General features: G+C 53.2%; 49 protein-coding genes and 1 pseudogene (2 of these 50 cut by a window edge). 28 read left to right on the top strand and 22 right to left on the bottom strand.

The genetic code is table 11. The features are described 5' to 3' along the window. Positions 1-400 carry the start of a LysR family transcriptional regulator gene (locus tag F3J44_RS23850; RefSeq protein ID WP_167059945.1) on the bottom strand. It extends 479 nt beyond the left edge of the window, so only the first 400 of its 879 coding nucleotides appear in the window; its start codon is at positions 398-400; its stop codon lies beyond the left edge, outside the window. Between the two features lie 108 nt (positions 401-508). On the opposite strand from F3J44_RS23850, the gene F3J44_RS23855 reads away from it, so the two are divergent. Together F3J44_RS23855 and F3J44_RS23860 are read left to right on the top strand one after the other, a co-directional pair. Beyond that, a complete protein-coding gene (locus F3J44_RS23855) occupies positions 509-1228 on the top strand; it encodes an AzlC family ABC transporter permease (RefSeq protein WP_167276621.1) in 720 nt (239 codons plus the stop codon). Beyond that, positions 1225-1551 carry an AzlD domain-containing protein gene (locus F3J44_RS23860; RefSeq protein ID WP_167276624.1) on the top strand — a complete coding sequence of 109 codons (327 nt, stop codon included), beginning with the start codon at positions 1225-1227 and terminating at the stop codon, positions 1549-1551. Before F3J44_RS23855 ends, F3J44_RS23860 begins: the two co-directional genes overlap by 4 nt. Here the strand turns inward: F3J44_RS23860 and F3J44_RS23865 are convergent. Next, positions 1548-3389, bottom strand: coding sequence for a diguanylate cyclase domain-containing protein (locus tag F3J44_RS23865; RefSeq protein ID WP_167276625.1), 1842 nt, complete (start codon positions 3387-3389; stop codon positions 1548-1550). The genes F3J44_RS23860 and F3J44_RS23865 overlap by 4 nt on opposite strands. 131 nt (positions 3390-3520) lie before the next feature. Here F3J44_RS23865 and F3J44_RS23870 point away from each other — a divergent pair, with 131 nt between their 5' ends. The 3 genes from F3J44_RS23870 to surE all read left to right on the top strand — a co-directional run bounded on the left by F3J44_RS23870 (position 3521) and on the right by surE (position 5889). Further along, complete coding sequence (locus tag F3J44_RS23870; RefSeq protein ID WP_167276627.1) at positions 3521-4465, top strand: endonuclease; 945 nt, start codon at positions 3521-3523, stop codon at positions 4463-4465. 314 nt (positions 4466-4779) lie between these two features. Further along, complete coding sequence (locus F3J44_RS23875) at positions 4780-5088, top strand: hypothetical protein (protein WP_167059918.1); 309 nt, start codon at positions 4780-4782, stop codon at positions 5086-5088. A gap of 27 nt (positions 5089-5115) precedes the next feature. Beyond that, entirely contained in the window at positions 5116-5889 is a 774-nt protein-coding gene (gene surE, locus F3J44_RS23880; RefSeq protein WP_167276629.1) for a 5'/3'-nucleotidase SurE, read from the top strand. Between the two features lie 3 nt (positions 5890-5892). Here the strand turns inward: surE and F3J44_RS23885 are convergent, their stop codons facing one another. The 3 genes from F3J44_RS23885 to F3J44_RS23895 all read right to left on the bottom strand — a co-directional run bounded on the left by F3J44_RS23885 (position 5893) and on the right by F3J44_RS23895 (position 9225). Continuing rightward, the gene (locus F3J44_RS23885) at positions 5893-6273 is read right to left on the bottom strand and encodes an NUDIX domain-containing protein (protein ID WP_205300123.1); all 381 of its coding nucleotides are present in this window, start codon (positions 6271-6273) and stop codon (positions 5893-5895) included. Between the two features lie 202 nt (positions 6274-6475). Continuing rightward, on the bottom strand, positions 6476-7597 hold the full coding sequence (locus F3J44_RS23890; protein WP_167276631.1) for a mandelate racemase/muconate lactonizing enzyme family protein: 1122 nt from the start codon (positions 7595-7597) through the stop codon (positions 6476-6478). After that, positions 7594-9225, bottom strand: a complete 1632-nt coding sequence (locus tag F3J44_RS23895; RefSeq protein ID WP_167276633.1) for a BCCT family transporter — start codon at positions 9223-9225, stop codon at positions 7594-7596. Before F3J44_RS23895 ends, F3J44_RS23890 begins: the two co-directional genes overlap by 4 nt. 169 nt (positions 9226-9394) lie before the next feature. Between F3J44_RS23895 and F3J44_RS23900 the strand changes: the two genes are divergently transcribed. Beyond that, entirely contained in the window at positions 9395-10372 is a 978-nt protein-coding gene (locus F3J44_RS23900; protein WP_167276635.1) for a LysR substrate-binding domain-containing protein, read from the top strand. Positions 10373-10671: 299 nt separating this feature from the next. Here the strand turns inward: F3J44_RS23900 and F3J44_RS29985 are convergent. Continuing rightward, a pseudogene (locus F3J44_RS29985) lies at positions 10672-11456 on the bottom strand (IS5 family transposase); the annotation flags it as partial. Positions 11457-12119: 663 nt separating this feature from the next. Here F3J44_RS29985 and F3J44_RS23910 point away from each other — a divergent pair. The 5 genes from F3J44_RS23910 (at position 12120) to F3J44_RS23930 (ending at position 18971) form a co-directional block, all read left to right on the top strand. Further along, positions 12120-13559, top strand: a complete 1440-nt coding sequence (locus F3J44_RS23910) for a tyrosine-type recombinase/integrase (RefSeq protein WP_167276637.1) — start codon at positions 12120-12122, stop codon at positions 13557-13559. Beyond that, positions 13543-16839, top strand: a complete 3297-nt coding sequence (locus tag F3J44_RS23915; protein ID WP_167276639.1) for a hypothetical protein — start codon at positions 13543-13545, stop codon at positions 16837-16839. The genes F3J44_RS23910 and F3J44_RS23915 overlap by 17 nt, the downstream gene beginning before the upstream one ends. A 61-nt stretch (positions 16840-16900) precedes the next feature. Then, entirely contained in the window at positions 16901-17497 is a 597-nt protein-coding gene (locus F3J44_RS23920; protein WP_167276641.1) for a hypothetical protein, read from the top strand. A gap of 353 nt (positions 17498-17850) precedes the next feature. Beyond that, on the top strand, positions 17851-18399 hold the full coding sequence (locus F3J44_RS23925) for a hypothetical protein (protein ID WP_167276643.1): 549 nt from the start codon (positions 17851-17853) through the stop codon (positions 18397-18399). Then, positions 18396-18971, top strand: coding sequence for a hypothetical protein (locus F3J44_RS23930; RefSeq protein ID WP_167276645.1), 576 nt, complete (start codon positions 18396-18398; stop codon positions 18969-18971). Before F3J44_RS23925 ends, F3J44_RS23930 begins: the two co-directional genes overlap by 4 nt. Before the next feature lie 2427 nt (positions 18972-21398). Here the strand turns inward: F3J44_RS23930 and F3J44_RS23935 are convergent. Beyond that, entirely contained in the window at positions 21399-22607 is a 1209-nt protein-coding gene (locus F3J44_RS23935; protein WP_167276647.1) for a S41 family peptidase, read from the bottom strand. 481 nt (positions 22608-23088) lie between these two features. Between F3J44_RS23935 and F3J44_RS23940 the strand changes: the two genes are divergently transcribed. From F3J44_RS23940 to F3J44_RS23950, 3 genes are all read left to right on the top strand, one after another. Beyond that, positions 23089-25905 (top strand): insulinase family protein, encoded by a 2817-nt coding sequence (locus F3J44_RS23940; protein WP_167276649.1) that lies wholly within the window; start codon positions 23089-23091, stop codon positions 25903-25905. A 517-nt stretch (positions 25906-26422) separates the two neighbouring features. Beyond that, positions 26423-26965, top strand: coding sequence for an adenylate kinase (locus F3J44_RS23945; RefSeq protein ID WP_167276652.1), 543 nt, complete (start codon positions 26423-26425; stop codon positions 26963-26965). A gap of 163 nt (positions 26966-27128) precedes the next feature. After that, the gene (locus tag F3J44_RS23950) at positions 27129-27749 is read left to right on the top strand and encodes a hypothetical protein (RefSeq protein WP_167276655.1); all 621 of its coding nucleotides are present in this window, start codon (positions 27129-27131) and stop codon (positions 27747-27749) included. Between the two features lie 38 nt (positions 27750-27787). Here the strand turns inward: F3J44_RS23950 and F3J44_RS30425 are convergent, their stop codons facing one another. Together F3J44_RS30425 and F3J44_RS23960 are read right to left on the bottom strand one after the other, a co-directional pair. After that, the gene (locus F3J44_RS30425; protein WP_205300134.1) at positions 27788-28111 is read right to left on the bottom strand and encodes a metallophosphoesterase; all 324 of its coding nucleotides are present in this window, start codon (positions 28109-28111) and stop codon (positions 27788-27790) included. 96 nt (positions 28112-28207) lie between these two features. Continuing rightward, positions 28208-28879: an HNH endonuclease gene (locus tag F3J44_RS23960; protein WP_167276657.1), complete on the bottom strand. Its 672-nt coding sequence runs from the start codon at positions 28877-28879 to the stop codon at positions 28208-28210. A gap of 669 nt (positions 28880-29548) precedes the next feature. On the opposite strand from F3J44_RS23960, the gene F3J44_RS23965 reads away from it, so the two are divergent. After that, the gene (locus F3J44_RS23965; RefSeq protein ID WP_167276659.1) at positions 29549-30427 is read left to right on the top strand and encodes a hypothetical protein; all 879 of its coding nucleotides are present in this window, start codon (positions 29549-29551) and stop codon (positions 30425-30427) included. A 387-nt stretch (positions 30428-30814) separates the two neighbouring features. On the opposite strand, the gene F3J44_RS23970 is transcribed toward F3J44_RS23965, so the two are convergent. From F3J44_RS23970 to F3J44_RS23980, 3 genes are all read right to left on the bottom strand, one after another. Next, the gene (locus tag F3J44_RS23970) at positions 30815-31066 is read right to left on the bottom strand and encodes a hypothetical protein (RefSeq protein ID WP_167276662.1); all 252 of its coding nucleotides are present in this window, start codon (positions 31064-31066) and stop codon (positions 30815-30817) included. A 156-nt stretch (positions 31067-31222) separates the two neighbouring features. Next, complete coding sequence (locus tag F3J44_RS23975) at positions 31223-31906, bottom strand: metallophosphoesterase (RefSeq protein WP_167276665.1); 684 nt, start codon at positions 31904-31906, stop codon at positions 31223-31225. A 24-nt stretch (positions 31907-31930) separates the two neighbouring features. Next, positions 31931-32176 (bottom strand): hypothetical protein, encoded by a 246-nt coding sequence (locus F3J44_RS23980; protein ID WP_167276668.1) that lies wholly within the window; start codon positions 32174-32176, stop codon positions 31931-31933. A 437-nt stretch (positions 32177-32613) separates the two neighbouring features. On the opposite strand from F3J44_RS23980, the gene F3J44_RS23985 reads away from it, so the two are divergent. The 7 genes from F3J44_RS23985 (at position 32614) to F3J44_RS24010 (ending at position 40657) form a co-directional block, all read left to right on the top strand. Then, positions 32614-32757 (top strand): hypothetical protein, encoded by a 144-nt coding sequence (locus F3J44_RS23985; RefSeq protein WP_167276671.1) that lies wholly within the window; start codon positions 32614-32616, stop codon positions 32755-32757. 753 nt (positions 32758-33510) lie between these two features. Next, on the top strand, positions 33511-34431 hold the full coding sequence (locus F3J44_RS23990) for a hypothetical protein (protein WP_205300136.1): 921 nt from the start codon (positions 33511-33513) through the stop codon (positions 34429-34431). A gap of 410 nt (positions 34432-34841) precedes the next feature. Continuing rightward, entirely contained in the window at positions 34842-35489 is a 648-nt protein-coding gene (locus tag F3J44_RS23995) for an HAD family hydrolase (RefSeq protein WP_167276674.1), read from the top strand. After that, entirely contained in the window at positions 35489-36280 is a 792-nt protein-coding gene (locus F3J44_RS24000; RefSeq protein ID WP_167276676.1) for a hypothetical protein, read from the top strand. The genes F3J44_RS23995 and F3J44_RS24000 overlap by 1 nt, the downstream gene beginning before the upstream one ends. 722 nt (positions 36281-37002) lie before the next feature. Further along, a complete protein-coding gene (locus F3J44_RS24005; RefSeq protein ID WP_167276679.1) occupies positions 37003-38193 on the top strand; it encodes an ABC-three component system protein in 1191 nt (396 codons plus the stop codon). Then, positions 38190-38684, top strand: coding sequence for a three component ABC system middle component (locus tag F3J44_RS30430; protein WP_370526777.1), 495 nt, complete (start codon positions 38190-38192; stop codon positions 38682-38684). Before F3J44_RS24005 ends, F3J44_RS30430 begins: the two co-directional genes overlap by 4 nt. Continuing rightward, positions 38681-40657 carry a DUF3732 domain-containing protein gene (locus tag F3J44_RS24010; protein ID WP_167276682.1) on the top strand — a complete coding sequence of 659 codons (1977 nt, stop codon included), beginning with the start codon at positions 38681-38683 and terminating at the stop codon, positions 40655-40657. The genes F3J44_RS30430 and F3J44_RS24010 overlap by 4 nt, the downstream gene beginning before the upstream one ends. A 171-nt stretch (positions 40658-40828) precedes the next feature. On the opposite strand, the gene F3J44_RS24015 is transcribed toward F3J44_RS24010, so the two are convergent. The 5 genes from F3J44_RS24015 to F3J44_RS24035 form a co-directional block, all read right to left on the bottom strand. After that, a complete protein-coding gene (locus F3J44_RS24015) occupies positions 40829-41194 on the bottom strand; it encodes a histone-like nucleoid-structuring protein, MvaT/MvaU family (protein WP_167276685.1) in 366 nt (121 codons plus the stop codon). 172 nt (positions 41195-41366) lie between these two features. After that, entirely contained in the window at positions 41367-42092 is a 726-nt protein-coding gene (locus F3J44_RS24020; protein WP_167276687.1) for a hypothetical protein, read from the bottom strand. A gap of 149 nt (positions 42093-42241) precedes the next feature. Continuing rightward, complete coding sequence (locus F3J44_RS24025; RefSeq protein WP_167276690.1) at positions 42242-43357, bottom strand: hypothetical protein; 1116 nt, start codon at positions 43355-43357, stop codon at positions 42242-42244. Positions 43358-43665: 308 nt separating this feature from the next. After that, the gene (locus F3J44_RS24030; protein WP_205300138.1) at positions 43666-44472 is read right to left on the bottom strand and encodes an AbiJ-NTD4 domain-containing protein; all 807 of its coding nucleotides are present in this window, start codon (positions 44470-44472) and stop codon (positions 43666-43668) included. A 173-nt stretch (positions 44473-44645) separates the two neighbouring features. Beyond that, entirely contained in the window at positions 44646-45677 is a 1032-nt protein-coding gene (locus F3J44_RS24035; protein WP_167276692.1) for an HNH endonuclease signature motif containing protein, read from the bottom strand. 1062 nt (positions 45678-46739) lie between these two features. On the opposite strand from F3J44_RS24035, the gene F3J44_RS24040 reads away from it, so the two are divergent. Both F3J44_RS24040 and F3J44_RS24045 read left to right on the top strand, forming a co-directional pair. Beyond that, a complete protein-coding gene (locus F3J44_RS24040) occupies positions 46740-48470 on the top strand; it encodes a caspase family protein (RefSeq protein ID WP_205300140.1) in 1731 nt (576 codons plus the stop codon). Then, positions 48467-49345, top strand: a complete 879-nt coding sequence (locus tag F3J44_RS24045; RefSeq protein ID WP_167276697.1) for a hypothetical protein — start codon at positions 48467-48469, stop codon at positions 49343-49345. The genes F3J44_RS24040 and F3J44_RS24045 overlap by 4 nt, the downstream gene beginning before the upstream one ends. Positions 49346-49467: 122 nt before the next feature. Here F3J44_RS24045 and F3J44_RS30435 read toward each other — a convergent pair whose 3' ends face one another. Both F3J44_RS30435 and F3J44_RS24055 read right to left on the bottom strand, forming a co-directional pair. Beyond that, positions 49468-49734, bottom strand: coding sequence for an EamA family transporter (locus tag F3J44_RS30435; RefSeq protein ID WP_370526778.1), 267 nt, complete (start codon positions 49732-49734; stop codon positions 49468-49470). A gap of 394 nt (positions 49735-50128) precedes the next feature. Continuing rightward, positions 50129-50515, bottom strand: a complete 387-nt coding sequence (locus tag F3J44_RS24055) for a DUF4113 domain-containing protein (RefSeq protein WP_167276702.1) — start codon at positions 50513-50515, stop codon at positions 50129-50131. Between the two features lie 320 nt (positions 50516-50835). Between F3J44_RS24055 and F3J44_RS24060 the strand changes: the two genes are divergently transcribed. After that, the gene (locus tag F3J44_RS24060) at positions 50836-51237 is read left to right on the top strand and encodes a nuclear transport factor 2 family protein (RefSeq protein ID WP_167276705.1); all 402 of its coding nucleotides are present in this window, start codon (positions 50836-50838) and stop codon (positions 51235-51237) included. 102 nt (positions 51238-51339) lie between these two features. Here the strand turns inward: F3J44_RS24060 and umuC are convergent, their stop codons facing one another. From umuC to F3J44_RS24075, 3 genes are all read right to left on the bottom strand, one after another. Beyond that, on the bottom strand, positions 51340-52620 hold the full coding sequence (gene umuC / locus F3J44_RS24065) for a translesion error-prone DNA polymerase V subunit UmuC (protein ID WP_167276708.1): 1281 nt from the start codon (positions 52618-52620) through the stop codon (positions 51340-51342). After that, a complete protein-coding gene (locus tag F3J44_RS24070; RefSeq protein ID WP_167276709.1) occupies positions 52607-53035 on the bottom strand; it encodes a LexA family transcriptional regulator in 429 nt (142 codons plus the stop codon). Before F3J44_RS24070 ends, umuC begins: the two co-directional genes overlap by 14 nt. 461 nt (positions 53036-53496) lie before the next feature. Next, the gene (locus F3J44_RS24075) at positions 53497-54678 is read right to left on the bottom strand and encodes an MFS transporter (protein ID WP_240158501.1); all 1182 of its coding nucleotides are present in this window, start codon (positions 54676-54678) and stop codon (positions 53497-53499) included. Positions 54679-54827: 149 nt separating this feature from the next. Here F3J44_RS24075 and F3J44_RS24080 point away from each other — a divergent pair, with 149 nt between their 5' ends. The 3 genes from F3J44_RS24080 to F3J44_RS24090 all read left to right on the top strand — a co-directional run. Continuing rightward, complete coding sequence (locus F3J44_RS24080; protein WP_205300142.1) at positions 54828-55727, top strand: LysR family transcriptional regulator; 900 nt, start codon at positions 54828-54830, stop codon at positions 55725-55727. Between the two features lie 567 nt (positions 55728-56294). Next, positions 56295-57038, top strand: a complete 744-nt coding sequence (locus tag F3J44_RS24085; protein ID WP_167276746.1) for a response regulator — start codon at positions 56295-56297, stop codon at positions 57036-57038. Then, positions 57031-57671: the 5' portion of an ATP-binding protein gene (locus F3J44_RS24090; RefSeq protein WP_167276717.1), read on the top strand. It continues 454 nt past the right edge of the window; the window shows 641 of its 1095 coding nt (coding positions 1-641); its start codon is at positions 57031-57033; the stop codon falls past the right edge of the window. Before F3J44_RS24085 ends, F3J44_RS24090 begins: the two co-directional genes overlap by 8 nt.

Genomic DNA, 57671 nt, shown 5'->3' on the forward strand with positions numbered 1-57671 from the left:
CCGTCACGGAAATTTCGATGGGCGCCAGCAGCTGGGTCAGGCGTGGCAGGCGCGGGCCCAGCCACAGTTGCGCCAGTGCCGGCGAAGTGACGACATGCACCCGCTGTGGCGCAGCCAGCCGGCGCAGGGTGCGCGCGGCTTCCTCGACCGCATCGAAGGCTTCGGTGAACTGCGCCTTCACACTGTCGCCAAGCGGGGTAAGGCGCACACCCTTGGCGTGGCGTTCGAACAACGCGGCGCCGCACTGGGTTTCCAGGGTCTTGATCAGTGCGGCGATGGCCCCAGGGGTGACCTTCAGCTCATGGGCGGCGCGGGCGAAACCGCCTAGCCGCGCCGAGGCCTCGAAGGCGCGCAGGGCATTGAGCTGCAGGGTGTGGCGAGTGGGCGTATCGATTGGCATGGTTTCAGGCCTATTTTTTTTAGGCCTACTATTTCAGAAATCTGCGTTGTGACCAAGCCTTGGCGGTTTTAACGTGAGCTGGCCAGTCAACCATTGCAAGGAATTCACATGCATTACACCAGCGCGAAGCACGCCTTCAGCGACGGTGCCCGCGCCGTTCTGCCGCTGACCACCGGGGTGGTGCCGTTCGGCCTGATTACCGGCGTCACGGCGGTCAGCATGGGCATGTCGCCGCTCGACACCCTGGGCATGACCCTGTTGTTCTACTCGGGTTCAGCGCAGATGGTGGTGCTGCAGTTGCTGCAAAACGGCGCACTGCCACTGACCATTGTCGCCACCGCGCTGGTCATCAACCTGCGCTTTCTGATGTACAGCGCCGCCCTGGCGCCGCACCTGCACGGCCTGCCCCGACGTGGCAGTTGGCCGCTGGCCTACCTGCTGTCGGACCAGTCATTCGCCCTTTGCAGCCTGAAATTCGGCGCAGGCGGGCTGGGGCGCTTTGCCTTTCCCTACTACATCGGCACGGCCGTGCCGATGTGGCTGGGCTGGAACCTGGCGGTGATGGCCGGCGTGTTCCTGGGCACTGGCATTCCGGAGTCCTGGTCGCTGGGCTTCGCCATTCCCTTGTCGTTCCTTGCCTTGCTGGTGCCAGGCATCCGCAACCCGGCAACCCTCGGCGCGGCCATCGCCGGCGGCACCCTGGCCGTGCTGGCCCATGGCTTGCCGTATAACCTGGGGCTGCTGGTCGCGTCCGTGGGCGGCGTGAGCGCCGGCCTTGCCATCGAGCAACTGCGCAAAAGCGCGAACCTGGCAGCGGAGGCCCCATGACCGACATGAGCCAATGGATCACCTTCATCCTGGTGGGGCTGGGCACCTTCGCCATCCGCCTGTCGTTCATCGAGTTCTACGGCGCCTTGCGCATTCCACCGTTGCTGCGCCGTGCGCTGGTGTACGTGCCGGCCAGCGTGCTGGCCGCCCTGGTATTGCCCGCGGTGATGTTCCAGAGCGGCCAGGCGGCCATCGACTGGAGCAACCCGCAGATCCCGGCAGCCGTAGTGGCAGGCCTGGTTGCCTGGCGTACCCGTAGCACCCTGCTGACCCTGGCGGTGGGCATGGGCGTGTTGTGGGGGCTGCGGCACTGGGGCTTCTAGTGCTCGGGCACCATGCAGAACTGGTTGCGGCCGCTGCGCTTGGCCTCGTACATGGCCTTGTCGGCCAGGGCCAAGGCATCGTCGGCGGTCTGCGGGTCGTGCCCGCCGAGGTTGAGGTAAACCCCGATGCTGGCGCCCACCGCCACCTGCACGCCCTCCACCTCCAAGGGCGCTGACAACACGTCGCACAGCTTGCGCGCGATGTCCTGGGCCGAAGCCTGGTTGGCCACGGCCTGGGCCACCACCACGAACTCGTCACCGGCAAGGCGCGCAACGATATCGTCGGCGCGCATGATCGCCAGCATGCGCCCTGCCGCGGTCTGCAGCACCTGGTCGCCGGTTTCATGGCCGTACTGGTCGTTGACCTGCTTGAAGCCATCCAGGTCGATGAAGAACAGCGCGAAGGCCGCCCGCTGCTGCAGCGAGTAACCCAGTTCCTGGTGCAACGCCACGCGGTTGGGCAAGCCGGTCAAGGCATCCAGGGTGGCCTGGTCGAGCAGGTTCTTTTCCTTGCGCTTACGCTCGGTCACATCCAGCGACATGACGAAAAAGCCCTCGACCTTGCCGTTACGGATGTCCGGCACGTAGGAGGCATGCCAGATCCGCGTATCGTCCGGGCTGTAGCGCACGTTGTCGGCCTCCACCCGCTCGCCGGCCAGCGCCCGGCGAAAACACGGCAGCAGTTGCCGATAGACGTCCGCCGGCAGTACGTCCTGCACCTTGCGGCCCTTGAGCTGGGTAGGCTCCATGCCGAAAATCTGCCGGTACACGGCGTTGTTGAAGCGGTACTCCAGTTCGGTGCCGATATGGGCGATCAATACCGGGATGTTGTCGGCGATGGCCTGCAGGGTTTCCTGGCTGCGCGCCAGCTCCTCGGTGCGCTGCGCCACTTGCTGCTCCAAGGTGGCCTGGTAGCGCTGCAGCTGCTGCTGGCGGCGCTTGCGTTCGCTGATGTCGCGCACGAATACCACCAACTGCTCGGCATGCCCGCGCTCGTTGCGCAGGGCCGACAGGCTGAGCTCGGTCCATAGCGCCGGGTTGCCCGGGGTAACCAGGCGCACTTCGGTGACCAGCGATTCCTGGGCGCCGCTGACCACCGCCTGCCAGGGCACGGTGACGTTGCCCAGGTCCTGGGCATCGATCAGTTCGCCCAGCGGCATCAGCACCAGCCATTCCCGGGTTTTGCCCACCAGCTGGCAGAACTCGCGGTTCGGCTCCTGGATGCGCCCGTCCAGCCCGAGCAGCGCCTTGCTGGTAGGGCTGTTGTCGAACACCCGCTGAAAACGCGCCTCGGAAGACAACAGCGCACTGTGCCCGGCGTCCTGCACCGCACTGCCCGAATCGATCGCCAGGCTGCGGTGCAGCATCTCGCGCTCAACGATGCGCGCCAGGTCGCGCAAGTGCGCCAGGTGGGTTTCGCTGACCTGGCGGGGTTTGCTATCGAGCACGCACAAGGTGCCCACCGTCAGTTCGCCGGCAAAGCGCAGCGGCACCCCGGCATAGAAGCGGATGCCCGGCCCGCCGGTAACCAGCGGGTTGTCCTCGAAGCGCGGGTCGGCGGTGGCATCGGGGATCACCAGGATGTCCTCGGCGTGCAGGGCGTGGGCGCAGAACGCCAGGTCCCGCGGGGTTTCGGTTGCATCCAGGCCTTGACGCGACTTGAACCACTGGCGGTTCATGTCGACCAGCGACACCAGCGCCATGGGCACATCGAGCAGCACGCAGGCCAGCCGGGTAAGGCGGTCGAAGGTTTCCTCGGCTGGGGTGTCGAGAATGTTCAGGCTCTCGAGGAAACACAGCCGGGCAGCTTCGTTGAGGGGGGACGGTGCGCTTTGCATGACGACTCGCTCGACAAAATCCTAACCGGCAACGATAGCGCTGCCATGCTCAAGCGCAAGCCTTGGCACGCTTCAATCGCGTTCGACAAGCTGTACAATCGGTTTTTTTTGCAAGCCGAAGATGTTCTTTCATGAAGAAATTGCTTTACGTCGTCGCCCTCACCTTCGCCGCCCTCCCCGCCGCCTTCGCCACCCCACCCGCCACCTTCACCGAAGCCAAGGTGGTGGCCAAGCAGAAGATCTACAACGACCAGGCCAGCAGCGCCATGGGCGAGCTCTACTGTGGCTGCAAGTGGACCTGGGCGGGCAAGTCGGGCGGGCGCGTCGACCTCAAGTCGTGCGGCTACCAGGCACGCAAGCTGCAAACCCGCGCCGAACGCACCGAGTGGGAACACATCGTGCCGGCCTGGACCTTCGGCCACCAACGCCAGTGCTGGCAGAACGGCGGGCGTGAGCAATGCGTGGACAGCGACCCGACCTTCCGCGCCATGGAAGCCAACCTGTTCAACCTTTACCCGTCCGTGGGCGAGGTCAACGGTGACCGCAGCAACTTCAACTACGGCATGGTGTCGGGCGTGGCGCCGCAGTATGGGCAGTGCACCACCAAGATCGACTTCCAGCAGAAAGTCGCCGAACCGCGCGACGAAGTGAAAGGCCTGGTGGCGCGCACCACGTTCTACATGTTCGATCGCTACAAGCTGAACATGTCGCGCCAGCAGCAACAGGTGCTGATGGCCTGGGACAAACAGCACCCGGTGACCGCCTGGGAGAAGCAGCGGGAACAGCGCATTGCCGCGATCATGGGGCACGACAACCCGTTCGTGACCGGCGAGCGCAAATGGACCTTGGGTTATACGCCGCAAGGCGCGGGCAGCGCGCCCGTGGCCACGGTCACGCCGCCTTTGGCCAGCGCCACGCAAACAGGCGCGGTACTGGGCAACAAGAACAGCCACGTGTACCACCTGGCCAGCGGCTGCCCGGGGTATGCGCAGGTGTCGCAGAAGAACCAGGTCGCGTTTGCCAGTGAAACAGAGGCCCAGGCTGCGGGGTATCGCAAGGCCGGGAACTGTAAATAACACGCAGGGCGAACGCTTTGGGGTACGGGGGTGTTTGCCGGTGGGGATGCAGCGCTTTTGAGATCGAGCGCCGCCTGCGCGGCGCTTCGCGAGCTGCGCTCGCTCCTACAAAGGGCAGGCCGCGTGCGGTGGCTACATGAACATTGGCCCGAAAAACGTAGGAGCGAGCAAAGCTCGCGAAGCGCCGTGCAGGCGGCGCTCGATCTCAAAGGCACTACAAATCCCAAACCCAGCCCCCAATCCCCTCCCCAAACCGGCGAACCCAGCGAAACGGGCTAGGCTCTTCTGATTGGAGTTTCGATCAGGAGGCAAGGATGCGACATCGAGGCGAGGTATTCTGGGCGTGGGCCGACCCTAACCTAAAGCACCACTCCCACCAGGAAGTGCTGGCCGACGGCGCACGGCTGGACATTCAGGTACGCCTGTCGCGCACTGGCGACGTGCAACTGTTCATTGGCATCTACGAACCCTCCGGCCTTGCCCGGCTGGAAGAAGCCTACGCCAAACGGCCCGGCGAAACGATGACCCGGGCCCTTGCCTGGGGTGCCGGGCGCGGCCGCGAGCTTGCCCGCACCCAAGCCACCGGCCTGGCGAAACCTGGCAAACACCACTCCCTGAACTAACCGCCCTGCACCAGGAGATGCCTGCGCATGACCCAGCCCACGCACCGCTTCGAACGGATTCTTCTCACCAACGACGACGGCATCGATGCCCCCGGCCTCAAGGCCTTGGAACAGGTGGCCGCGCAGCTGGCCGACGAGGTCTGGGTGGTGGCCCCGCGCGACGACCAGAGCGGCACCTCGCATTCCCTCAGCCTGCACGCACCGCTGCGTATCAGCCAACATGGAAACCGGCGCTTCGCCGTCACCGGCACGCCGGGCGACTGCGTGATCATGGGGGTGCAGCACCTGCTCAAGGATGCCAGGCCCCAGCTGATTCTTTCCGGCATCAACCGTGGCGCCAACCTGGGCATGGAAACCGTGTTCTCCGGCACCGTGGGCGCAGCCATGACCGGTATGTTGCTGGGCATTCGTTCAATCGCCCTGAGCCAGGCCTACATCGACCGGGCAAATGCGCCCTGGGATACCGCACTGGCCCACGCCCCTGGCGTTCTGCAACAACTGCTGAGCATGGACTGGCCCACCGACGTGTGCCTGAACGTCAACTTTCCCAGCTGCAGCGCCCAGGCCGCCCTGCCCCTCACGATCACCCGCCAAGGCGCCGGCCCCTTGAGCAGCATGTCGGTGCGCAAGGAGGTGGACCCACGCGGGTTCGATTATCACTGGATCAAGCTGGACAACGCGCGCGACGCGGACGCGCCCGGCACGGAAATGGCGGAACTCAAGGCCGGCCACATCACCGCCACCCCGCTGCAGTTCGAACGCACCCACCTGGCGGCGTTCAACGACGCCACCGGGCGCTAACCATCAGGCGCAGCGTTTGAGGATGGTCTTGATCGGGCGCCGCACGCGGCGCTTGGACACATGCCGGGGCTTGATCCAGCGGCAGGCCTCGATCTCGTTGCAGGGGCGAGGCCGCGACGAGGTTTTCCGGGCTTCGAACAGGTAGTGAATGACCTTGTCCTCACGAAACTCGGAAATGTAGCGCAGCTCATCGAAGGCCAGCCCGGTTTCCTCGGCCATTTCCCGGCGTGCGGCCTGCAGAGGCGTTTCATCGCGCTCCACGGTGCCGCCAGGCAGGTTCCACTTCGAATTGCGCTTGCGCACGAACAGCACCTCGCCATCCTTGCGGTAGATCACCGTGGCGCGAAGCTTGATACCTTTTCTTCTGGCTGTTGCAGTGTCCATTGCCTTCATGAATTATCCCGAATCGACTGAACGGACCGGAGCACAGGGACATCTCCGGTATCGAGCTTATAGTGGTCATGTGTCGGTTGAATGACCGTGTCGGGTGGGGGATGGTTCGGATTGAATTGGCGCCAGGCTGGCGTTGGGCTAGGTAGCGGCGATTGTGAGTCACCACAATCGCCTGGTGAGCGCGGCCTGACGCCTATGCGTTAACGCGGTATTGAGCGATCACCTCCTCATCCAGCACCACGCCAAGTCCTGGCGAGTCGGGTACTGCTACCTGGCCCGCCTCAAGCGGAATCAGGTTCTTCACCAGCTTGCGAAACAATGGGCTGTCACTTTGCGAGTATTCGATCAACTCGCCAAACTCGCACGCGGCAAGAAAGTGCGTGGTCGCTGCCAGCAAGATCCCTGTACTGAACCCATGTGGCACCAATTGCGCCCCGTAGTGGATTGCCAATTCGTAGATGTGCCGCATTTCACTGATACCCCCACAGCGGGTGATATCAGGCTGCACGATCGCAGGCCGAGTGTTTTCCAGGAAGTTGCGGAACTCATGCCGGGTGGCGAGCCCTTCCCCTCCCGAAACCTTGACCCTGCACAGGCTCGCAAGGTACGCCAAGCCACGCTCATCATCCGAAGGCAGGGGTTCCTCGACCCAATTGAGGTTGAGCTCGCGCAAAGCCTCGCATTGAGCAAGTGCATGTGCCGCGTTGCGCCACCTGCCGACCAGGTCGATCTGCAATTGAACGTCATCACCGATCTCTTCGCGCACGAGCTTGAGCAACTGCTTGTCACGCGCCGGGTTTTCGCCAAAACCGGCGCCACCGAGCTTGATACTGCGCAGACCCTGGCCAAGCAGATTCCTGATCACATCCCGGTTGCCTGCGTCGGTGGCTTTCGGGATGAACGTGCCGTAGGCAGGAATACGGTCGCGGTACTTGCCACCGAGCAAAGTGTGGACGGGTACACCGTAATGCTGACCGGCAATATCCCAGAGCGCGATGTCCAAGGCGCTGATGGCGTGCACTCCCGCGCCGCGCCGGCCGACATACTCGCTATGCCGGTACATCTTTTTCCACAGCCGGTCGATCTCCAGCGGGTTCTCGCCAAGCAGCACATCGCGAAGTCCCTGACAGGTTTCGTGGGACGCTGGCGTTTCGATAAGCGCCTTGACCACTGCAGGCGAGCTGTCCGTTTCACCGACGCCAACGATGCCCGTGTCGGTATGGATGCGAACAATCAGTGCATCCTCGCCCCACTCACACGCCTGATCGAATTTCGGCACACGCAGCCAGATGGCCTCTACTTCTACAATCTTCATGCTTTAACTTCCAAACGTTCTGCATCCACCACCTGAACCTGAGCGCCATGTGCCTCGTCCTGCACGGCGAGTTGCCTGGCCTGCAGAATGATTCGCTCGGTACTCCAATCGCTGTAGTCCTCACGAAGCCATTTGAAGAGACCGCAGATTTTCACGACGAGAATCAAGATGAAGGGGATCGCGGTGAGGATGACCGCCGTTTTCAACGTGCTCAACGGCGCATTGATGTACAGCATTGCCAAAGGCAGAGCCGCCAGCAGCCCGCACCAGAACAACCGCAGGCCAGGGGTCGGATCATCACCTTCACGGAGGTTTCGGGTACTTGTCGCAGCAACGGTGTAGGCCACGGCGTCCAGGTGGGAGGCCAGGAACAGCAGCATCAGCACGAAATAGATGACCGACAGCAGCTTTCCGAATGGCAAGCTGTGCAAGAGCATGGAAACCGCAGCTTCTCCGCCCGCTCCGCTCAACATTGCCGGGGCGTCCACCACCTTCTGCATGAACTGGTGAATGGCAAAGCTTTCCAAGCTGCCGAAGAAGAACCAGCAACCCCCACAGCCACCGAGAATCATGGCCATGACCAGCTCGCGGAGGGTGCGACCCCGAGAAACGCGGGTAACGAAAATCGCGACACCTGGGGTATAGGTGATCCAGTACAGCCAATAGAACACCGTCCAGCCACGGGAGAACTCACCGTTGCCCGCCGGGTCGGTGTACAGGCTCATGTGGATGAAGTTTTGCAGGGTCAGCCCGACGGCATTGGTGATGTTGCTGATCGAGAACAAGGTTGGGCCCAGCAGCAATACCACCAAGGCAAAGGCCAGGGTCAGGCCACAGGCAAGCTTGGCCAGGCGCTGCATGCCCGAGGCGATACCGATGTAGGAGCTCAGCGAGAAGATAAGCGTCACCGAAATGACCAGCCCGGCTTTCAAGGCGAAACCGTCGTCAATCCCGATGAGATCCGACAGGCCTTTTGCAACCGTGGAGGTCGTCAGGGTGGTGGTCAGTACCAGCCCACCGAATGTAGCAAACAGGAAGACCAGATCGATGACACGCCCTACCGGGCCCTGCGCCTTGTAACCCGTGATCGCTTCGATCACCGCAGCCAGGCTCAGGCCCTTGTTGCGCCGAACATGGAAGTGATACGCCATGGCGAGCGAGGCCATGCCATAAATCGCCCAGGGCGTCACGCCCCAATGGAAGAACGAATAGGCGATGCTGTACTCGAGCGCTTCCTTGCTGGCGGCTGCAATACCCAATCCTGGCGTCAGGTAGTAATAGGCCCACTCCATGAAAGCCCAATACATGGTGGCCGAACCAAGGCCGGCGCAGATGAACATGAACACCCAGCTGGTGTTGGAGTATTCAGGGCGACCGCTGCCCAGCCTGATATTTCCGTACTTGCTCAGCGCAAGGCCGGCGATCAGGACAACACACGCGAACCCGAGCAGTTGCACAACAGAACCAAAGGTCATTGTGGCCGCGTTGAACAATTGGTCGGCCAGTCGCTTCGCCTCTTCAGGGAACGACATCAGGCCAAACACCGTGGTGGAAATGACGATAAGGCTGGCAAGTATCAGGGTGCGATCTTTAGTCGGCGCAGCGACGGTAGGGAGTTCAGGCTGCATGGCAACCCCCGGAAGGAAGATTGCGTGCCTGGTCGGCTTTAGGAATGGTTTGCATCGGAGTGGCCCTGCTTTTGTCATTATTAGGAGGCCCGGTTACAGTGGGCCTGCAGCCAATCTATGCGGCAAGGTCGTCGCCCTGAAGCGCGATTTCATAATGGGTTAATTACAGGTGCTTATTAATCGCTCTAGCCCGGGCCAAGTCCCGAGTCGCCTCCCTCACCTTTCCCTGCTGCTGGCGTTTAAAACCGTTGCAGAGCTTGCCAGTTTCACGCGCGCGGCCGAGGCGCTACACCTGTCCCAATCCGCTGTCAGTCAGCAAGTGGTCAAGTTGGAAGAGGCGCTGGGTGTGCAACTGTTCATCCGCTCCACTCGGTCGGTGAAAATGACCCAGGAAGGGGCGGATTTATTAGAGGACATCAGCGGCGCCTTCGACCACTTGGTAGGCGCCTTCGACCGCTGCGCGCGCAAGGCGGCAACGCCGATTCTTCATATTGAGTCCGAGCCCGTGCTGAGCGCCTTCTGGCTCACGCCCCGGCTGCGCCAGTTCACCGAGCGTTTTCCAACGCTGCATATTCAGCAAACCCTGAGCACCCAGCGTGTCGAATTTGCTGATCAAACTGAACTGGCTATCAAATGGGGGGACGGCAAATGGCCGGGCTTCGATTCGGAATTTTTGATGGGGGCGAACTATGTCCCCGTGTGCTCGCCACGGCTGCTCAACGGCGACAAACCGCTGGGCCAGCCCTCTGACCTGGGTAAGCACCCCTTGCTGCACGACCGCAGCTATGAGGACTGGAAACGCTGGCATGAGCTGCACCCCGACGTAGCCATGGACCCGGAGCGCGGGCATATCGTTTCAGACTCGAACGTGCTCGCACAACTCGCCATCGAGGGGTATGGCGTAGCGCTCTGCGTGCTGGCCCTCATCGAACGCCCCCTGCGAACGGGAGAGCTGGTTGTGCCATTCCCGGACAGGGTGATGCGCCACTCGTTGGCCTACTACCTACTCACGCGCAAGCAACGCCCACCCAGCGCCACCGCTCAAGCGTTCATTGAATGGCTGAAGCACGAGGCAGGGATCACTGAGACAACGCTCAATCTTCAAGGGAATGGGGAACCTGCGGGTGGAGCGCCTGCGCCCTCTTAGGGAGTGGGCGCTGCCGGGTGGAGATACTGAAAAGCCAGAAAATATGGCGTCCCAGGCAGGAATTGAACCCTTATCTGGGGTACCTCCCGCCTGATCAGAGTGTCGGGGTGCGGTATGCATCTGATTTTCTTTAGAGAAGTATCTCTTCGTAGAGTTGTTTTCCGCAGGAGTCTGGACTCCTGCAGAAGCTATTATCTCAAGCGACTGCGGGCCCCGACTGTATTAACAGCTCCACTGCTCCCTTAGCTTTGCACGAAAAGGGATGTCGCAAAAACCACATGGAACAAACCGGTGAAACCGCTTTTCGCGATCTTGTCGAACCGCGTTACAATCCGACGGTTCTCTATGAGCCAGCCAAACATGCGTTCGATGATGTTGAGCTGTCGGTACTTTGGTCGATCAAACAACCTGGGTAAGCCAGGCTTTGGTTTGCGCTTCATTGATCGCAGCGGGATGACTAACTGCATACGACATTGATCGCAGTACCGGCGCAGGGCTTCGGCGTCGTAGCCCTTATCGGCCAGCAATCACTTGCAGCGTTTTCGAGGGCGGCCACGTAGCCTTGACGGGATACAGACTTCGTTCAGCAGTGCTTGCGCGTGGCTGATGTCCATGGCTTGACAGCCAGATAAGAGGAAGCTCAACGCAGTCCCGTTGGCGTCGCAGAGCATGTGAATTTTGGTTTTCAGGCCACCGCGAATGCGGCCTTGGACGTGATCAGCAGGCACGTCAAGCCCCTTCTATCCCCACGAAAGAAGAGGCTCGGGTTGCGCGAACAGCGATTAAGTCGATCATCCAGTTTACAATTCGATCAAGCTTTACTCATTAAGTCTCAGGTGCAAGCGTTTGAGCATCTGAGCGAATGTGTCCTGGTTCCGCCAACCCCAGAATCGTCGATACACCGTTGACAATGGGTTGAAGCATTACGGTATGTCTCGCCACGCACCGCCAAAACAAGGTACCCAGTGCACGCCACCTTGCATCAGGCCTTCGCTCAGGCGGGGCCTCCCCCGGCCATGGATTTCAGTGAAACTGATCAGCGACCACAGTCCAGACCTCATCCGAGTTCGTAACGCTTTGCCATCACAGAACTCCTTCCCGTAGATGGCCGGGAACCCTATATATTTTCTACGTCCGAAGGACACCGATTGGGTTTCTCGATATTTCGTACAGAGCCTAATAAGGCCGCATCGACTCCCAATCGTATACCGTTGGATTGATACGATGTCTGGTCAGTATCTGTGATCAGCCCACAGACGAGATAGGTCTTCCTTTGCACACAACATCTGGAGAGGAAATTACAAGAATCCTCAAACCCACCGCGACATCGACCATTCATCTGATTTTTCTCAATCAGTACAATTTAAATAGACGCACTAGCCCCTCAAAATAGCTCGTGTCAATTCTCAAATTTAGTTCAGCAACGAGATAAAGCCAGCTGTAAAATTATCCGAAGAAACAGCAAGTTAAAGCAGGCGAAACCTACATGATGCAAACAATAACAAAATATCCATGTAACCCTCAGACCTATCAAAATCAATGGGTTAACAAAACAAAACACATTTATTGCCAATTCATATGACAAACCAACATTTCACACTCAAGCACCCATCCCCTCCCAAACCGCACCTTGACACAATTATCTCAGCATAATTAACTTACCAGACATCCTCGAACAAAAAATTCCACACAGCAGTAAATCTTCAGACACTAAATCCTGAATACGGATTTGCCATGGGTGTTTATAATGCTCAATAATTTCTTTTACTCGAAGTCTATCTATCTCGGCAAAGAGCATCACATCATTAGATATGCGACCCCCGGGAAGTACGGCCAAGAATTTACACCTCTAACCATCCACATGAAAGACTTGATTGATCAAGGCCAACATCAACAGACCATTCGTGTGGCCGGCCCCTGCATTGCCAACTTTGTTGACTATATGAACGAAGGTTTGAAATTTATCCAACCTACTCAAACCGACGTGAACAAATTATATCGCCTCTACCACTCTTACCTTACAACAGGCGAAGCAAGCGCTTCAATGATCGTTCGGAGAATTTGCCAATCCAAGCCTTCACCACTAGCTAAAAACTCAACATCTAAAACGTATCACGGGCTGATCACACCATTTTTGAGAAACATTCATCAAATCCAGAAGACTTATGATGAGTACATCACAAATGGTCTAGCCATCGCAGAGCCCGAAATCTCAAATCTTATTGATGCCCTGAAAAAAATCACTGCTACCACCACCAAAATCAATGACCGAGAGAACGCCGCAATATGGAGCAATTCCGCACCAACTACCACGATTACCGGCAGTAAAACCAGTCGAAGCACTTTCACTAGTCACATACCTTATGAAGAAAACTTCGCAAGCCCATTACAAGAAAGTCAATACTTCCCTCTAGATAAAATTTCGGAACTTATCTCCAACGCTAGCAGCCATAGAAATGCTTGCCTTTACGCGCTGATAGCAGCAACCAACGCTCGAGACTCAGAAGCAGATCAAATACTCTGGTCGGACATCAACATCATCAAGCGGGAAGTACTACTTATAGATCCAACAACTCGGCAACATCCATCACAAGCGTATCAAGGCATCAGTGAGCTGGAGAGAAACAAGCTTGAATGGAAGGGGCGCGGAACTCCATTAACTTTAATGCTCGAACCTTACGGCAGCCTTTTTTTTTATCATCTTGAGCAATATATGCGGTATGAGTACAACTCTGGCTGTGGTCACAACTTTATTTTTCACGACCACCACGGCAGGCCGCTTTACCTTTGCGACTATTCGTCTGTAATTCTACATCAGTTCAAAATAGCCGCAAAAAAAACTTTGCCCAACCAGCCAAACATTGCAAAAAAACTTGGTCTGCACAGCCTCCGCCATAGCAATATATTTTTTTTGAAAAATTACATTGAGCACAGCAATGGTCAAGGACTAAGTGACAGCGAGCTATTACTGCTGACAGGCCATATAGATATGCGCAGCCTCCAAAAATATGCAAAGGTAGACTGGGAATTATTAATGGAAAAAATATCATATGCCAACCACGCACGAAAACAAGGCACTACGTTTTCCAGCACAGAATTTCAAATCCAATATCTTGAAGAACGCTTAAGCATCTTCAAAGAAAAACTAAAACAAGAACAAGGAAACAAAAATGCTCAACACAACTGAAGAAATTATAATTTCCTGCAAAAAACATAGATTGGCAGCACTGATTCAATTGGCACTTATTTTGATTTCAGACATCATTACAAAAGGCAGTCATCGATTGGGATCTGTAATCTCAAACTTTATTGCATTATTCAAAAGCCAAGAAAAACAACACATTGAACCACTACTGAAAGAACTGTATCGATACACAATAAAAACCCAAAATCACGACTACTTAAGCAAACACCTTACGAAAGCTACTTTTCTTGCTGAGTTGTCGCCCCCCGAACAATTCAAAGCCAAGACGATACTCCGATTAATCTTCATCTACCTTCATAAAAACAACGCTATTATACTTACCTACAAATTCACGAGACCACTTGACCCAACCTTCACAACCGCACCTAACGACAAATATTTTTACTGCGAAACCGTCCTTGCATTCTTGCGATTTGAAGCCAACTTAACAACCACTATAAATGCAGGAAAACCATCTCGCGGCAATCGTCGCCTCTGGCAATCCGGGGTGAAATCAATACTCATGTCCGACATGGTTACTCCCGAAAAAATAAACCATGACGACCTTCACAGGTTACTCGCTCAGCAATCAAAAAACACACCTAACAATATAATACCCACCCCCGTACTAAGAATTACAGAACACCTGATTAAGTGTTTTCCTGCTAGAGTTCCTGAGAGCGTACAAAGCTGGGCAGCTGAGCATCTAAGCACCTCTAAGCAGTTATCAAGAAATCTTTCCAGCATGGAAATGACACTTATTGAGGAAATCGAAAGAAAGTTATCTGCCTTAGAAACAGCAAAACGAATAGTGAAGATTAAAAAATTTGGGGCCACCAGCTTTTCTAGCGACCTGATTCACCACTACAAGTTAGACACGCACATATTCAAAGGCAGCAAGAAACTCAACAACGCCCTGCGAGTTTGGACGCACTGCGAAACAGCATACCTCGAAAATCAGTTTTTTGAGAAAAACAAAGGGGCCAAACTTGCCTTCGGAAAGCTGAACGTCTACTTATTTATCTATCTCCCGCTATGGATTCAGCATAATCCACAATCAAAATTCCAATACCCAAGCACACCTTCTGATTTCACAGGCTCCGTACATTACTCCTGCAACTCCTCAGATAATGTAAATAGGCCTCTATCACTATGTGAGTTATTTAGCGAGATAGGCTACGTAGAAAGCTACGGCAGCCAAACACCTTTCCGCAATTTCTTCCAATACCTGATCACATATGGTAGCGAGCTTGAGGGCTGCAAAGGTTTAGAGCAGCCCGTTCGCAAAGTTCCAAAAAGCAAGAAGTATAGACACATCACGAAAAACGTATTTACCGGTGAACAACTTCAACAATTTATTGCCTACCACCACGCTCTGAATTCAGGAGCAGACTACTTCTTACTTAATTCTTCTAGAATCAAGAAAATAGTAGATGCTGCAAGAGCGAACAACACCCTTGTAGACACAGAAAAACTTGGATACGTCCCAATCATGTATCATGAAAGCACAATCAGTTATATTACTCGAATTTTACCCGACACATTTCACTTCATCACCCATCAACTCGAGTACTTCTACAACCCTGGATGCGTCATATTTAGCCTCTTCCTTCTAGAATGTGGTGTCAGAGGACAAACACTACAATGGCTTGACGCCGACACTTATGATCGCACATCTCAGCGGCTGTCTCAAAACCCATTACAACTTACAAGCATTTGGTTAAACACAGATAAAATCCAAAAAATCCCATTCATCATCGTCACCACTATGGGCAACCTATCGCTGCTAGACCAACAACGTAAATGGCGGCTCTTAATGATAAAAAAAGGCGCAATCGGATTTACTAAGAAGGTTTATTACGACCACAACCCTAAATCACACTGGGGCAAAATTTCTCCTCTATTCGCTGCACATCCCGAAAACGGAGATCCCTTCAGTGATGATCATTACAAAACTTTATGGAACTGTCACTGCCTAAACTTTCAGATCTGGCTTAAAGACAATACCTACGAGACGAATCCAATTGTCGGTTACCTTCCATTGAGGAAAAAATCCGCACAGCGCCATTTCACCTGGGAAGATTGGATTAACAAAATAAACCCTGATGATGTTCACGTCATCCCCGGAAATCCTAGTAATAAGGTTTACCAAGGTGCTTACTGCCCAATTTCACTTCGGGCATACGCGACACCTCACGGAGCACGCGGATCCTTCATCACGGATATGTCTGTAAACCTTCCACCTGAAGCAATGACATTTCTCACAGGCCAAAGTCTGAGCACCATTATTCGCTATAACAAAGGACATCACCTTTTGATAAACCGCTTGCAGGGCGCGTTCAATAATAGAGATGCGTCCTGGTTCCTCACCAATCCGTTCAAAGACTCGCCTTCAATGTACGACATCCGCGACAGAATTGAAGATGCAGTCAGGCAAAACTCTCTTCCAAACACCATCACTAAATTCGGCCTTACCTCTTTCCCGACATCTACAAGCCCGAGAGAACTCACAGGTTTAATGCTCATTGCTTCAGATAGATCGCTAAGGCTCGGCGCTTGCTATACGCACATTTGTCCGCACAACTTCATTTGCCCACAATTAATATCCGTTAAATTTTGCGGCCAAAAAAGATGCGCGCAATGTCCATTTGCAATCTTCTCAATACATAACCTACCAGCAATTGAAGCTCACCGCCAGAAAATGGCAGAAGAGTACTCTAGCACATGTACAATAGTCGAAAAGTATAACGCTACAAACATAGCCTCAACTGCCGAAACCAACCGCCTCCAGGAAGAAATAAAGAACTCAGCAAAGGAAGTTATTAGCTGGATGATGGTCGAGGAAATTCTGTGGGCTAAGCTTGAAGCACAACAGCAAGCTGCACACGAGTCAAATAACAGAGATTTTATAGCTTCCAATGCATCCCAAGTGATAAAGGAAGTGACCCGAGTAGAGTACAACAGCACCTCGGTTGAGGGTTTTCTTTCAAGGCTCGACAGTGCTTGCACATACCCTGAATCGATATCTCAAAACTTTGAATACAAAATTGATCGCGCGACCCGTCTTTTGATGATTAGCGATGGTGATACATTAGGAGCAGCGATGATGCCATCAAACTTTCCTAACGCGATCAAGCTCGCTGGGATGATTCGCTCAGATGTTAACTTCAACAAAATGGACATTCAGCAACTTGTCCACTTCATCAATCTTGCCGATAGCGATTGGGAACAAGCTTTACTTTCCTTCCATGCCAAAAAAATCAGCCGAGATGGTTCATCATAGCCTCTGTAGAATCTAACAACCTTTACAGCACCTAAAACTTTAAAAATGAGTGAATTCAAGAATGAAAGCTTCCAACCTGTATCGCTGGCAACAAGACCGCATCCAACACCGCTTAGCAATCCTTGAGGCCTCATTACTTGACCTTGACCAACGAAGAGTCAAGTTTAAACAAGTTACATACTTAGCCAAATACATTGCAGACGCTATTAGCACTGCCGAGCGACTCGAACTCGAAAGAACTAACAAGATGCAAATAAAAATATCTGAGACCAAATCCTGCAGAGCTTCATCTTTATTAAAAAGCAAAAGCTATCGACCGCTTTTAGACTCATGGATTCGACGCAACAACATTGGTTCGTTGGAGAGCCATGAAATTGCCGACCTAAGACTAAAACTAGTCAAACTTAGCAATGAGCACTCTATTGCCCTAGATGAAATTAGAACACTTCAAGAAATTCATAACACCAAAAATCATAACTCCCCGAGCACTTCCGAGCGTAATGACGGGATGACGATTGCTCAAATGCTTATTAGTCACTTTAAAGAATTTTGTGAGATCCAGGATGGCGCTCTCATTGAGCCATCTCCTGGCAGACCGACAATCGTTCCAGCTAACTTATTCTCTGCATACATAAAATGGGCTTCCGCCCTCTATTAGCAAGCTGCGAAATAACACGAATGAGACAAACCACGCAATACTCCATGATTCATTTTCACTGGCCAGAACGAACCACTTTATAGCTGGCAAGATAACATGCCCTTAACAAAGCTAGAAATCACGACTGTCTTAGACATATTGCTCTAAACATCAAAGCGCCACCCGGGCATCCATGGGGTGCTTTACTGAGCCATACCATGGAGATCGAAGAAAAAGTTCGAAAACCTGCGCTTGCTCAAACGGTATATTAATAATATATGCTTATTCGTCGGAGAAAATAAAAAGCTCACCTCCTCTCCTTGACTTCTCTCGCTCTGCAGTCTTCATTCCTTATATCACATGGAGGAATCTGCATGTCGACGCCAATTCTTTTCCACCCAGAATGCGATCCAGTGACAGTGGTTGGCGGGCCGGACTACGTCATCTACAGCTGCCTGCAGTGGCAAGACTCAAATCTCGGCTTGATGACCCAGGCCGCGAAACAAACCTTTTGCGTGATGTACGGCGACTACCTCGATCATCGCTTCATCATAGCCTTGGAGCGTGCTTATCTCCGAGGAGCATTGGCTCCGGTGAAACTGATCGTTATCCATGAGCAGGATCTGAGTATCTATCTGGACAGCAAGGTATCTAGCAGCAGCATCCCGGCCATCGAGGCTATTTGGGAATTGGATACCAACCTTTATTCGGGCCGTCGCTACACCGTGGCTTTCGCGAGCGAAGATGAGATCTACTCAGGGCGTTCTGACTCCTCATTATGGTCTGTAATCAAACAGGTCATGGAGACGACCTCCCTGGGTTTTAGCCCATATGAGTTCCCCAGCTACGATGAAGATGACCTGGAAGATTACACCGACGACAGCCTGAGCTTTCTCCCTTCTATCGATGAGGGCCACCCATGATCTATTCCAAGTTCCTATATACGGAGTTCGAGCAGCCTCATAACAATGATAGTGAGCCTGGCTATACGATTTTTAGCACCCCGCAACCATGGGGTGTCTACGCAATGGGCGAACAGCGTGTAGGCATTCTCAGCTTCGCTGTCTTGTGGGATGGAAAACCTGATACCAGGGTCATCAACCTGGTCGAGCAAGCAATCGTTCGTGACGTCATGGCGCCAGTCAGGCTTCTACATGCGCACGAGGGCACACTCACAATCGTCTTTAAGTATGAAGGCGAAGAGCTCGATATTGAAGCGTTTAGATTGGCATGGGAAGACATCGGTTCTGGCGTACAGTTGGACTGTTGGACTGTTGAAGTAATCGAAGAATGTGTAGTAGGCCATCTGCTGTTCGGTGGGCGCCTATTTCGCAAATATGCTCCAGAAATTATGGCTACCCATAATCTGGGAATGTCGTTTTACACACAAGATGATTTCTTGTTTAAGGATGAATGGTCAAAGGTGGAAATGGCTGTCTTTGGGCAGCAGCAGGATTCCGACGATGAACCACCACCAAACATGGAACTCTTTTAGGAAGTCCAGTGCTGTAAGGGGCTCCACGGTAGTTTGGACGTGCCCTTCGGGCCGAATGTCGTTTACCAAGCCGCTCGCCGTATGGTGGCGTCTTGGCCCTGACGGGCTTCCATCCTCGCGCCTTCGCCTTCCTGGCTGCGCGCTCCGCTTGCTCATGAAATGGGTAGCAACGCACCTGAGATTGTCTACGTGCTATGGCAGTGGATAACTAAGCAATGAAGCAACCTCGTTGGCTAAACTCGCGAAACTACCGCAAATGGAGCCTCCCCACGAACAAGGTAGCCCAGCATAGTGACATCAGAGTTATTTTCGAGATTGATGGCTGCCAGGCGGATGCCTTCATGAACCACGAGGAGACTATGGCACTCGCCCAATTCGTTAAGCGGCTCAATCGGAGCTAAGTGCGCTCTTACGCAGTAGATGATCACGAAGCCCAGTTAATTTGGGCCGCTGTAGTTAAGCTGCAGGATTCCTTGGCCCATAGTGGTTGTGTACCCCGCTGACTTTTTTGGTATCACCCGTGCGCGAAGGCATAGCGAAGCTAGTAACGGCGAGCGTCTAGCCTTAGGCGGGCTCCTACGCCAATAATCGACGCAGTACTGAGGCCGGAGTATGTAGGTGCAACAGGCCGCTCGAGAATTCGGCTGAATGCCGGCTATACGACACCACGTCGAGCCGTCTCTCTTCGGATCACCAGCCAAATGCAGAAGGCCGGCTCGGAGGCTGGGAAATTTTGCTCAGCAATTGTTATCTCCAAGCGATAATTTTTCAGAGCAGCAGTTTCCGGTTCGCTGCCGGGGAGACCGTTACTAAGGACTGCCGCCACGGCTAGGGCAAAGACAATCATCTCCGCTGACGGGCATCTTGAGCTCGGTGCAGAACGGAAGATGGTGCTTTGGCAGGCGCCACCCTAGTGCCTGTGTGCCATGACGCCTTAAACCAGCGCCGCGCATATGATCGCTATGGCTCAGGCAGTGAGCGGTACCACTCAGCGTAGGGTGTGTTGATTGCCTTGTGGCGGTTGTAGTCCGGACTATCGTCATCCCACCACACCGGGCCCCTCTCCCCTAGTGCCACCTTCGCCGTATGCACCGATGCTCGAGCCTCACGCAGCTGCTCTTCGTCGTTCGATGTTTTCGCTTCCTTCACGGCTCGCCGAGCTTCCATCAGCTTGTGCACCAGGTGCTGACGCTCCTGATCAGGCAGCGCGGGATTACTGCAGCGCCAGAGCTGACCTTTGACCACGAAGTAGCGACCGTCTGGCGTTGTTGGATGCATAGCGTAGATTCCGTGAGTCGTTACACCAAGGACAGCACAGACGGCTCAAGGGCTGCATCGGATGCTCAGCCGAATAGCGGCATATCTTGAATTGTCATTGAAGACGCGCGGTAAGCCATTCGGATGGCTGGTGCTTCAGTCTTCGCAGACCAGTGGGGCACATTTGTACTCCATCGCTATTCCGCTGACTTCGCAATGCCCAATTTTCGCTCCAGAGCGGCGCGATTCCTGTACCACCTTTTGAACGGGGTAGTATCTTCGACTTGATAACCGACAGGCTTGGGCTGTTTATGATCCAACATGACCATCACGACGTACCACCAAGCACCCTGACAGCTCGAGAAGTCTGCCAGGTGCTGCGAGAGGTGGTGCTAGGACGGCGGACGATGACCAAGGTTGGCAGCCAGTCCTGGGTGCAGCTGTACGCCTGCCATTTCGAAGTCGATGTAGAGGGATGGCGGATCACGATCTACAACGACTGTGATGAGCTGGACTACTGTGAGCGGTGTGTGAGTCCGGAGGGGAACTGCTGGGAGTTCGATCTAGGTGATCGGACAGATCCGATTGCTCTGCTATCGACGTGGGAGCATCAGACCCTGGAACGGATGTTGAAATCCCTATAGAGCGATGAGGGCGTGCCCTGCCAGGCCCGGCTGTCGTGAATCGAGCCCTCGTCGTACGCCGACGTCTCGACCCTTCGGGCGTCCATCCGTCACTCCGGCGCGCTCCGCTTGCAGTCTCTCATTTTGTGATCTCTCGGGGACGGCACGACACCGCCTAGACTGCTTGCCCTTCCCCCCCTATCACTCCCCGTTCACCTTAGAGACAAAAGGAGAATCCAATAGCCAAGTAGGGGCACACGCGTCGCTTGGTTTCTATGCCCCTTACCGCCGTATCAGTCGCGCTGTACGATCACGCGGCGACCTCTGCCTCGTTATTTGCCTTCACTTGATTCACTTTCCAAGGCAAGAAGGCTGGGAGCGGATTTTTTTGTCCGGCTTTTACCGTTTTTTTCATGCCCGAGCGAATGGCTAATATTCACGATTGATAGAGCGCATTGTGCTGATGGCAGTTCTCTGTTGGTAGCTGGATGTCGTCAAGGACGGAATGCTTGAACCTGACTACTTCCATCGTAGCAACGGAATATAATTAATTTAAATTTAACAACTGACAGGCAAATTCGAGAGCCTGGTCATGTCTGGATCTTAAGCTCTCAGGGGTAAGCGGTATGTTAAAGTCTGGGGATATACCACGGCCTTCCAGCGAATTGATATCATCCATGTAGATTTTTCGAGCACCAACAGCGAAATACATAGTACAGGTAGATGAAACAATGTATGGTTGACCGGAGCTGCCAAATGTACGCTCACCAACAAACAGAGTGCTGGGCCTTTGCTTAAGAGCGAGTAGTAAATTTTCACAAGCAGAAGCGCACCCTCTATCAATGAGCACTATCAGCCTTCCGGTGAATATTGGCCTCGATTTTTTTTGGATGGACTTCTTGAATTTCAAGGCAACTCGTTGGGCATCAAACAAGCGCAACAGGTTTTGGTCATTGGTGACTACAGCAGAAGAAAGCTCTGCCTCTTTCCCACTCTTGTGATCTCGTTCGGCAATCTTGGGCCAATACCACTCAGCCATTAGGCTGCCAATGAGTCTTACAGGCGTGGTGCCCCCTCCATTACCGCGAAGATCAAGAATTACAGAGGGAACCCCGGCATTGTTTGAGAAAAAGTCTATCGCGTTCAGTTCATGTTCAGGCTTCGAAAAAGAGCTAACTTTGTGATAGAACGGACTCGCCTGTTCGGACGGCATATGGGATAGCCGCTCTGTTGGTGCTAGAGACCTGTCTATGATGATTTTTTGATCGTCATCGAATGTGAGAGAGAATTTTTTAGGCCAAAGATAGGCATGGGTAGTAAACCTAGTGGCGCGACTGATTTCATCACTTGCTGAAATAAATTGGGCCAGATCCCCGTAAAATTCACCAACAGGTTTCTCGTCGATTGTATTTACGATGCTTCCAGGAGGTAGTTCAAGGCGTTGTGAGTCTACAACTATCCATTTATCGTCGATTTTCTGAAGGCTAAAACCCAAATTCATGCCAAAATTCTCTTGCACCCATGGATCAAAAAAAAAGGTATGTGAGTTATTCAATTTGGCTGCTAGTCGCATGAGGGACTGAGCATAAGAGAGTCTCGAGGCAGTTGACAGGGATTCTTCCAAGTGCTTTTTGAAGTGAAGATCGAAGTCCTGCCTGCAAAGTCCCTCCCAGTGTGCAAAGTAGCTGATGATTGCCGAGTAAACTTGAGCGGAAAAAAGCATTTTTTCAGATAAAGATATAAAATCATTCATCATTGATAACTCATCTGAGGCTGGCCCAGCTAACCGTAATCTAACGACTTGCCGACTTAGAACTCTTGCATCCTGTAGCGGGGTTATCCAACCACCCCAGCTTTGAACTCTGCCGTGAAATCTGCTGCGGCGATGGATACTCAGAAACTGCTGAGACAACGCCTCTGATAAATCCATAATTCTGATGTGGGAAGACCCTCATTATCTGCATGCTAGAGCTGTTTAATGACCGGTTTGTTACCAATGCTCGTCGTTCTAACGTGGTGTAGGTGGCTCTAGGTCGTGCTCCTTCGTCAGGTACGGATGCCATTGCTTATTTTCCTGGACAGGCCTCTTAATCGGACAAGCCCCTCCGTAACATGCTCGAGAGTCGTTGGCACTCGCACGTCCGTATCAGGTTCATGTTGATTTGTAACATGGCGCATTTATAAACCTGCCTCAACTGACAGGATTGTGATTGTTTCACTACGAATGGATGCGTTGAATGCCCCTGCTGCCCTCTCTTCTGCCCGCTGCGTTGCTGGCAGCGCTTCTGCCCTGTACCTCGATGGCGGCGTCTTTGATCGTCTCCCCCAAAGACCCACACCAGTACCGCAGCTTCCAGTTGGCAAACCAGTTGCCAGTCCTGGTGATTCACGACCCTCATGCCACCCATGCGGCCGCGAATGTCTCGGTGGCGACGGGAAGCGCCGCCGACCCGGCCGACTTACCTGGCCTGGCTCATCTGACCGAACACCTGGTGTTCCTCGGCAACAAACGGTTCCCTGACCCGAACGGCTACAGCGGTTTCATGGGCAAGGTTGGCGGTTTCTACAACGCTACAACCTCTGCGCACACCACAAATTACTATTTCTCGGTACCTTCCAGGGCCTTGCCCGAGGCGCTTGACCGCCTGGGTGCCACCCTGTCGACGCCACTGTTCGATCCGCGCTATGTCGACCGCGAGCGGCATGCGGTGGATGCTGAATTCCACCTGCGCTCCGACTGGGAGGTGTGGCGCATGGCGGAGGTTCTCCGCCAGGGTCTTAACCCTTCCCACCCGCTCGCGAAGTTCAGCATTGGCAATTTGCAGACCCTGGGAGAGGATCCGGTGCGCCTGCGTAACAGGGTGATGGCTTTCACCCATGATCACTACAGCAGCCTGAACATGCGACTGGTGATCAGTGGCCCGCAGTCACTCGACGCCTTGCAGGCGATGGCCACCGAGAGTTTCGCCCAGCTTGCGAAGCACCCCATCAAGGCAGCCCCGGCCCTTGTGGACTTGGCAACACCTGGCTTGCTGCCTGTGGCCCTGACCATGAAACCCATCAAACCGGCCCAGCGCCTGTGGCTGATTTTCCCGATCAATCGGCAGGCGCCGCTTCCCTCGGATACCGCTGTGGTGTTGTCCGAGATCACCGCCAGGGGGCCAGGCAGTCTGCAGGATGCATTGCGCAAGGCAGGGCTGGCACGCAGTGTCGGCGTGCACTGGATGATGCACCAGCGTCAGCAGGCGTTACTGGGGATCGAAATCGATCTCGGCCTACACACCCGCGCCGACCTCGACCGCGTGCAGGCCAGCGTATTCGCCTATCTCGAACTCATCCGCAAGCAGGGCCTGGAGAGCTGGCGCTTGCGCCAGGATGCCCAACTGGCGGCGGAGCGCTTCGCTGAGTTCCAGCCGCGCAGCCCAGTTGACCTGGTACGCGAAATTGCCGCGAATAGCATTGTATACCCGCCGCAGGACTGGCTGTACGGCCCTTACCGGCGCAATAGCGATGACCCGCGCCCGGCCACAACGCTGCTCGATGCGCTGACGCCGGGTAATCTGCTGCGGGTCTGGGTATCGCCCGAAGCCGACACCTCAACCACCACGCCTTGGATGAACGTGCCCTACAGCTTGACGCGGCTGACCCACTGGCCTGCTTCCCAGCCGGTGGATGGCCTGGCGCTGCCCGCTGGCAACCCTTACGTCGCCGACGACTTCAAAGTGCTGCCGGTGATTGAGCATGCGCCCCAGCGGGTGATCGAAACCCCAGGCCTACGTGTGTGGCACGCAGCTGAGCAGCGCTTCGATGCCCCCCGTGCCTCGTGGCGCCTATCCCTGCGCACCCCGGCGGCAGGCTCGGCCGCTGAACACGTGCGCCTCAGCCTGTTCACGCTTTGGGCTCAGGATCGTCTGCAAGATGCCCTGCGTGATGCCCATTTGGCGGGCCTGCAGGGGAGCGTAGACATTGATGACGGAGGATTGATGCTGCGCCTGGACGGTCTGCGCCAACGCCAACCATTGTTGCTGCAGACGATGCTCGCGACCCTGGTCGACACCGAGGTCGATGCGGCGACCTTCGACCGTGTGGTTGGCCGAGCCCGCGAGTACTGGCAACCACAGAGCCCCGCGACCCCGGACGCCGCGATGAACGGGGCGGTGAATCTCATTCTTTCACCCGGTAACTGGCTACCTGCTGAAAGTCTCGATGCCCTCGGCCAGGTCACCCTTGCCGATTTTCGCCAATGGCGTACCCACTGGCTGACCCAGTTGCATGTCGACGCCATGTCCACCGGAAATCTTGAGGACGCCGGCGCTATGGCCATCGGCCAGATGCTCGAAAACGGGCTGCACCCGAGCATTACCGCCGAGCAAGTTCCTTTCACCAAGAACCGCCGTATCGGCGCGGATCTACCGCTGGCGCGCACCGAGAGTACCAGTCGCGATAGCGGGTTGACGTTGCTTTGGCCCCTGCCTGAAGAAGGCCTGGCCTCACAAGCGGATGCTTTGCTGCTGGCGCAACTGATTCGTGCCCCGTTTTATCAAACGTTGCGCACGGAGCAGCAAACGGGCTATCTGATCTTCGCCCAGGCTCTCCCAGATTGGCGACGTCCAGCACTACGACTGACCTTGCAATCGAGCGCCTACCGCAGCGACGAAATTCGCAAGCGCATGGAAGCCTTCCTCGACGCAGTCGAACAACGCATCGCCCAACTTGACGACAACGCCCTGGGCAAATTGCGCAACGCTGTAGTGACCAACCTCAATCCACGCATCCAGAGTGCCAGTGCAATGGCCGATCGATACTGGATGGAGATGGTCATGGGGGAATACGACTTTGGCGGCAGTGAGCGCCTGAGCACGCTGGTTGGTGAGCGCAGCAAGGCGCAACTCGCGGCCCGTTGGGCTGCGTTGCGCCAGGCGCCCGCCTTGTGGTTGGCGTGCGATCCAGATCAGCGGCAGAACCTCTCAAGCTTCACACGAACACCCACGCATTTCGAATGGCTGCCAACGGTGAGCGAATCAAAAGCTCAGTCAGGGATCATTGATCGCTAGTGGAATGACTATAAGGATGTCTGCACGAGTTTGTAACATTTGGAGAACGAAGCTCATGGACTGGAAAACTTCTCTCATTCTGCTCACATTCAGCGTTGCGAACTTTTCGTACGCGGATACTCCTGCAGAGGTCATCGGCGGCGCGTTCGGGTCTTTGGACTGCGTGTCCGTCAGTGATTTGCAGCAGCGCCGGCTCTGTGAAGCTCGATCGGTTTCAAGCGGATCCGGGTGCAGATCTCTGTCATCAGCATCTGATCGTGAAGGATGTCTTGATCGGGAAACCATACCGCGCCAATCGCGGGTGGCTAATGATCGAATAGAGGTGAATCTCCGATGGCCCCCCATCGAGGCTATAGCACCTGCTGCTTCAGCGGCAGAACAGGCTACCGAGCTGGAGCGAATTGCCGAAAGCTACAGGGACAAGCTTCGGAGATTGCCTTGAGAAGCACTCATGAAACGCAGAAGTGAGGTATGTCCCCGCCCGCCGCAAAGCCGGCTGGCATTCATGGAGGAGCAAATGCGAATCTACATTACAGGTGCATCCTGTGCGGGTGTGACCACTTTGGGGCAACATCTTGCCGTGCAGCTGGGGCTGCGTCATGCGGATGTAGATGATTATTTCTGGATGCCCACAGATCCTCAGTTCACAACCAAACGGCCGGTCAGCGAGCGTGTTCCGTTACTACAGCAAGCACTCGGCCAAGATGATTGGATACTAACCGGATCTTGTATGGTCTGGGGTGATGCGCTACTGGCACACGTCGACCTGATCGTGTTCGTCGTGACGCCAACACCTGTCCGCCTTGAACGTCTGGCGGCTCGTGAAAAAGCTCGTTTTGGGGATCGCATCTCCCCCGGTGGAGACATGCATGAAATACATGTGGGGTTCAGGGAGTGGGCTTCGCAGTATGACAACCCAGACTTCTCTGGACGCAACCGGGCGTGGCACGAACGGTGGTTATCAGGGCAGCCGTCTCCAGTCCTGCAAATTGACGGGACGATCAGTGCTGAAAAAATGACGTCGGAAATCACCCACGCCTTGTCGCATCTATCGCATTAATGCTCTACCGGGATGTCAGCGGCTCAATGGTAAACGTCCAGTCAAGTCATCTACCTATCCAGCTTTCAGCACGGGGGTGACTGTTTGCGGCCCGTGCAGTAAGGTTCGCTACCAAAATCACCACAGCCTTCCAGTGGTGGCAATACAGCAAGTAGAGCGAACAATGAACACCTTCAAATCATCAATCCAAAACGTAGCTGCTGCCATAGGCCTCATCGCAGCAGTGACAGTCGGGGGATGCGTGATGATCCCTTACGACACGCCGGAATCAAAAGCCCAAATCCAGCATGATCTAAAAATTGCACCATCGGATATTCAAGCCGTGTCGGAAACGAACTGGTGCTTGTTCCCATATGGGAGCGATGGCAGCTGCAGAGTCACTCAAGGCCTGGGCGTGTTGACCAGCAAAGGCCTGATCCTCAGCCTCTACAAGAACCACACCTACGTTGAAACCGCGCGCATCCTTCCAGAACAAGTGCAATGCGTGAAGACAGATGGTGGTCGCACTGCACTCGAACCGTTCTCTGTACTCACCAAAGACCAAGCGATCATGCTCGCCGTCATTACGCCTGGTGGAAGATTGAATGGGCCTGTGAAAGTCAGTTTCTTTGACTATCTGACGAAGCCAGGGCAGCACGTCTTCACTGGAGCAGATGGCAGATATGTGCGCAAGACGGGTCGACATCAAACCGTAGGCGGAATGGTGTCAGGCACTGCCATCCCGTGGAGTACAACACTCGACGTCACCGAGGTTTATAACCCTTGCCCGCAGGTTACAGATTAACGAGGAGCGGTGCGTTCCCTGTACGGGGCCGTCGTCGATCACGGCAGAGAAATGTCGAGCCGTGATGGGTTATCGTAGGGGTACGCCCAAGTCACCTTGCGTGATGGGATTACACGGCCATGCAGGCTGCGCTCAGAGAGGCTGCAGCCATGGAGGTTATGCCAATAGGCTGGACGATCCGTGTCATGGTTGCCGTGAATGAACCAGACCTCTGTCTGCCCTAAGATCGGGCGAAGGATCATGTCCAAGGGCAAACCGCATTCAAGGTCGCCCAGGAATACCACTGCCTCGGGACGGTGAAGCTTCACCAACCTGATGACATGATCAAAGCGACCATGTACGTCACCCAGAAACCAAATCACTCACTTCCCCTACACATTCCTGTATCACCAAGGTGTAACCGACTTGATGATTTCGGTGATTTGCCTCCAGTAGTAAAACAACATATACCCGCTAATTCAAAGCCTGCGGCCATCAACCTTTCCAACGAGAGATTTGCGCTTAATCGAAAGCACGTAAATTTTTTCAGAACACACCTTAAATATGACGTTTACCTCGCCAACCCGCACCTCCGAAGCATCCAACTGAGATACATTCCTAACCCCCTCCATGTTTCCATACCGAAGAGAATCCAGACGAAAACAGACTTTATGAGCATTAACACCAAGAGCCATTAAATCACTCTCTGCATGACCCACAAAGAAAATAGGTTTTACAGTTTCGATCACATTAGCTGCTGCTAGCCGCGGCATTTCGACCTTTTCAATCACGTATCCACAATCATTCAACCTAACCGCCAAACCACCAACAAGCTGATCCATGCCAAACGCACCCGAGCTAACAGCTCGTTCTATATCCCTGATTATTTTATCAACCGACTTTGCAGTTTTAGCCTTACCAAGAATTTCGTTTAGTTTCTTTTGCTTTCGGCTGACTTGATTGAGATACAAGATCATCTGATTAGGCGCTATATGCATCCCGCCTTTGCTAGAATTGCATTCCTGACAAGATGGAACGAGATTAAGAGAGCTTCGGATATCAAAGTCTTTCATCCCAAGACTGGCAAAAACCTCCGCACGCTCAGAATGATTGCTTAGTAAATACTCGGGTATGAGGTGATCAATATGCATTGAGCTATACGATAACGGCCTGCCGTCATAAAAGCATGCCTTATCGAATGCGAGCCAAATGGCCTCTCTGAAACCATCGCTGAATACTTGAGATGACATCGTTACCGCTTCCGAAAAATTTTGATGATACCAGAAACGCATAGCAAAAGCGGCTCACTAAAATGTCGAGCCGAGCCTCAGAAATGTCCACTCTGCCCCGGTCGAAATGGAAACACGTCAGCGGTCAAATGATCACGCCTTGCACGATCTGTAGCAGACACGAGATTGGCCCGATGCTGATAGACAGCACGAGCCGAGTGGAGCTATCGGCTGCCATTTCGCAGTCGACGTAGAGGGACGGCGGATCACGATCAACAACGACTGCTATGAACTGGACTGATGCGAGCGATGCTTGAGCCCAGAGGTAAGGCGCTGGGAGTTTGATCCAGGTTATCGCACAGATCCGATTGCTCGCAATCAAAAATGAGAGCATTAGACCTTAGATGCAGATCCTGTAAACTTAGTAAGGAGGGTTGTGTGCGTGCCCGGTCGTGGCTGGTTGCCATAAACTGGGGCACCAGTATGATCCAACGTTTCGACCCTCTGGACGCCCAGCTATCATGCCTGCACCCCTAGTGCTTTTAACTTAATCAAAAACATGAACAAAGACGTGTAGCGACGAGGCACATAATGGAATTAACAAATAATGAATTTCTTGAAATTGAACGAAAGTTAGGCGACATGGTTGCCCAATACACGACTGCCATTCATAGAATTTCACCCAACGACGATCGAGAACCTCCGGGAGACCTTCATGGAACCGGGAACCTTATACAAATTGAAGAATTAAAATATCTATTGACATGCGAACACGTGGCCAAATTTATTAAACGCGACGAACTTTGCATTGCTTTCCGAAATGAGGGAATAGTTTTCGGATTGGCCAATCCTGCATCTGCTCTTTTAGATCCTGCAGACATCGCAATTGTCGGAATTAGTGACAACGACTGGGAGTGCGAACCCCATGAGAAAAAGTGCATCCAACTCGCTCAGCTAGCAGATCGCCACTCTCCGATGGAGGGCGAGTGGATGTATATCTCAGGATACCCAGGAGAACTGGCTCATGCTTGGCCGCCTATGCCAGATGAAATAGGACGCACACAGGAATCTGGCCAACAACACTTCACAGCTATCTCATTCATGTGCCAGATTCGAGAAGAGTTTGACGATGAATTATCCAATGAGCATCCAAGGCCTTTGGAAGATATGCACTTTTTGCTTCCCTACTCCCCAGAAATAGTAGAATACATGAGTGAGGGGCCTGATAAAGTGTTACCACTTCCACCCGGGCTTAGCGGCTCACTTGTTTGGAATACGCGATATGTTGAAGTCACCTCATCAGGTCGAGCGTGGGAACCAGAAGACGCCCGCATTACCGGTATCATCTGGGGAGGCTCATCTAAGTCTGGAGTACTAGTCGCAACGCCAGTAGGGTACATCTGGCAGCTAATTGATTCCACCATCTCCAATATCAAAGCCGGACGACCATATTGGAACAACGGCGTGTGAGTCCGATGGGTAAGCGCTGGGGGATGCGATTCAGGCGGTCGTACATCGCGTTGCTCTGCTACCAATGTGGGAGCATCAGACCCTGGAGCGGATGTTGAAAGCTCTGTAGAGCGATGCGGGCGTGCCTTTCCAGACCCGATGTCGTGAATCGAGCTCTCTCCGCACGCCGACGTCTCGACCCTTCAGGTCTCCATCCGTCACGCCGACGCGCTCCGCTTGCGAAAACGGCTACGTTTTAGCGATTAGATGATGACCTGGCCGATAGCCATGACCGACCTGAACTAGAGGTCACCCAGGAATTACCCCGGCGCTCGTTGGAGTATCCCCGATTGAGAGATAGCCTCACGGCTGGCCGACCATTCGCCACATCGGTCGGACTGCCGACGCTCACTGCTGGATCTGCCAATCCTCCAAGCGCTCGCACATGTCGATGACTACCACTTTCTCAGCAGTGCTGGCGTCAGCACCCTTTGACAGCACAAAGTCGTCCAACTGGTCATACCCAAACACTAGCCCTTCGCAAATCAAATCCTCATAGCACGCCATAACGTCCTCAAGGCCTGAGTCGCTGCGAGACATCACGACTTTCATTTCAGGATCGAAGGCTTGCAGCAACTGAATCAACTCACCGACCTTCATGCTCTCCCCCCAATCCTCGACGATCACTAAATGCAACTGTTCACGCCCTCCTCTACCAGCTCAGGATTGCAGGCCTCACGACGGTGCAGCCGGCCTCTGCCCAAAGTTTCGACAGAAATGATCGAGCACATCTTGGTATGTGCGCAACACCAAACCTCAGCTGATGACCGAGCCATCAATGGCCATGATGGATCGGAACGCTACGCCATGAGCCTCGAATTCCAGCTTTGACCATTCAGACCTATAGTCGAGAGAGTCATGGTGATGCCCATGCACAACCATTTTTGCCCCCATTGCCTGGGCGAGCTCATCGATCTCTGAGTAGCCGTAGGGATGGCAACTCGGAGCCTCATGACAGACCAAAATATCCGCCTTTTCCATTGCGAGCGAGAAGTAATCATCTGGGTAAATTGCTGACAGCGCGTGCTGCCTCTTCGTCGCGAGTATGTCTGCCGGCTGTGGCCTGAGCGCTAGGTGCTCAAGGAAGCCTTCGTAGTTCTGGATGCCGGTATTAGGGCTACCTGGTAACCAGACTTGCGACTCGAAGGTGCCCCCCAGCCCTGCTATACGATTGCCAGCAATCTCCACTACACGGCCATGCAGACTGCGCTCAGAGAGGCCGTAGCCATGGAGGTTATGCCAATAGGCTGGGCGATCCGTGTCATGGTTGCCGTGAATGAACCAGATCTCTGTCAGCTCTAAGATCGGGCGCAGGATCATGTCCAAGGGCAAACTGCATTCGAGGTCACCCAGGAATACCACTGCCTCGGGGCGATCACGCTTCACCAACCTGATGACATGATCAAAGCGACCATGTACGTCACCCAGAAACCAAATCACTCGCTTACTCCACACATTCCTTTATCACCACGGTGTAATCGACTTGATGATTTCGGTGATTTGCCTCCAGTAGTGGAGCAGCAAATACCCACTGATGATGACGGCTTCTGGAAATGCAATGTAAGCCACAACGGGGCTCACAAACCTGTCATCGATGCCGAGCACGAACAGCACTCCGAGGCTCAGTATCATGCACGGTATAGAAACGAACGCGAGCACAGTGAAAGCCACGCTCACCACAAAGATCAAATCCACGAACGTCCTGAACACAGATGTTGCTCCTTGAAATGCTTCATGTGCCGGCGATAAATACGACCAGAACCTCGGTTCCCAGGATTTTACAACGACACGTAGCCCCTGCGGAGCAGGACGAGCTCGATTTAGCTTTACGGTGGGCGTACCCTACCGGGCCCGGCTGTCGTGAATCGAGCCATCGTCGAACGACGACGACTCGCCCCTTCGGGCGTCCATCCGTCACGCCGGCGCGCTCCGCTTGCTGCCTCTCATTCAGCGACCTCTCGAAGATGTCCTGAGACCACTAAGGCTGCTTTCCTCCCCATCTATGCCACTCGTCTAAGCTGATTATCTTCAGCGATGGCGGATGCAGGATTGCTCGCTAGGCCTAAGTTACCGAACCGAGCTATTCGCCGCTGCGGCGACCCAACCAGCTACTGCTCGAAAAGGACAGCTCTCTCATCAAGGGTGCAATGGATATGCGCAAGAATGGCCAGCCCTGGTATCTGATGCTGTTGGCTCTCTTCGTGGTGAGCTGGGCTGTCGGCAAGAAGGACACGCCCAAAACTGAGCCGTCACTCAGCCAGGCGCCTGTGAGCGCTTTGGCTACAACCTGATCACCGGCACCACACCGACACAAGCTTCGGCACCTGAGCACTTGGTCAACGCGGACAAGCTGAACCTGCGCGCGCAACCAGGAGGGAAAGTCATTTCCAGCCTCAAGCTTGGGGAAAATGTGCAGGTCTACGAGCAGAAACAGGAAGGGGGGCACGCATCAGCTTCGACGGCCAACCGCAGCGATGGATCTCATACAAAAACCTCTGCAGTGGCTCCAACTGCTTCGCTATAGGCTTAACCCCTCGTAGCCATTGACTTTTCTCTTGACAGGTGGCTAAATCCTCATAAGAGTGCCCTTTTCCATGCGACATGCTCTATAGGAGGCGGCGGGGCGTAGCCCCGCCGCCTCCTATAGAGCAGACGCGTAGGACTCTCGCACTCGCTTGCGGCCCACCTTGCGACGATCGCTTTTAGCACTTATGCTTTCGACATACGCACACACCTCGTCGGTGTCTATACATCCTAGGGTGCGATAGCAAAGTGTGTGTGTTAGCCTTTATACGTGTACCTTTTTTCAGTCCAAACAGGCGCGATTGCGATGAATTTGGCCAATATGCAAGCTCAGAGCCTCAGCTTTTCCAGCCTCCTTGCCTACAAAGACATGGCACGTGAGCAGCAGGTGCAAGCGGTCTATAGTGCCGACCGAAGCGCGCTCGAGGCGGCAGCTCATCTAGTCAAGTCGGCGCTGAGAGGGAATGCGGTAATCGCACGCCCTCGTAGGTTTTCTGCAGCCTGATAGGTAGCCTGATAGAGTGTCACAGTCTGAGCAGCTACCGAAAACTGCACCAAGTGCCACTACGACCGCCCCGCTATCGCCCTTTCAGCTCCTGGATCGATCAGAAGTCTTTGCAACGCTTCGAGATCTGATTCAGCGCGCCTATCAGCCTTCTGCCGAGGAGGTTGTGAAGCAGCACCACCTAGTGATCGTGGGTGGCCAAGCGCTGACGCTCTGGGCCAGGCAGTATCTGATCGATGAGCTGACCGGTGAAGAAGTCGGCTTTGTAACCAGCGATGATTTGGACTTCATCGGCAGCTCCTCCTCAATTGAGCATTGCCGGCAGGCACTGAATATCGACTTTCGCCGTGCCACCCTTGAAGACAACACGCCCAACATAGCCATCGGTCTATACGAATGGCAGCATGACAAAAAGCTTGTTGTGGACATCATGGGTGAGATCGCTGGTGTCGACGAGAAAACGCTGCTAAAGAACCTCTCCTTCATCGACTTAGAGGGCGTAGCTGTTGCAGTCATTGACCCCGTCACATGCATGCAATCCCGGCTTGCCAACCTTTTTGCGCTGTGGCAATCGAACTGCCACCGAGAGGCAATTCGAACGAATATCGCGATTAGAGCAACGAACTGCTTCATTCGGGAAATTCTCATATACGACGGCTACCGTGCAGCAGCGGGCATTATCAAACGCGTTAGAAAGCTAGCTCTTTCAGATCACGGCAAGCGAGTGTTTGTGGAGTACGGGATCGACATCTTTGATGCGATTCCAGACGATCCAGCCATATTCCCCTCAGCCTATAACACTTTTGAGCGCCCAAAAAATCTCAGGCAGCTTGAGGATGTTCATCGCAGAAAGCTAATCCAATACGCTCGGTTTGGACGTAGCGATGACATTCATGTATCGCATACACCACAGTCGACACCTCCTGACCGCCGCTGAACGATTCGTCCTTAAGATGTATCGATCAGTGTGCCAATACCTTCAAAAGTGCCCCCTTGCGTTATCTGGCTTGAGCTCACCCAGGAAAATTTCTTTGGGTGCTGCGCGGTACTCTTCGTCATTGCGAATTGGCGGAACCCACCTGTGCAACCCCGTTAGTGTATTAACCCCCCTAGAGCACCGACTTTGTGCAGTTGATAGTCGAAGGCATTCAATCTCCTCCGCTAGAAGCGCTTGAGCCTGGGCATCGTGATGAGCTCAGATGGCCGCCAGCGCTTGCCGCAGCAGTGATTCGCCGTCTTGCCCCCCCAACACTGTTCTCTTCACTCCTTGGGCCTCAATGATTTGGCATCCTTCATCTGAGGTCTTAGTGTACTCTCGCTCCCGCCTGGTCGACCACGGAGATACGGATGGCAATCACAGCAGTGATCTTTGACGCCTTCAGCACAACCCTGCGGATCAGTGCGCCCACGAATCCGTATCGCCAGTTGCTGCGAGAAGGTGTGAAGCATGGCCGGCGCCCTAGCCCAGGCGACCTCCATAAACTGATGACTATTGATGCCGGGCTTCGAGAAGCTGCTGACATACTCGGCATCCAGGTTACACCGTCACGCATGGCTGAGATCGAGTCTGACCTTCAACGGGAGATCGAATCCATCGAGGTGTTCCCGGATGCACGCGATGCGATCGCCCTCCTCCATGAGCACGGCGTAGCTACCGCCATCTGCAGCAACCTCGCTGCACCCTACGGGCCGGCAGTGAAGACGCTACTGCCAGATCTCAACATCTATTCGTTCAGCTACGAGCTCGGCGTCACCAAGCCTGACCCAGCGATCTACCGCGCCGTGTGCCATGATCTTGGAGTTGTGCCTGGCCACTTGTTCGGCAGTGCGGCTCAAGTAGCAATGATCGGCGATTCGCCGCGCTGTGATCGAGATGGGCCTCGTGCTATTGGCATCAAAGGCTTTCATCTGGATCGATCCGGTGGCGGAGCTAAACGAGATCTCGTGCAATTCGCAGAGCTGGTCGTCGAGCAGTTCACCAAGGAGCTGGGTTGATGAAGCAGCACCCATCTCCAAGCACGACCGGCATCTACTGTGGAGCAACGACTTCTATGTTCATCTCGCCTTCCATCTTGGCCAGTGCCGAGGAGCTGGCAAGAAAGGCAGCGGAATTGAATGGCCTCATCGCGCCCCAAACCGCCACCCACCTGGCGCAGCTCATTGAGGCTGCAGATGGGCCGCTGACGCAGGTATGGGATGCCACGGAACACGGATCTGACCAAAAGAACCTTCGTCCTGATCCAGCTATCGATCCTCGCCGTCGCATCGTTGCGGTATTGGGCCATTACGATCAGTTGCTCATCAGTGAGTCAATGGGGCACAGCGCTGCATGGGTATACGTCAAGCACAGCTTCGAACAGCTTGGCCTTCATCCCCGTTTGTGGCGACTGCCTAGGGCAATCAGCCGCTGGAACCAGCTGCAGGTAGGTGAGACCGAGCTTATGGAATTCAAGCTCATGACCTGTATCAAAGAGGTCGATCACATCCTTGATGTGTTCAACCGCAAAAATCTTCGCCAGCGAGTGCTCCACTCCTTCAGTAGCAGCAAGCTCATAAGGGATGCTGGCGTTGGCACCAGAACGGGGCCAGCGGTACTAAATCTGCTAATACTGGGTTCACAACCCAGTAGCGAATTTGAAAGTTTTACCGGGCTGCCGATTGGAGTGTCCGAAAAGGAACTAGCACGGCTAAAAGGCCTAGGTCTAGTGATAGATTCCTCCAGCAATGCCGCCTGGATTGAGCCAGGGTTGCCCGCATGGTTTGCTGAAGGTTCATTAGATATTTAGAAACCCAACAGGATTAATCACGATAATTTTGGATGAGACAAGCCATCCGGCGTCCAGCTTTCCCCACATCAAGCATCCGCCAGAACTCATCGGAAAACCCCCTTCAGTACGAATATCTGAGCTGCAGCTTCAAGCACCTGCACCTTCACCTTCACCGCTTGAGGCTCTACTAGCTGCTCGCAACTGTGCTCTGCGAGCATCATGCATTTCGAGTCATTGTCCGTCCGCGGTTAGCAGACCGCATTTCGGCCGGCTACTGAGCGCATGGGTAGACAGTGCTAATGCCACCGCCAACCAAGAGCAGAGAAGTAAAGCCTCGTCCAAATCTGTACCTCGCCTACCACGTGGCTGACAGCCCTACCGACTTGCACATCACTGCTGCGTTCGCAGTATCATATGGCCACCACTCAATGGATGGCCACGACCGAGCGCCGGATTGCAAACAAGGAGAGCTGAAGTGGGACTAGCGTGCATTGATAGCACCAGATTCGAGTCAGCCCCTCAGAGGCAGCAGATTTTCTTATCCGATTGCAGAGTTCGCAAAGAGGCGGATATGAAGCTGCCCGACCTGCATCCAACCGTACCTCCGTCCTGCTCACACCAAAAGAGAAATGCGGTCGTCCCCGCATGGCTACCTTGGCTACAACGTTGTATATGAACCAGATCAAACCGAATGAGATAAACATCCCTAACATTTAAACACTTGAGAAAGATTTATGGCTATGAAAAACGCAAGCGCCAGCGCTGCGGGCTACGCCTACCAGTTTGAGCGAGCGCTTTATCGAATATTTACTGCGAAACATCGCTTCGCGCGCATCGGCATTGAGACTGCCGATGATCTCGAAGAAATCAGCTTCATCAAGGATGGAAAAAAAAGAATATTAGAGCAAGATAAAATCTCAAAGCTAAAAGACAGCCCACTTAAAGACAGTAGTCGCAACCTATGGAATACGCTCAGCATTTGGCTTAAGGAAGTTTATACATCAGGGGACGACTTTACAGAACATGAATTTCTCTTAGTCACCAATAGACATATCCCAACAAGCAGCCTGGCTCATACTTTGTCCCGCTCTAAAAGCGAGGAAGATGTAGCTCAAGCCATCAATGAGCTTAGGGCGCAAGCTGAGAAGATAACAGGTGCTGTAGAAAAAATTGCAAGAAATGTATGCTCCTATGACGATGAAGACATTGCATACATAGTAAGAAACATGACCGTGGTGGATGGACAAGACGGAGACTCCTTAAAAGAGGAAACTTATGCTGCCCTACAGCTACCGTCCGACATTAAAGGAAATGAAGAGAGCATTTACGAGGCCCTGATCGGACATTTGCTCAGCAATTGCTTAGCCTCATGGCATAATGGCGCGGCCTTCTGGGCGGAAGTCCAGCCATACTTCAACAAAAAACATACCCTCTGCGAGCTTTACATAAATCAAAGCATGGCTCCTCTGCCGCAAGAGGAGACTGGCTACAAAACGTTAGTTGAAGAGTACAAAGACCTCAGTCTCCCCTTCCTCACACAACTGAAAAAAATCCTTCCTAGAGAGATCTTGCTTAAGAAAGAACTTGGTCACTTCTGGGCAGCCTACTCAGAAAGAACTCGCCTTCTCGCCAGCGGAAAGATCCTTTTACAACACATTGACGAAGCAGAATCAATTCTCGCTGCGCGCTGGGAATCAATCTCAGACTCTCGCGTACTACTTAAAGATAAAGATCCATCTGAATTTACATCTGAGGATTTTAAAGAAATCTACGTCCAGACCTCTTCATGCGACAATCAATTTTCCATGAAGCTAGGGCGTATCAAATCCAATCAACGCTATCTCTTTATGGGAACATATCACCACCAAGCCAATGAGGGAGATAGCAAACATCCAATTCACTGGCACCAGGAGAAGGATGAAAAAAATTGAATACCCCTCACCTCGACAAACATCTAATCCATAACAGCTCGATGGCATGCTTTCTCCTAACTTCCTTCGTTGAAGAATATTGTGGAGAGAAATCACCACACCCTATCGATCTACCAAAACTTCTACTCGTACTACCAATAGTCTGGAACGAAGCAGCGAGAAAAGCGCTTGCGAGAAAAAACACTCGTTCTAATGCGGAATCTATCATTCGCGAGCACCCGATACTAAAGGTAGATCTCACCATACGCGTCCAAGCACATACCGCGACGACTTTTCAGGGCCTAAACCTGGCAAAGTCAGCTAATCTCATAACGTCCACCGCCCAAACTAATGGTGAGCCATCATTTGTGAGAAGTGAAACGAGGTGGCCAAAAGGCACAAAACCACGACTTCCAGATGATATGTTGAAAACTACTCGCCAGCTCGCAATTTGGTTCTCAAAGATACCAACCGAAATCCTCTTTAGACTATTCTTTGGCATGCAAAAATGAAATTTACAATTAACGCAGTAATACTGTGGCCGCTAGACGCCAAAAATGAAATTCAATACATTCCTTTCGAAGAGGATAAAATCAACATAATCCACGGCCTTAGCGGCACAGGAAAGTCATCGATAGTCCACATCATCGATTATGCCTTAGGCTCGTCTAAATGCCAGATACCAATCGGTATAATTCGTGACAGCGTAGACTGGTTTGGTCTAAAAATCACATTCAAAAGTGAATCTTGGATTCTGGCCCGGAGAACGCCAGGAAAAGCGCAAAGCTCTGGTGAATTCCACCTATCTAGCTTCAATGGGTCAATACCGAACATCATTGTTAGAAACATGAACAGGGATGATTTCAAAGACAGCTTTAACGCTCTAGTAAGGATGTCCGACCTCCCGCACTCCGATGAAGAAAAGCCCCGACCATTTGACAGGCGCAGTTCATATCGCGACATGGCAGCATTTAATTTTCTGCCGCAACATATTGTCGCCAACCCAAACACACTTTTCTTCAAAACAGACTCATACAAGCACAAAGAGCGATTGACGCGCGCGATGCCGTACGCCCTAGGCATCGTGGACGCTAACTATGTGATGAACGAGCGCCGAAAAGATGAAGCAGAAAAAGAACTAGATTCGATCAACAAGCAAATCGCAACTATTGAAAAGTCAAAGAAAGCCTGGTCACATGAAGTCAATCGGTTGATTAGTGGCTGTATTGAGACAGGCTTACTGCCCTCCATGATTTCCGACGACTTTGAAATAAGGGTGGGACTGCTCCAATCTGTCGTTGATGCTTACAACGAAAGGAGGCTCGAGGACACGCTAACGGAGCCGAACCGATTACATTCAAATAACGAGTATCGAGCAGCCCTGGCTGCAGAAATGGCTCAAAATGAAATTGTAGAACACCTAGCCTCCGAAGTATCTGGATATGAAGACTTGTCGGCAGATGGACATAAATTTAATCAAGCCATTGAAATGGAAAGATCTCATGCTATTAGCCTAGATTGGCTCAGAAAGACTGTAGCTCAAAACAATGAGTGTATCGCTTGCGGCTCAACCACGGCAGCGCTCCCGTTGGTAATTGAAAACCTGGAAAATAGAGTAAATCAAGTCACGCGAATTTCTGATGTCCTGAGAGAAAATCCTGTTATCGACAACACGCTATCTTCACTCAAACGTAATTTAGCCAAACAGCAAAAAGAGCTTCAACGTCTTCGATCAATCAAAAACGAAATTTTGAATCGAGATCAGAAACTGAAAAACTCAATAAACCAAATATATTTCCTAGCGGGATCAATAGCTTCTTTACTCAAAAGACTTGGAAAAACAGAAGCTGACGAAAGCCTTAGTTTGCAAGCTGAGGATTTAGAGAAAAAAATTCGTAACTATGAGCGAGCCATGAAAGCGTCCAACCGCTCCACAAGAGAGCAGCAGGTGGACTACGCTATCTCAGAGTTGATCGGCGACTACTCCGAAGGCCTCGAAGCCCCAGAAGGTTCGACTATTTTCTTAGATCGAAAGGATCTTACACTTCGTTTCGATGGCAAAGATGGCGAGCGCGATTATCTATGGGAAGTAGGAAGCGGAGCTAACTGGATGGGGTACCACCTTGCGGCGTTCCTTGCCATTCACGAATTTCTTGCACAACCCCTAAATCAACATCTGCCGCCTTTCGGCTTCATCGTAATCGACCAACCAAGCCAAGTTTACTTCCCAAGCAGCCACAGCGGAAGTAACGACTTGGATGGGGATTTTGCGGACATCAATCAAAAGAGGCCGGCCGATGTTATCGCAACCCAGAGAATTTTCCAGACGCTTTCCGAAGGTCTGAAACGATCAAACTTCAATGTCCAGATCATAGTACTTGAGCATGCCGGCGAGGAGATCTGGAAAAGCGTTGACCACACGCATTCAGTTGCCTCTTGGTATAAGAAGGGTGATGGTCTCATCCCTGAGTCCTGGCAGCACTAAACGGATGATTGGGCCGGCTACCCAAAAATTTCAGGCCAGCCGGCCTTTCTTAATATAGGGTGCACTCGCGTACGATAGCACCCTGCTCCAGCCATGATTTCTCTGCAATTTCAAGTGAGAGTACGATAGAGCTGAGAATTCGACGCAGCAATTATTGTCAGCGCTATTCTATTATTTATTCAGCCAGCCTTCGACTACGTCGGCGCCGTACTCTGCCTTCCACTCCTTCAGCAGCTTGTGATTACCACCTTTGGTCTCAATGATCTCGCCGTTGTGTGGATTCTTGTACTGTTTTACCTGACGAGCACGACGCGGAGCTTTCTCTACAGCAGCAGGTGCTGCACGCCGGACGGACTGCGGATCCAGCAGATTGATGATGTCGCGCAGACTGAAGCCATACTTATTCAGCAAATCACGAAGCTTTTCCTCAAACTCAATTTCTTTCTTGAGCTCGGAGCTACCCTTCATTGCCTCAAGCTCAGCGAGCTGAGCAGCCAAGGTTTGCTCTAATTTACGAAATTCTGCTAAGCGAGACATGGATGATCCTCAGGTGTTCGAAAAGTGCTTATAGCGTACCCCAACGGGGGGAAGCGAGCCTAATGAATTCGATAGCGCAATACCAAATTAGTTCGGGAGTCATTTCAACATGTATGCAATACGCAGCAGCACTTGTCGACTCTAACCATAAGATTAGCTAGGTCGTATGATTTCATGCGTCTACACCATCAAAGCGTTGTGCGTCTTGCCAAAAATTGCAGCTAAAGTTATTCAACCCCCCACCGTAGGGACTAGGTCTCACTGCGAACAGCTCAGGCACAGTATCGCCGTCGCCACCATCGCGGAAGTACTCCCTCATAGAGAAGAGGGCCTGAGCCTTCAAGCGCTCCCATTCTCTGTACAGAGTGTCTTCTAGATCCCTCGCTGCTTGGGCGGCGCTGGGTTTGCGCTTGGGCAACGGTAACGTGTAGCGGGGCTGAGGGGAAAAATAGTAGACGAACGTCAGGTGCCCGTCCTTCCAGCCCGCAGACGACGACGCTCGCCAGCGAAACGACACTTGCACTGATAGTCGCTTACTAAGGTGGAAAGGCGGCCTGACCTGATCGTCAATGAAGAACAATTCACCCTCTTTACGCTCAGTTTCGAGCCGCCCTTTCATCTGCTGCAAAGCGTGAATGAGGTCATTGCCGGCGTACAGCGCATCCTGCCGAGTGCGTTCGCGCTTGGCATGGGCCTTGGCCTTGCTGTACTCAGTGATCGCTTGCTGGAACCCCTGGAGCTTGATACCCACAGAGGGCCCACACTTATCGAGACCGAGGCCATGAATCGGCCATATGTGCTCCTCATCAAGACACTTGCGTACCGCCGACCGAAGCACTGTCTCATCAACGTCGCTGATTGCAGCTTGCTGATCACTGGGCAAGTTAAAGCACGTCATAATCACAAATTTCCTTGTGTAGGAGGCCTAGCCACCACCTCATCTGGGCTAAAGCCATTGGCAACTTTCTGCCTATACCTCACCCCAGAGGGTGGCCGTTTGAGATGCCTCCATAAGGTGAGGTTGTTTAGGTTTATCCACCCGAGACCTCAGAAAGGCCAGCGCAGCCAATCCTCATTGCGCACACCAAACTTAATATTTGACCACTCATCCGTCAGTTCACAAACCTTCCTGTAGTGCTCTTGATTCGCTGGGAGATTAGACGCCATGCGCCAAGAAACAAAGCCCTCATCACCAGCAGCACAAATTAATTTTTTGGTGTAAGTTTGTATTCCGAGCGCCATACCGTCGTAAGTTTCTTTATCACCACCAGCCAATTGATGCTCAAGAGAGGTAGCCTCAATGCTTTGCAGCCTGAAAAGATGAGATGGGTAATCATCTTCTTGGGTATCATTCCGCATTGGCCGCTGGAAGCTAAACGCCCAGAACAAGGAAGCCACCATATAAATACATACGCCAAAATGCACTGAGCGGAGCGCTCCTTCGTCATAGCCAATATACTCCGACTCCGGAAGCAAGCTTTCTCTAAGCTCGACGAGCATGAACTGAAATGCGTAAGTATCTGCGATGATTTCACGAGTGTGTGCTGCCAGCCTATCGGCCTCACTCATCGCCTCACCTCCACCCAGTGCTTCGTGGACAAAGACTTCATCAGTGGCCGATAACGAGGAAGGAGCTGCAGATTTTGAACTCCCGGCTCGCCTGTCCCCGTGCAAATTATGGAGATGCCCTATTTCATGCAACACAAGAAATACAAATATGCCTTCGGCAAGCATTTCGAAAGCTTTTCTATAATCGTCCTGATTAAGCCACCAATACCTTTCATCTGACCAATCGAATTCAGCGCTCTTGAACCAGTAGCTTAAATTGTTCACCCAGGGCTCGTAGAATTCATCCTCTGGGGATTTCTGACGCCGCTCTGCCCCCACCATCATAGCTGAGGTACGAAATATAAGATCAAGCATACCCTTACAAACTAAAACCGCTTGATGACCGTGAACAGCCGCGGCTTGGACTTGCACGCTGTCTAAGAGATAGAAGCTCGAATCACCCTCTATATATTTCTGGCACAGCATTCGACCGACGAAATCGAGCTCAGAATAGAGCACATCTTCTTGAATCGAAACGTCGAGAAACGCTTCGCCAGTTTTCGAGAAAATTTGCCGCCTGATGTAATCTTCAACCGCATCTTTATAGCTTTGCATAACAATCCTTTGCGCAAGTGATTTTTCGGGTTTGTGTATCGGAAACTCAGTTTTTACTTATAAGCCTAGCACGTTGATCGCGTACTTTGCCACATGCTCGGGCACTACCTTCGACTTCTCTCCCGCTCCGTGAGCAAAGCCAGGCTTGTTACGGAGAATGCCCCCAGAAGCTACGGATGGATATTATGGATATCGATCCTACCCAGTGGCATGAAGGCGGCGCTTTCAAGATGTATCCGTGGGTATTGGAAGAATGACATCTTCAGTCATTCCTCATCTGCCGTGGAAAGGCCAGACACCGGTCAGGATCAACACGTTTTCTTGATCAGGTAGCTACTGACCGAAGCGCATAGGTCAACAACGAGCTCTGCCTCCTCGAATGAAGGTTCACGCCCTTCCTGGATATGCCGCCCGAACTCCGAGGCGTACGCCCAGGTTTTGATGACTGCCTGATCCAACGGTGCGGGAATCAGCGTTCGGCAATCATTCATGATCCGGCCCAGGGTCGCCTGTTGGTCACCCGTGACTTGCCGAGCGACGCACTCCAGCGAAACCATGGCGAGCTGGATCGCTCCGGTCGGGTCTGGAGAAGGTCGGCGTGAGAGGTCAGCTATCGCCTGGTGCAATTCCTTGCTGGCCGTGACGTGCCCGTATTGATTTTCAGTTTCTTTCGCGGAGGTCAAAACCTGCTCAAAGGATTCAGAGCCACGGATCTCGATTCGACCATTCAGCAGCTTCCAGCCTATGCCGTGCTCGATGAAGAACTCATTCACTTCGGTCGTAAAGTGCTCGTACACGCCGCCATCGTAGTTACAGTTACCGAAGTGGTCATCAAGCCGTTCAATGACGTCATACACCTTGAACCACTTACACTGCTCAAGCAGCTGGACGTTTTCATCATGGATATTGGGTCTCTCAGTCCAATTCTGCTTGTCAGGCAATACCTTCAGGGTCTGGCAAATTATTTGACGCAGCCCTGAAGGCTTGAGACCACATTCGTAGCTCAGTTGAACCAGGTACTCCTGCAGCGCTTGCGGTGCCTCTTCTCGTATGGTGATTTCGGCTTCATCAACCTGCGAGAAACCGTGACGTCTTGAAAATGAATCCTTCATCATCGCCCTCTACCTGACCTAGCCCACTAGCACATCGCCACACGTAGCCGCTCAATATTGCCTGACATTGCGGGCCTGGGATAGGACAGAAGCTTCGACACCTGGGGGTGATTCACACGCTCAACGCGCAGCGACCGACTATGGTCACAGGAGCGCGGACTCAAGCCATGCCCCCGCTATGAGCAAAGTGATTCACCGTTCCCACCATCGTTTTCATCGTCATCCGGATCGAAGCCTTCAAACTCCTCATCGTCATCATGCTGACCTATCAGACCGCTTTGATAGAGGCCAATCTCATACATTCTCGACTTCAATTCTTCATGAGCGCTGCGAATCGCCAAGACAGTAGCCCCGAGACACAAAACACCGTTTTGATCTCTCTGTAGCTTGTTCACGCGCAAGAGACAGCCCAAAGTGTGCACGCCAAGCAGCCATTCGGTACGTGCTGAGCCCGACGTTGCTTCGTTTCTATCGAAGACGAAAGTGATTTCGACTTTGTTGACGCGTCGTCGCCCCCGAACCATGTCCGCGCCGGAACCGTCAGAAGGCATATCCGTAAAATGATAGGAGCCTTGTACAAACACTAGGTCACCAGGGATTACCAGAATATCGAGTGTGCCCCGATCAAGGTCATCCGAAATATTCCTGACACAGGCGTGATCCATAGCGGCCCGTAGCATACCGCTCATGTAAAGGTACAGGCCGTGCGATGGAGCCTGACCGACGTACCAAAGACCCTCTCGGGTGCAAAGGTAGCCGTCCTCATCACAGACCCCATTGCGCAGGGCAGCCTGGAAACCCTTGAGCTGGGTGATTTTTACTCCGACATGTTCGGCAATTTCGAATACCCTAAGGTGATTGAAGTACCACCATTGGCAACTCATTATCTGGGTGGACTTGAATACGGCCAGCGGATCAATCCGACGCACCTCCTGTTCCCACATCGCCTTTTCTGACTTAAGCCGGTCAGCTGCGAGCGTAAGCTCCAGAGCATGCGTGGAATGTGCCTCCCCATGATGGATAGAGCAAAGGACTGCCAGGTTGGCCGGAGAGTGGTCTCGGCTTTCTGCCCATGACTTGATGTGATGAACGATGACTGGGCGCTCAGCATCTCGACACACACAGCAAAGCCAGCGATTGTCATAAAGCGTTTTGATGAGAACATCCTGCGGTATCGGCGGCCTACCCGTTCCGAGGATTTTGGGCACGACGGACTCACTGAGCCCCAGCTCCAGCAGTTTCTCTGGACATTGCATTCGAAGCCTTGCGAGCGTCCATTTATCCTCCCTCAGCTTCCTGGCCAACCTACTGTCTACCCCTCGTGCCATGAGGGCTCGCTCAACGGGATTTCTAGTCACGAGCTCGATTCCGTTTTGAGATCAGTGAAGGTTAACCGATGACGATCTGGACTGCTGCGGAGTCCTGTCATCCATTGAATTCGCAGATCACTATCACAATGCGGCGGTCGAGAAACGCCGGTTCCCGGCCTTCTCTATCCGAGGCGCCTCAGCTCCGTTCCTGTCGTAAGGACGGTTTAAGCTACCGCTGGAGAGCTAGAGTGCATGAATTCTGTAGGATGTCCACTAGGGCCGTCTTACGCGGATGGCGGCCAGTAGGTTGCCGCCACCAGTAAAAAGACAAGAGTCTTAGGCTACTCGCCTTTCAGCAGGCTGCTGATTAGTTGCAAGGCATCGTGCTCGTACCACACCCCACGCCAGAGCCCGAGTCATCGATTCACCTGGGCACGAGAGGAATGCCTCCTCATGCAGTGCCATACCGGTACCGGCATACACACCGATGAACAATTGGGTGTTGCCCGTGCGCGACAGTCGCACCTGAATGTCCATGGTCGTGCCGTCGTCCAGCGTCTCATCGTTAGACCTGTGATGAAGCATTGGGTCTGCCCATTTCCAGAAAACCTCACCGCGTATCCGCATGCCGACCTCCTACGACTTTAGTCTTGTTTTTGGGGTGCTATCACCATAGCGCAGCGAAGCGGTCACGCAATCGCCGGAGGGCAGATTATGGATACTGAATGTGACGAGAATTGCTGCATCCGAGATAGAGCGCATCCCGCTGCCGCAGCGCGAACAATTACGAGTGGATTGCTCGAGAGGAAAGGTGGCCACAAGCCAGCAGATTGGCACCAAAATTTACCTCATTACGAGTATGCTCAACAGTGGCTTGCTACGTCGGGTGCATGACTACAGGCCCTTCGATGTGTGATCGTCTCGCTATTTTGCAAAGGAGTGTTTGCTGTGAAGCTATGCATGACAATCGGAATATCCAACTCTTTCCCCTTGACTCCTTTGCCAGGAGCGATTACTGCGGCCCAGGAAATATTTAATTGGGCATCAAGCAACGACTTCGTTGCCTCTATGATCACAGATGAGGTACAAGCCGTAACCGTTCCTAGACTTAGAGAAGCACTTGAGAAACTGCTAAATCAGAATGATAGAATCGACCTTTTCGTTTTACATTTCGCAGGCCACGGTTTACGCAGGGGAGCAGAAGAAAACATTTGGTTACCAAGTGACTGGCACGATGAATTGCGCGGAATATCTGTAGAGGCCTTGAAAAAGCGCCTATATATGCGTGGAATCAAGAGCCTTACGATCATATCCGATGCATGTCGATCATTGCCCAATGACATTGAAACGACAGAGATTATACCAGACGCCGTTTTACCAAGAGGCCCCTGGAGAGAAGAAATACCAGTCATTGATCGATTCAACGCCGTCACCGATGGACAGCAAGCATATATGCTACCGAGCGATGGCGTAGCTCCAGCGCGTTGTATTTTTTCTAGCGTACTGATTGAAGGTCTTCAAGGATATGATGAGTCCGTCTTCGACAGGTATGTAAAGGATTGTGTAATCCCTGAATCTCTAGCACTTTTCTCTCGCGAGAGAATGCGGCAGATTGGCACTCAGTATCGACTGGAGTGCAACCCTGAATACCAGATCGGGATACCAAGAGATCACACAGTTTATCAACACCGCTCCTCAGCCACCAATGGCGAACAGACTATAATTTGGCCCACCCCACCGAAGCAGGACAATCAAGAGCCCGTAGCTTTTACACAAAAAAATTACACTAAAAAACTCAGCGCAATATCTCGCATCGCTCATAGAGACGAAGGCTATATATCTGACCGCCTCATAATCAATCAAAGTAGAGTCGACAAACATACCAACCTTATAGTTACTGGGGGCACAGCTTATCGCATATGGAGCACATGCCCCAGTTTCGCGATCAGCACCGACTACAGAAAGCAATATCTTGTCGAACTAGGCGATAAACCTGCAGCTCAAGTTCTTATTGAGCTAATTAGCGGCATTACTATATCAACCATTGTCTACAGAGATTTAGTTACGATTGTTAGCACTGATAAGGGCGGCGTAATCGGCTGGGCGTGCGTGAACAAATGGCAAGGCATTAGGAACCAGCTAGAAAGTACAATCAAGGCAATCAGCGACATCCAAAGCGGAAATATGTCAATGGATAAAATCGATCAGATTGCAGTCGACCTTCGAAGAAGCAAGCATATAAATCCCACTCTTGGCGCCATTTCTTCATATCTGTACGACTTTGCAGGCGACATCGATAATATTCACCGAACCGCATATTACTATTGCAGACGCAATCAGGCGATACCGTTTGACATCGCTTTCATGGGCATGCTTAAAACTGATCAAACAGATAATGGTTACACCGTTCAGGTTCCAGCTGTAAGTGAGCGAAAGACAAAGTCACCTGGTGATAACTTACCGCACTGGGCCACGGAGGCAACGCCTGCAGAGGAAGGTTTTGTCGCAGGGCTTTGGCCATGGCTACATCAAGGGTGGCAGTTTGTCGAAAACCCGTGCGATGAGGAAAAGCCAACCGCCTCGCCACTTTACGAAGTTATTCGATACTTGGCCCCCTCTCAATTCACCTCATTCCGACCGCAAGGCGCCGAGTTATTAATCAATAAATTCAATATGGTGGCAAACTCATGAAAGTACTCATGATTCATGGAATAGGCCAGCAAGCTGTTACAGCCGACAAACTTAAGGATACGTGGACATCTGCTCTGGAAAACGCTTCACCAGGAATTTTAAACAACACCTCTATAGGAATGGCCTATTATGCAAAGGAATTAGCTGAATGGACTAAAAATAATAAGCCTCATGGACAACCAATGGGCCCAGGACTGGAAGACACCGACGCCAGCAGTAGCGCTGAATTAATATTCCTCACTCAGTCCCTACAGGAAGTCGCCAACAAAAATGGCATAAGTGATTCTTCAATCCAAGAAATCATGAACACCCAAGTCAACGGCGCCGTAGCAATGGACAACTTTATCTACCGCCGACTTGTGGCTATTGCTCGTGCAATTGAGAGTTTATCCCCAGCTAAGGGCTCTATTCTACTGCGCATCATCAAACAGGCGTACGTCTATTTGAATGTGAACAATGCCACTGCTGCGATAGATAATTTGGTTAGGCCTCATCTTCAAAACCCTCCGAACATCATTATCTCGCACTCCCTGGGGACTGTTATCGCCTTCAAACTACTTAGAGAAATGGCAGCGAAGAGTCCCAACCTTAAGATACCGACTTTCATTACCTTAGGCTCTCCTCTTGGGCTTAACTCTGTCACTAAAAGCTTAGGGCCACCACTCAGAAAGCCAAACAATGTCAGCAGATGGTTGAATTTTTACGACCCGTCTGACTTTGTCACACTTGGAAAGAGCTTAGAAAAACCAACATTCGAAGGCGAAATTGAAAATTTTGGCAATATTGATAACAAAACCCCTAACGCGCACGGCGTGATTGGTTACCTTCCTGACAAGGGGTTAATTACAGAACTCAAAACTGCTCTTAGCAGATAACTATAAACCAAGCAGTCCCTGAAATTAAATATTTTAGGGACTTATAACGAAACACTTAACTACCAACATCCTCGTCTGATAAATACTAGATGGCGATGATCCTTCCCCAGACAGACTAGGTCTCAGCGTCGATTTGCAAGCATCACTCCAGCAGCCACTAACCCGATTCCTGCAACGGAGATAGATGTAGGGATCTCACCTAATGTTGGAACTGCCAAGAGACTTGCCACCACCAGAGCAAGCGCACCAACCACGGCGCATCGCATTACCCCTAGGTGTGGTATCGCCATTGAATACAATAAAGGCGATGCCACCCCGCTTCCCACCCCCTGAGTAAGCATAAGAAGTGATATCTGATCTATATTCCTAGCCAAAGCCGCTATAACCATAGAACCCGAAGACCCAAATCAATGTGAATATCATCAAGGATGGGTATGTGATTAATAATAGGCAGCCTATCTTACTGACATTCGCTTCCCGCAAAGCGATTACGAATATCGCCCAGACTAAACTCGCGCAAAGAAGCACGGAAACACCTACTAGGGTCGACATGCTCAGATGCCCCAGACCGGCAATTAGGAAGAACATTCCAAAGATTATTTTTACTAAGCCAAAGAGATGCCTCGATGCCACACGCTCTCGAAGCATGAGATATCCCACCAACGCTACGGTTACGTATCCCTTGAGCTCTTCGTAAGTCACGATGTTGGAGGTGCGAATGGGATCACCATCATCAAAACGCCGCTCGCGGTCAACCAAGACAACCCCTCACCACTGATGAAACTACTTACAGTAAACCGTCCAAAGCTCATCAACCCGCGTGGTGAAGCTCTGGCTCATCATCTCCCGGCGCATCCCCCACGCAGGGTCGACAGGCACGCTCGCCAACCGCATCGTCCCCCTACCCCATCTTCCGTTCACCGCATCCAGGACACCCATCAGCTTCTCACTCGCCACCGGCTGAGTAGCCGCGAACAGGTCACCAGTTATCTCGCTGGGCTGGCTGAGGTCGAGCAGCAGCACCTCTGCCTTGCTGTAGCGAAAACCCTCCCGATACACACGTTCCACGCCCTCCTGCGCCGCCTTTGTAAGCAAACGCGTGTCGTCCGTTGAGTACGGCAACTCAACTAGGATGCCGTTGGCGAACTTCGCCACATCGGCGTTGTACATGCCTGTGCGGATGCTCGTCCTGCGCCGTTTACAAAGTGACTGCTTGAGCTGAGCTTCTCACCGGCTCGCGATGTGTAGGTGGCCACGGCCCCTTTGATCGGAGCCAGCTCGGTCAGCCGGATATCGAACATTCGAATAGAGCAGATCTCCTTTCGGCTGACCAGGCTCGTTCAGGCCGAGGCAGGTGATACCACCTCGCCAGGCACGCAGTCTCAGACAGGGCTGAGATCGCCCCAACAGGGCATTGATGATTGACTAGAAAGCAAGCTATCTATTTACTGGTGATTCATCCAGTCCCCATCACATTGAGGAAAATCGTCATGACGACACCCGAAGCGCTCGTTGAGCTGTTTAGCAAATGGGAAAAGGTGTGGCACGACAAGGCATACGATCTTGCTCCACAGTGCGTGGCGGATCACTACACCCGTCATGATGAAGGCGGAAGCCGCACTGTCACACGCGATGCGTATCTCACTGAAATGAAGGCGGTGCATCGTGACCGACCCGATATTCGGGTAGTAGTTTTTGATCACGACTTTGGCATGGATCGAGCGTGGTTCCGCTTCATGTTCAAGTGGTCGAAAGATGGCGAGATCATCACCCGCGCCGGCATGCAGACCTATCGTATCAATGACGGTAAGATCGCTGAGACTTGGATCGCAATGCAGCCGGTAGGTTCGACTTGGGAGGAGACTCCGCAGCCAACATGGATTGATCGCTAGTGATCTAATGTGCAGATGGCTGACTGAGCCTGTTTCAGCACATCGGCCCCTTTCCAAGGGGGCCGTACTGGCTCCAACGAGTTACAGAAAGAGCTATCGAGGCTACTTACAATAGACAGTCCAGAGTTCATCCATTTTGGTTGTAAAACTTTGGCTCATCATTTCCCTGCGCATACCCCAAGAGGGGTCGACCGGTACGCTCGCCAGGCGCATGGTGCCGCGCCCCCACCGGGCGTTCACGCTATCTAGAACACTCATAAGTTTTTCACTCATCACCGGCTGAGCCGCCGCAAACAGGTCACCGGTGATCTCGCTAGGCTGGCTGAGGTCGAGCAGCAGCACCTCTGACTTGCTATAGCGGAAGCCTTCTCGGAACACCCGCTCCACGCCCTCCTGCGCCGCTTTTGTCAGCAAACGCGTGTCGTCCGTTGGATATGGCAACTCCACCAAGACGCCGTTGGCGTATTTCGCTTCATCCGGATTAAACATACCCGTGCGGATGCTCACCCGGAGGCGTTTGCAGAGCGACTGCTGGGAGCGGAGCTTTTCAGCGGCACGCGATGTGTAGGTGGCCACGGCCTCTTTAATCGGGGCAAGCTCGGTCAGTCGGGTACCGAACATGCGACTGCAACAGATCTCTTTCTTGGGTGGGTCAGGCTCATCTAGCTCGAGGCAAGTGGTACCACCAAGTTCGCGAACAGTTTTTTCCAGCACTACGCTGAACTGCTTCCTGAGCGACCAGGCATCTGCGTGGGCAAGCTCCCAGGCGGTGCGAATGTCCATAGTCGCCAGGTGGGCGGACATGCGACGGCCAATGCCCCAGACGTCTCCGGCGTCGCATTTCTTGAGCACCCAGTCGCGCTTCACTTGGTCTCGTAGATCCACTACTCCACCGGTATGGTTCTGCCACTTTTTCGCGGCATGGTTGGCGAGCTTGGCTAGCGTCTTGGTCGTAGCAATGCCAACGCCGACCGGGATACCTGTGCGGCGGTAAACCTCGGCCCGAATCTGTCTTCCAAGCCGCTCCAGATCGCCAGGCATGCCAGTGATCTCAGCAAAGGCCTCGTCGATGCTATACAACTCTGCTGCCGGCACCATCGACTCGATGACGGTCATCACCCGCTCGCTCATGTCGCCGTACAGCTCGTAGTTTGACGAGCAGGCAACGATGCCATGCTTGCGAAGTTTGTCCTTGATCTGGAAGTAGGGCTCGCCCATCTTCACGAACGGCTTGGCATCCGCCGACCTAGCGATGACGCAGCCATCGTTGTTACTGAGCACGACCACGGGCTTGGTGCGAAGGTCGAGGCGGAACACCCGCTCACAACTCGCGTAGAAGGAGTTGCAGTCGATGAGGGCGAAGACTCGCTCAGGCTTTGTCATGGCTTCGCACGCTGTAGGTCACGACACCCCATACCTGGAGTTCTTCGCCTTCGAGAAGGTACCGAGACGGGTAGCGCGGGTTTTCGGATTTGAGCACCACTTGGCTGCCGTCCCGGGCAAGTCGTTTGCAAAGCGGCTCGCAGTTCACCGCGGCGATCACGATGTGGCCAGGCTCTGCCTCGATGGAGCGGTCGACAATCACCAGATCGCCAGGGTAGATGCCGGCGCCAATCATGCTGTCCCCTTCCACACGTACCAGGTAGATGTGCGGGGCCCGGACATCGAGCAGCTCATCCAGCGAGATGCGCTTTTCGAGGTGGTCAGCTGCCGGCGACGGGAAGCCTGCTGGGACGTGAAAGGAAAAGAGTGGGAGCGTTGCTCCGCTGGGCTCAAGTGGGCCGAGGATGGTAACCATGACGAAAACGCCTAAACTGTATATTCGTACAGTTACGCGTTTTGACATTACTTGGTCAATCTACCGCAGAGCAGATTAGATGGCCGGCACCTCAAGCGTGGCTCCTTCGGAGCACGGCTGTCGTGAACCGCATCCTGGCGTAGCCAGGTTACGGCCCTCCGGGCTTCCATCCTCACGCCTATGGCCCTCTGGGGCCGGCGCGCTCCGCTTGCTTAATTGCTCACAAAACTCAAGGAGTTGCTTATCACAATCTTAACGCTAGGCCTGTCGCATATTCACACCGGGCCATGAGGCAACGGAAACCTCCGTGATGACATCATCGAGACTTTTCTGTCACCCAATTTTCACAGCTTCTACACGACAATCTTCCTATCCCTATATGTGATAGAAGCTCCCTTGCCCGCCCCCAGCGGGCTTTCTTTTGCCCGCTAGTTTGCTACCGACTGAAATCGTTGTCCGTCCTATACCTTGGCTGCTTCTCGGGAACTCCGATTTGCATAGAGCAACCAGCTAATTGCCAACGCAGCGCATCCCAGCCACGGCAGCAGCATGGCGTTGAGCGTTTGCCAGCCAAAGATATTGAGCAAGCCGCCAGCACCAAATGAGCAAGATAGGCCGACTGCGAAAATCACCATGTCATTGGTAGCCTGAGCACGGCTTTTCTCCTCGGGAGTGTAGGTCGTGGTCAACAAGGTTGTGCCGCCTATGAACAGGAAGTTCCAACCGATCCCAAGCAGCACCAAGGCAAAGGCGAAGGATGAAAACCCGAGACCGCTAAAGGTGGTCACGACATGGAGCGTAAGGAGAAGCACGCCAAGCAGCATGACCCACAGTGCGCCGATACGGGAAATGATTGCCCCAGTGAAGAACGATGGAAGGAACATTCCAAGGACATGCAGCTGGATTACAGTCGCGGCAGTCGATAATGAGTGGTCGTGGTGGATCATGGCCAAAGGGGTCGCCGTCATCGCCAGAATCATGATGCCATAGCCGGTCAAGGCGCCGAACAACGCCACCAGGTAAGTGGGCTGGGTAACTATCGCACTCCAGGAACGCCCTCTCCCGGCATTCACAGGTGCCTCCTGCGCCGGTGGCATCTTCAAGAAAGCCAGAACGCACACACCCAGGGCCGATACCAACGAGAGCAGAACGAACGACCCCATGTACAGCGGCCCGAGAAGATCACCGCCGTAGCGCGCCAATGTCGGGCCCAGCAGTGCCGCGACGATACCGCCTGCCAAGACTAGCGAGATCGCCTTGGGACGGAACGTGTCATCGGCAATCTCGCTCGCGGCAAAGCGATAGAACTGCGCAAACGCTTGATAGGTGCCAGCAAAGAAAGTGCCCATCGCCAATAGAGACAGGGAGCCAAACCAGATACCACACGCGGCAACCAGCCCGGCGACTACACCTAGAAATGCCCCCAGCATGAAACCTGCCCGGCGCCCGACCTTGGCCATGAATGCAGATGCCGGAAACATTGCAACCGCAGTCCCCAGGAACATGGTGGCGATGGGCAGCGTAGCCAGATCAGCCCGAGAGGTCAGTTGTGCCCCGGCCAGCCCTCCCACGGTCATTACCAGCACCGACACTGTCTGGAATAGCGCCTGCGCGCTTGCCAACACCGCAACCTGGCGGTGCATGAATGCTCTTTTCATTTCTGCCCTGCGACCTTGAATGCCGTGAAATTCGGTTGTCAGTATGAAAATCGAGGGTCTATTATTCAAACGAATAATCTATACGGTTCAGCTCAAAAAAATTAATGGACAGAATCCCGATTGATGTACGCCACTTGCAAACCCTCATTGCGCTTCGCGACAGCGGCAGCGTTTCACGCGCTGCCGCCTGGATGCGGCTGACGCAGGGGGCGCTCTCACATCACATCAAGTCGCTTGAGGACTTTTGCGGGCTACCTTTGTTTGTACGCAAATCTTCCCCGGTGGTTTTCACGCCGGCAGGCAAGCGGCTGCTTGAGGCGGCTGACAAGGTTGTGCCGGTACTGAACCAAACCACCCGCGACCTGCTGCAAATGGCGAAGGGCGCGAGTGGCACTATGCGTATCGCGGTGGAGTGCCACACCTGCTTTGACTGGTTGATGCCGGCTGTCGATGCGTTTCGAGCGCGCTGGCCGGAAGTTGAGATCGACCTGGTTTCGGGCTATCACGACGACCCCATCGGCCTTCTTCACCAGGGGCGTGCAGACCTGGCCCTGGTGTCATGCTCCGATAGAGATGAATCTGGGGTCGACTTCCATGGATTGTTTCGTTATCCCCTTGTAGCACTGGTAGCCAATGATCATGCCTTGGCGCAGAAGGCGTTTTTTGTCGCTGAAGATTTCGAAGAACAGACGCTGGTGACCTATCCGATCGAGGAGGAATCACTGGACATCGTCAAAGCCGTGCTGCGCCCTGCCGGGGTCAAGGTCAAACGCAGGACGACTGAATTGACCGTGGCCATCCTCATGCTGGTAGCCGCCAATCGAGGCATTGCCGTATTGCCTCGCTGGGCAGTGCAGACGTACCTCCAACGCCAGTACGTCTCTGCCAGGCCTATTACCAGCAAGGGGCTGATTTCTGATATCTGGGCCGCAACCCTGCCGGCTGAAAGCGGCAAGCCGTATATGGTGGAATTTCTGTCCTTGCTTAGAGAAACCACTGCAGCGGCCATTCCAGATGTGGAACTGATCGGATAGAGGATGCAGTCATCAATAAGCACACATCGCTTCTAGCTCACTAGAAAGCACTCGCTTTCTCTAAGTCCTAGAACTGGCTCCGCGTCGGATCGCCCGTTACTTCTCGAGTTTTGTACTCCTGGCTCGAGAGTTTGAGCGTAGCCGGAGGCCACGGATGCAGGATCAATTCGGAACAATGGCTTCCCAGCCTTGACTCCAGTGCCTTGCACGAACATCCATTGCACCACGGTCTCCCCACCCTAGGGGCCTTATCTCTGCGGTACGAATTGCCACTATCCTGCCAAAGCAGCTCCTGAGTAGGAATGACATTGGCTGACTCGAGCTGAAGGTAGGAAACCATCGGCGTAGCTTGACTAGCCCCTTTCTCAGGCCCACCACAGGCGGCAAGCATCACGGTCGTGGAAAGCAGGATGAATGGAACAACAATCGTGGTGAAAAATTCACAATCTGACTCAAGATCACCTGGGTCACATGCGCAACAGAGTCTACTCAGCAGAGATGTAGTGTCTGTCGAGGAAAGATGGAGTTATGATGGAGTCTCGATTTTTCCTCCAGCAGTCCACCCTCATGCACAAACTCTCTACCGTACAGCCGCCGCTTAATGTCCCCTCGCCGCTTGTCCTCATAGCGGAAGATGAGCCAGAAATCGCTGAAATTTTAGTAGCGTATTTAGCACGCGAAGGTATGAAAAGCGTTTGCGCTCTTGACGGCGAACAGGCCCTAGAGATACATCAAACTCTTAAGCCAGACTTGGTTCTTCTGGATGTTCAAATGCCAAAAGCTGATGGCTGGCAGGTCTTGGCTGAAGTTAGGCGGCGCGGCACCACTCCCATTATTATGGTAACAGCTCACGATCAGGACATCGACAAACTAATGGCGTTAAGAATCGGGGCAGATGATTACGTGGTCAAGCCATTTAATCCTGCCGAAGTCGCTGCCCGAGCACAAGCTGTTCTACGGAGGACTGGCCAACAACGAAATGATAATGACAACACTATTTTGAAAATTGGTCGTCTATCAATTGACCTTGAAATGTTCCAAGCCTCTGTAACTATTGAGGACGGTAGCAGTAAACAATTGACCCTAACCTTGACCGAGTACAGACTACTCGCTCACTTGGCCAAAACCCCCCGCCGAGTACATAGCCGCGCTGAACTTTTGAATGCATGCCTGCCAGAAGGAGACACCCTAGAAAGGACTGTCGACAGCCACATAAGTAAACTCCGCAAAAAGTTAGACGATGCCGGGATCAAAGAGCTGCTCACGAGCCTTCGAGGGATTGGCTATCGGCTGAGTGGCCACGATGAGTAAGAAAACAGGCTTAGGAAAACAGCTCGCTTGGTCTATGGTAACAGTGGTAATGGGAACTACCACTCTCTCCATTTTGGGTTTTTGGTTCTACGGATCCATTCTTGCCTATATCTCTCCAGCCGCTCTTGCTGAGGCTATCCAGGATCCCACAGACTTAACGCCGAGTTGGGTGGATATGGTTATAATCGGAGTGGTGACCATCTTTGCAATTATAGCTGCGATCTGGGGCTCAATGCGTATAGCCAAACGGGTGCTGGCCCCTTTAGGATCACTCGCAGAATCAGTTGCTAGCGTCGCGGAAGGAGATTTGACTGCCAGGGCGGTGGCTCCCAAAGATGCTCCAGGAGAGGCAGCTCATCTTGTTGAGAACTTTAATATCTTAGCAGACAGGTTACAAAAGCTCGCTGCAGAACAATCCATGTGGAACGCTTCAATTGCACACGAACTCCGCACACCCATTACAATTCTCAGGGGGCGTCTACAGGGCCTCGCCGAGGGGGTTTTCGCCCCCGAAGAAGGGCTGTTTAGAAATCTGCTTGGTCAGGTAGAAGGTTTATCACGACTCATTGAAGATCTTCGAGTAGTGAGCCTTGTGGACAGCGGCTATCTGGAGCTTCACCCTGAGCGAGTTGA

Source organism: Pantoea sp. Tr-811, from assembly GCF_011752535.1.
Taxonomy (GTDB): Bacteria; Pseudomonadota; Gammaproteobacteria; order Pseudomonadales; family Pseudomonadaceae; genus Aquipseudomonas.

Coding starts and splice junctions, on each gene's coding strand:
- F3J44_RS23855 (WP_167276621.1), top strand. CDS start 509: ATGCATTACACCAGCGCGAAGCACGCCTTCAGCGACGGTGCCCGCGCC.
- F3J44_RS23860 (WP_167276624.1), top strand. CDS start 1,225: ATGACCGACATGAGCCAATGGATCACCTTCATCCTGGTGGGGCTGGGC.
- F3J44_RS23865 (WP_167276625.1), bottom strand. CDS start 3,389: ATGCAAAGCGCACCGTCCCCCCTCAACGAAGCTGCCCGGCTGTGTTTC.
- F3J44_RS23870 (WP_167276627.1), top strand. CDS start 3,521: ATGAAGAAATTGCTTTACGTCGTCGCCCTCACCTTCGCCGCCCTCCCC.
- F3J44_RS23875 (WP_167059918.1), top strand. CDS start 4,780: ATGCGACATCGAGGCGAGGTATTCTGGGCGTGGGCCGACCCTAACCTA.
- surE (WP_167276629.1), top strand. CDS start 5,116: ATGACCCAGCCCACGCACCGCTTCGAACGGATTCTTCTCACCAACGAC.
- F3J44_RS23885 (WP_205300123.1), bottom strand. CDS start 6,273: ATGGACACTGCAACAGCCAGAAGAAAAGGTATCAAGCTTCGCGCCACG.
- F3J44_RS23890 (WP_167276631.1), bottom strand. CDS start 7,597: ATGAAGATTGTAGAAGTAGAGGCCATCTGGCTGCGTGTGCCGAAATTC.
- F3J44_RS23895 (WP_167276633.1), bottom strand. CDS start 9,225: ATGCAGCCTGAACTCCCTACCGTCGCTGCGCCGACTAAAGATCGCACC.
- F3J44_RS23910 (WP_167276637.1), top strand. CDS start 12,120: ATGCTCAATAATTTCTTTTACTCGAAGTCTATCTATCTCGGCAAAGAG.
- F3J44_RS23915 (WP_167276639.1), top strand. CDS start 13,543: ATGCTCAACACAACTGAAGAAATTATAATTTCCTGCAAAAAACATAGA.
- F3J44_RS23920 (WP_167276641.1), top strand. CDS start 16,901: ATGAAAGCTTCCAACCTGTATCGCTGGCAACAAGACCGCATCCAACAC.
- F3J44_RS23925 (WP_167276643.1), top strand. CDS start 17,851: ATGTCGACGCCAATTCTTTTCCACCCAGAATGCGATCCAGTGACAGTG.
- F3J44_RS23930 (WP_167276645.1), top strand. CDS start 18,396: ATGATCTATTCCAAGTTCCTATATACGGAGTTCGAGCAGCCTCATAAC.
- F3J44_RS23935 (WP_167276647.1), bottom strand. CDS start 22,607: ATGATGAATGATTTTATATCTTTATCTGAAAAAATGCTTTTTTCCGCT.
- F3J44_RS23940 (WP_167276649.1), top strand. CDS start 23,089: ATGCCCCTGCTGCCCTCTCTTCTGCCCGCTGCGTTGCTGGCAGCGCTT.
- F3J44_RS23945 (WP_167276652.1), top strand. CDS start 26,423: ATGCGAATCTACATTACAGGTGCATCCTGTGCGGGTGTGACCACTTTG.
- F3J44_RS23950 (WP_167276655.1), top strand. CDS start 27,129: ATGAACACCTTCAAATCATCAATCCAAAACGTAGCTGCTGCCATAGGC.
- F3J44_RS23960 (WP_167276657.1), bottom strand. CDS start 28,879: ATGCATATTGATCACCTCATACCCGAGTATTTACTAAGCAATCATTCT.
- F3J44_RS23965 (WP_167276659.1), top strand. CDS start 29,549: ATGGAATTAACAAATAATGAATTTCTTGAAATTGAACGAAAGTTAGGC.
- F3J44_RS23970 (WP_167276662.1), bottom strand. CDS start 31,066: ATGAAGGTCGGTGAGTTGATTCAGTTGCTGCAAGCCTTCGATCCTGAA.
- F3J44_RS23985 (WP_167276671.1), top strand. CDS start 32,614: ATGGATATGCGCAAGAATGGCCAGCCCTGGTATCTGATGCTGTTGGCT.
- F3J44_RS23995 (WP_167276674.1), top strand. CDS start 34,842: ATGGCAATCACAGCAGTGATCTTTGACGCCTTCAGCACAACCCTGCGG.
- F3J44_RS24000 (WP_167276676.1), top strand. CDS start 35,489: ATGAAGCAGCACCCATCTCCAAGCACGACCGGCATCTACTGTGGAGCA.
- F3J44_RS24005 (WP_167276679.1), top strand. CDS start 37,003: ATGAAAAACGCAAGCGCCAGCGCTGCGGGCTACGCCTACCAGTTTGAG.
- F3J44_RS24010 (WP_167276682.1), top strand. CDS start 38,681: ATGAAATTTACAATTAACGCAGTAATACTGTGGCCGCTAGACGCCAAA.
- F3J44_RS24015 (WP_167276685.1), bottom strand. CDS start 41,194: ATGTCTCGCTTAGCAGAATTTCGTAAATTAGAGCAAACCTTGGCTGCT.
- F3J44_RS24020 (WP_167276687.1), bottom strand. CDS start 42,092: ATGACGTGCTTTAACTTGCCCAGTGATCAGCAAGCTGCAATCAGCGAC.
- F3J44_RS24025 (WP_167276690.1), bottom strand. CDS start 43,357: ATGCAAAGCTATAAAGATGCGGTTGAAGATTACATCAGGCGGCAAATT.
- F3J44_RS24030 (WP_205300138.1), bottom strand. CDS start 44,472: ATGATGAAGGATTCATTTTCAAGACGTCACGGTTTCTCGCAGGTTGAT.
- F3J44_RS24040 (WP_205300140.1), top strand. CDS start 46,740: ATGACAATCGGAATATCCAACTCTTTCCCCTTGACTCCTTTGCCAGGA.
- F3J44_RS24045 (WP_167276697.1), top strand. CDS start 48,467: ATGAAAGTACTCATGATTCATGGAATAGGCCAGCAAGCTGTTACAGCC.
- F3J44_RS30435 (WP_370526778.1), bottom strand. CDS start 49,734: ATGGTTATAGCGGCTTTGGCTAGGAATATAGATCAGATATCACTTCTT.
- F3J44_RS24055 (WP_167276702.1), bottom strand. CDS start 50,515: ATGTACAACGCCGATGTGGCGAAGTTCGCCAACGGCATCCTAGTTGAG.
- F3J44_RS24060 (WP_167276705.1), top strand. CDS start 50,836: ATGACGACACCCGAAGCGCTCGTTGAGCTGTTTAGCAAATGGGAAAAG.
- umuC (WP_167276708.1), bottom strand. CDS start 52,620: ATGACAAAGCCTGAGCGAGTCTTCGCCCTCATCGACTGCAACTCCTTC.
- F3J44_RS24070 (WP_167276709.1), bottom strand. CDS start 53,035: ATGGTTACCATCCTCGGCCCACTTGAGCCCAGCGGAGCAACGCTCCCA.
- F3J44_RS24075 (WP_240158501.1), bottom strand. CDS start 54,678: ATGCACCGCCAGGTTGCGGTGTTGGCAAGCGCGCAGGCGCTATTCCAG.
- F3J44_RS24085 (WP_167276746.1), top strand. CDS start 56,295: ATGCACAAACTCTCTACCGTACAGCCGCCGCTTAATGTCCCCTCGCCG.